This window comes from Streptomyces sp. NPDC007164 (assembly GCF_040634135.1).
GTDB classification, from domain to species: Bacteria; Actinomycetota; Actinomycetes; order Streptomycetales; family Streptomycetaceae; genus Streptomyces; species Streptomyces sanglieri.
The window spans coordinates 57,672-115,342 of sequence record NZ_JBEYFB010000024.1 but is presented as its reverse complement, the minus strand read 5'-3'; the positions used below and the strand labels follow the sequence as shown (position 1 = coordinate 115,342).

Annotated in this window: 50 protein-coding genes and 1 pseudogene (2 of these 51 cut by a window edge); 38 read left to right on the top strand and 13 right to left on the bottom strand. The window is 71.8% G+C overall.

Annotated elements, in window-relative coordinates:
• The 4 genes from ABZ622_RS26595 to ABZ622_RS26580 all read left to right on the top strand — a co-directional run.
• Positions 1-550: the 3' end of a TIGR02678 family protein gene (locus ABZ622_RS26595; RefSeq protein WP_360547255.1), read on the top strand. It extends 698 nt beyond the left edge of the window; 550 of the gene's 1,248 nt are visible here — the last part of the coding sequence; its start codon lies off the left edge, out of view; the stop codon is at positions 548-550.
• Complete coding sequence (locus ABZ622_RS26590; RefSeq protein WP_360547253.1) at positions 547-4,743, top strand: TIGR02680 family protein; 4,197 nt, start codon at positions 547-549, stop codon at positions 4,741-4,743. Before ABZ622_RS26595 ends, ABZ622_RS26590 begins: the two co-directional genes overlap by 4 nt.
• Positions 4,734-5,990, top strand: coding sequence for a TIGR02679 family protein (locus ABZ622_RS26585; protein ID WP_360547251.1), 1,257 nt, complete (start codon positions 4,734-4,736; stop codon positions 5,988-5,990). Before ABZ622_RS26590 ends, ABZ622_RS26585 begins: the two co-directional genes overlap by 10 nt.
• A gap of 419 nt (positions 5,991-6,409) precedes the next feature.
• Positions 6,410-7,063, top strand: a complete 654-nt coding sequence (locus ABZ622_RS26580; RefSeq protein ID WP_360547249.1) for a TIGR03086 family metal-binding protein — start codon at positions 6,410-6,412, stop codon at positions 7,061-7,063.
• Positions 7,064-7,068: 5 nt separating this feature from the next.
• On the opposite strand, the gene paaI is transcribed toward ABZ622_RS26580, so the two are convergent.
• Both paaI and ABZ622_RS26570 read right to left on the bottom strand, forming a co-directional pair.
• On the bottom strand, positions 7,069-7,533 hold the full coding sequence (gene paaI / locus ABZ622_RS26575) for a hydroxyphenylacetyl-CoA thioesterase PaaI (RefSeq protein WP_360547247.1): 465 nt from the start codon (positions 7,531-7,533) through the stop codon (positions 7,069-7,071).
• 185 nt (positions 7,534-7,718) lie between these two features.
• Positions 7,719-8,342 carry a DJ-1/PfpI family protein gene (locus ABZ622_RS26570; protein ID WP_360547245.1) on the bottom strand — a complete coding sequence of 208 codons (624 nt, stop codon included), beginning with the start codon at positions 8,340-8,342 and terminating at the stop codon, positions 7,719-7,721.
• Between the two features lie 70 nt (positions 8,343-8,412).
• On the opposite strand from ABZ622_RS26570, the gene ABZ622_RS26565 reads away from it, so the two are divergent.
• The 11 genes from ABZ622_RS26565 (at position 8,413) to ABZ622_RS26515 (ending at position 20,470) form a co-directional block, all read left to right on the top strand.
• Positions 8,413-9,768: a PLP-dependent aminotransferase family protein gene (locus ABZ622_RS26565; protein WP_360547243.1), complete on the top strand. Its 1,356-nt coding sequence runs from the start codon at positions 8,413-8,415 to the stop codon at positions 9,766-9,768.
• Between the two features lie 245 nt (positions 9,769-10,013).
• Positions 10,014-10,946: a Gfo/Idh/MocA family oxidoreductase gene (locus ABZ622_RS26560; protein ID WP_360547241.1), complete on the top strand. Its 933-nt coding sequence runs from the start codon at positions 10,014-10,016 to the stop codon at positions 10,944-10,946.
• A 304-nt stretch (positions 10,947-11,250) separates the two neighbouring features.
• Entirely contained in the window at positions 11,251-12,183 is a 933-nt protein-coding gene (locus ABZ622_RS26555) for a winged helix-turn-helix domain-containing protein (protein ID WP_360547239.1), read from the top strand.
• Positions 12,184-12,475: 292 nt separating this feature from the next.
• Positions 12,476-13,540 carry a phytanoyl-CoA dioxygenase family protein gene (locus ABZ622_RS26550; RefSeq protein ID WP_360547237.1) on the top strand — a complete coding sequence of 355 codons (1,065 nt, stop codon included), beginning with the start codon at positions 12,476-12,478 and terminating at the stop codon, positions 13,538-13,540.
• Complete coding sequence (locus ABZ622_RS26545; RefSeq protein ID WP_360547235.1) at positions 13,522-14,889, top strand: DUF6271 family protein; 1,368 nt, start codon at positions 13,522-13,524, stop codon at positions 14,887-14,889. Before ABZ622_RS26550 ends, ABZ622_RS26545 begins: the two co-directional genes overlap by 19 nt.
• Positions 14,890-14,905: 16 nt before the next feature.
• Positions 14,906-16,075 carry a type III PLP-dependent enzyme gene (locus ABZ622_RS26540; RefSeq protein ID WP_360547233.1) on the top strand — a complete coding sequence of 390 codons (1,170 nt, stop codon included), beginning with the start codon at positions 14,906-14,908 and terminating at the stop codon, positions 16,073-16,075.
• Complete coding sequence (locus tag ABZ622_RS26535) at positions 16,076-16,645, top strand: GNAT family N-acetyltransferase (protein ID WP_360547231.1); 570 nt, start codon at positions 16,076-16,078, stop codon at positions 16,643-16,645.
• 6 nt (positions 16,646-16,651) lie between these two features.
• On the top strand, positions 16,652-17,860 hold the full coding sequence (locus ABZ622_RS26530; RefSeq protein WP_360547229.1) for an MFS transporter: 1,209 nt from the start codon (positions 16,652-16,654) through the stop codon (positions 17,858-17,860).
• Between the two features lie 119 nt (positions 17,861-17,979).
• Positions 17,980-18,660: a 4'-phosphopantetheinyl transferase superfamily protein gene (locus ABZ622_RS26525; protein WP_360547227.1), complete on the top strand. Its 681-nt coding sequence runs from the start codon at positions 17,980-17,982 to the stop codon at positions 18,658-18,660.
• A gap of 11 nt (positions 18,661-18,671) precedes the next feature.
• Positions 18,672-19,826, top strand: a complete 1,155-nt coding sequence (locus ABZ622_RS26520) for a P1 family peptidase (RefSeq protein ID WP_360547225.1) — start codon at positions 18,672-18,674, stop codon at positions 19,824-19,826.
• An 80-nt stretch (positions 19,827-19,906) separates the two neighbouring features.
• On the top strand, positions 19,907-20,470 hold the full coding sequence (locus ABZ622_RS26515) for a hypothetical protein (protein WP_360547223.1): 564 nt from the start codon (positions 19,907-19,909) through the stop codon (positions 20,468-20,470).
• On the opposite strand, the gene ABZ622_RS26510 is transcribed toward ABZ622_RS26515, so the two are convergent.
• Both ABZ622_RS26510 and ABZ622_RS26505 read right to left on the bottom strand, forming a co-directional pair.
• Positions 20,452-21,330: an acyl-CoA thioester hydrolase/BAAT C-terminal domain-containing protein gene (locus ABZ622_RS26510; RefSeq protein ID WP_360547221.1), complete on the bottom strand. Its 879-nt coding sequence runs from the start codon at positions 21,328-21,330 to the stop codon at positions 20,452-20,454. The genes ABZ622_RS26515 and ABZ622_RS26510 overlap by 19 nt on opposite strands.
• 202 nt (positions 21,331-21,532) lie before the next feature.
• On the bottom strand, positions 21,533-22,417 hold the full coding sequence (locus tag ABZ622_RS26505; protein WP_360547219.1) for a sugar isomerase: 885 nt from the start codon (positions 22,415-22,417) through the stop codon (positions 21,533-21,535).
• A 185-nt stretch (positions 22,418-22,602) separates the two neighbouring features.
• Here ABZ622_RS26505 and ABZ622_RS26500 point away from each other — a divergent pair, with 185 nt between their 5' ends.
• From ABZ622_RS26500 to ABZ622_RS26410, 19 genes are all read left to right on the top strand, one after another.
• The gene (locus ABZ622_RS26500; protein WP_124721081.1) at positions 22,603-23,403 is read left to right on the top strand and encodes a DeoR/GlpR family DNA-binding transcription regulator; all 801 of its coding nucleotides are present in this window, start codon (positions 22,603-22,605) and stop codon (positions 23,401-23,403) included.
• A 282-nt stretch (positions 23,404-23,685) separates the two neighbouring features.
• Entirely contained in the window at positions 23,686-24,858 is a 1,173-nt protein-coding gene (locus tag ABZ622_RS26495; protein ID WP_360547217.1) for a Gfo/Idh/MocA family oxidoreductase, read from the top strand.
• Between the two features lie 349 nt (positions 24,859-25,207).
• Complete coding sequence (locus ABZ622_RS26490) at positions 25,208-26,200, top strand: MBL fold metallo-hydrolase (RefSeq protein ID WP_360547215.1); 993 nt, start codon at positions 25,208-25,210, stop codon at positions 26,198-26,200.
• Between the two features lie 126 nt (positions 26,201-26,326).
• Entirely contained in the window at positions 26,327-27,697 is a 1,371-nt protein-coding gene (locus ABZ622_RS26485; protein ID WP_360547213.1) for an ATP-binding protein, read from the top strand.
• Positions 27,694-28,119: a roadblock/LC7 domain-containing protein gene (locus ABZ622_RS26480; protein ID WP_072485914.1), complete on the top strand. Its 426-nt coding sequence runs from the start codon at positions 27,694-27,696 to the stop codon at positions 28,117-28,119. The genes ABZ622_RS26485 and ABZ622_RS26480 overlap by 4 nt, the downstream gene beginning before the upstream one ends.
• On the top strand, positions 28,116-28,469 hold the full coding sequence (locus tag ABZ622_RS26475) for a DUF742 domain-containing protein (protein WP_259933687.1): 354 nt from the start codon (positions 28,116-28,118) through the stop codon (positions 28,467-28,469). The genes ABZ622_RS26480 and ABZ622_RS26475 overlap by 4 nt, the downstream gene beginning before the upstream one ends.
• Positions 28,447-29,061, top strand: a complete 615-nt coding sequence (locus ABZ622_RS26470; protein WP_360547210.1) for an ATP/GTP-binding protein — start codon at positions 28,447-28,449, stop codon at positions 29,059-29,061. Before ABZ622_RS26475 ends, ABZ622_RS26470 begins: the two co-directional genes overlap by 23 nt.
• Positions 29,058-30,332, top strand: coding sequence for a cytochrome P450 (locus ABZ622_RS26465; protein ID WP_360547208.1), 1,275 nt, complete (start codon positions 29,058-29,060; stop codon positions 30,330-30,332). The genes ABZ622_RS26470 and ABZ622_RS26465 overlap by 4 nt, the downstream gene beginning before the upstream one ends.
• 104 nt (positions 30,333-30,436) lie before the next feature.
• Positions 30,437-30,832, top strand: coding sequence for a cell division protein SepF (sepF, locus tag ABZ622_RS26460; protein WP_266621820.1), 396 nt, complete (start codon positions 30,437-30,439; stop codon positions 30,830-30,832).
• A gap of 117 nt (positions 30,833-30,949) precedes the next feature.
• Positions 30,950-32,161: an ATP-binding protein gene (locus ABZ622_RS26455; protein WP_360547205.1), complete on the top strand. Its 1,212-nt coding sequence runs from the start codon at positions 30,950-30,952 to the stop codon at positions 32,159-32,161.
• Positions 32,158-32,526, top strand: coding sequence for a nucleotide pyrophosphohydrolase (locus tag ABZ622_RS26450; RefSeq protein WP_124721090.1), 369 nt, complete (start codon positions 32,158-32,160; stop codon positions 32,524-32,526). The genes ABZ622_RS26455 and ABZ622_RS26450 overlap by 4 nt, the downstream gene beginning before the upstream one ends.
• A 123-nt stretch (positions 32,527-32,649) precedes the next feature.
• Positions 32,650-33,243: a DUF6099 family protein gene (locus ABZ622_RS26445; protein WP_360547203.1), complete on the top strand. Its 594-nt coding sequence runs from the start codon at positions 32,650-32,652 to the stop codon at positions 33,241-33,243.
• Between the two features lie 127 nt (positions 33,244-33,370).
• The gene (locus ABZ622_RS26440) at positions 33,371-34,294 is read left to right on the top strand and encodes an LLM class F420-dependent oxidoreductase (RefSeq protein ID WP_360547201.1); all 924 of its coding nucleotides are present in this window, start codon (positions 33,371-33,373) and stop codon (positions 34,292-34,294) included.
• Between the two features lie 57 nt (positions 34,295-34,351).
• Positions 34,352-35,275: a homocysteine S-methyltransferase gene (gene mmuM, locus ABZ622_RS26435; RefSeq protein WP_360547199.1), complete on the top strand. Its 924-nt coding sequence runs from the start codon at positions 34,352-34,354 to the stop codon at positions 35,273-35,275.
• A 104-nt stretch (positions 35,276-35,379) separates the two neighbouring features.
• Complete coding sequence (locus tag ABZ622_RS26430) at positions 35,380-36,885, top strand: 3' terminal RNA ribose 2'-O-methyltransferase Hen1 (RefSeq protein ID WP_360547197.1); 1,506 nt, start codon at positions 35,380-35,382, stop codon at positions 36,883-36,885.
• Positions 36,882-39,458, top strand: a complete 2,577-nt coding sequence (locus ABZ622_RS26425; RefSeq protein ID WP_360547195.1) for a polynucleotide kinase-phosphatase — start codon at positions 36,882-36,884, stop codon at positions 39,456-39,458. The genes ABZ622_RS26430 and ABZ622_RS26425 overlap by 4 nt, the downstream gene beginning before the upstream one ends.
• 174 nt (positions 39,459-39,632) lie before the next feature.
• Complete coding sequence (locus tag ABZ622_RS26420) at positions 39,633-40,865, top strand: arginine deiminase (protein ID WP_350981545.1); 1,233 nt, start codon at positions 39,633-39,635, stop codon at positions 40,863-40,865.
• 172 nt (positions 40,866-41,037) lie between these two features.
• Positions 41,038-42,054 (top strand): ornithine carbamoyltransferase, encoded by a 1,017-nt coding sequence (argF, locus tag ABZ622_RS26415; protein WP_360547192.1) that lies wholly within the window; start codon positions 41,038-41,040, stop codon positions 42,052-42,054.
• Between the two features lie 179 nt (positions 42,055-42,233).
• Complete coding sequence (locus tag ABZ622_RS26410) at positions 42,234-43,676, top strand: amino acid permease (protein ID WP_360547190.1); 1,443 nt, start codon at positions 42,234-42,236, stop codon at positions 43,674-43,676.
• An 8-nt stretch (positions 43,677-43,684) separates the two neighbouring features.
• On the opposite strand, the gene ABZ622_RS26405 is transcribed toward ABZ622_RS26410, so the two are convergent.
• A complete protein-coding gene (locus ABZ622_RS26405; protein ID WP_360547188.1) occupies positions 43,685-44,116 on the bottom strand; it encodes an ATP-binding protein in 432 nt (143 codons plus the stop codon).
• A 257-nt stretch (positions 44,117-44,373) separates the two neighbouring features.
• On the opposite strand from ABZ622_RS26405, the gene ABZ622_RS26400 reads away from it, so the two are divergent.
• Both ABZ622_RS26400 and ABZ622_RS26395 read left to right on the top strand, forming a co-directional pair.
• Positions 44,374-45,201 (top strand): enoyl-CoA hydratase family protein, encoded by an 828-nt coding sequence (locus tag ABZ622_RS26400; protein ID WP_360547186.1) that lies wholly within the window; start codon positions 44,374-44,376, stop codon positions 45,199-45,201.
• A gap of 4 nt (positions 45,202-45,205) precedes the next feature.
• Positions 45,206-47,593, top strand: a complete 2,388-nt coding sequence (locus ABZ622_RS26395; protein WP_360547184.1) for a bifunctional salicylyl-CoA 5-hydroxylase/oxidoreductase — start codon at positions 45,206-45,208, stop codon at positions 47,591-47,593.
• Here the strand turns inward: ABZ622_RS26395 and ABZ622_RS26390 are convergent.
• From ABZ622_RS26390 to ABZ622_RS26380, 3 genes and pseudogenes are all read right to left on the bottom strand, one after another.
• Complete coding sequence (locus ABZ622_RS26390; protein ID WP_360547182.1) at positions 47,580-48,011, bottom strand: hypothetical protein; 432 nt, start codon at positions 48,009-48,011, stop codon at positions 47,580-47,582. The two genes, ABZ622_RS26395 and ABZ622_RS26390, sit on opposite strands and share 14 nt — an antisense overlap.
• Positions 48,008-48,806 (bottom strand): annotated as a pseudogene (locus ABZ622_RS26385) (GNAT family N-acetyltransferase). The gene ABZ622_RS26390 and the pseudogene ABZ622_RS26385 overlap by 4 nt, the downstream one beginning before the upstream one ends.
• 69 nt (positions 48,807-48,875) lie before the next feature.
• Positions 48,876-50,477, bottom strand: a complete 1,602-nt coding sequence (locus tag ABZ622_RS26380) for an AMP-binding protein (RefSeq protein WP_360547180.1) — start codon at positions 50,475-50,477, stop codon at positions 48,876-48,878.
• A 198-nt stretch (positions 50,478-50,675) separates the two neighbouring features.
• Here ABZ622_RS26380 and ABZ622_RS26375 point away from each other — a divergent pair, with 198 nt between their 5' ends.
• Positions 50,676-51,803 carry an acyl-CoA dehydrogenase family protein gene (locus ABZ622_RS26375; RefSeq protein ID WP_360547178.1) on the top strand — a complete coding sequence of 376 codons (1,128 nt, stop codon included), beginning with the start codon at positions 50,676-50,678 and terminating at the stop codon, positions 51,801-51,803.
• On the top strand, positions 51,800-52,201 hold the full coding sequence (locus ABZ622_RS26370; protein ID WP_360547176.1) for a RidA family protein: 402 nt from the start codon (positions 51,800-51,802) through the stop codon (positions 52,199-52,201). The genes ABZ622_RS26375 and ABZ622_RS26370 overlap by 4 nt, the downstream gene beginning before the upstream one ends.
• A gap of 96 nt (positions 52,202-52,297) precedes the next feature.
• Here the strand turns inward: ABZ622_RS26370 and ABZ622_RS26365 are convergent, their stop codons facing one another.
• The 5 genes in view from ABZ622_RS26365 to ABZ622_RS26345 are tightly spaced (at most 52 nt apart) and all read right to left on the bottom strand, a layout consistent with a single transcriptional unit that may run on beyond the window.
• Complete coding sequence (locus ABZ622_RS26365) at positions 52,298-53,431, bottom strand: FAD-dependent monooxygenase (RefSeq protein ID WP_360547174.1); 1,134 nt, start codon at positions 53,429-53,431, stop codon at positions 52,298-52,300.
• A gap of 52 nt (positions 53,432-53,483) precedes the next feature.
• Entirely contained in the window at positions 53,484-54,053 is a 570-nt protein-coding gene (locus ABZ622_RS26360) for an ATP/GTP-binding protein (protein ID WP_360547172.1), read from the bottom strand.
• 6 nt (positions 54,054-54,059) lie between these two features.
• Complete coding sequence (locus ABZ622_RS26355) at positions 54,060-54,416, bottom strand: DUF742 domain-containing protein (RefSeq protein ID WP_266733486.1); 357 nt, start codon at positions 54,414-54,416, stop codon at positions 54,060-54,062.
• Between the two features lie 44 nt (positions 54,417-54,460).
• On the bottom strand, positions 54,461-54,898 hold the full coding sequence (locus ABZ622_RS26350; RefSeq protein ID WP_266911022.1) for a roadblock/LC7 domain-containing protein: 438 nt from the start codon (positions 54,896-54,898) through the stop codon (positions 54,461-54,463).
• Positions 54,895-57,671: the 3' portion of a nitrate- and nitrite sensing domain-containing protein gene (locus ABZ622_RS26345; protein ID WP_360547170.1), read on the bottom strand. 124 nt of this gene lie beyond the right edge of the window; only the last 2,777 of its 2,901 coding nucleotides appear in the window; its start codon lies off the right edge, out of view; the stop codon is at positions 54,895-54,897. Before ABZ622_RS26345 ends, ABZ622_RS26350 begins: the two co-directional genes overlap by 4 nt.

Below are 57,671 nucleotides of genomic sequence, written 5' to 3'. Positions count from 1 at the left end.
GATGCGGCAGGCACTCACCCGCCGACTTCTGGACGACCCGGTGCTCTACTACGACGAGCTCAGCGACGCCGAACTCAGCTATCTCACCAGGCAGCGAGGCTTCCTCACGGCCCGGGTGGCCGAACTGACCGGCCTGGTGCCCGAGATCCGGGCGGAAGGCATCGCCATGGTCGACCCCGAGGACGACCTCACCGACGTACGGATGCCCGAGCAGGGCACCCACGGCCACATCACTCTGCTGCTCGCCGAGTACCTGGCCGGGGCGGGCCGGCCCGTCACCACCCACCAGCTCACCGAGCGGGTACGGGAACTCGCCCTCGTACACGGCACGTTCTGGTCCAAGGCCGCGCGGGAACCGGGCACGGAGGCCGAGCTGGTCGAGCAGGCCGTCGCCCGGCTCGCCGCCCTCGGCCTGGTCTCCCGGACCGCCGACGGGGCAGAGCCCCGCCCCGCGCTGGCCCGCTACGCGGTCGGCGAGCCCGTCGTCATCGAACCAGGCACACCCGGCAGCGCGCGCACGCCGGCACAGCGAAAGGCCGGTCCGGCGTGACCAATCCGCTTCCCGAGCCACTGCGTTCCCGCTGGCAGCCGCTGCGGATCGGGCTCGTCGACCTCTTCCACTACGACGTGGAGGAATTCCACTTCCGCGACGGGCGACTGCTGCTGCGAGGCAACAACGGCACCGGCAAGTCCAAGGTGCTCGCGCTCACGCTGCCGTTCCTGCTCGACGGGGACCTGAGCCCGCGACGGGTGGAACCGGACGGCGACCCCGGCAAGCGGATGGAATGGAACCTTCTCCTCGGCGGTGAGCACCCGCACACCGAGCGCCTCGGCTACACCTGGATCGAGTTCGGCCGACTCGACGCGACCAGCGGGGAGAGCCACTTCCGCACGCTGCTGTGCGGACTGAAGGCGGTGAGCGGACGCGGGATCGCCCGGCACTGGTACGCGGTCACCGGCCGACGCGTCCGGCACGGACCCGGCACACCCGGGGACGGGTTCTTCCGCCTCGTCGACGCCACTGGCACGGCCCTCTCGCGGGACCGCCTCGTCGAAGCCCTCGCCGGCGACGGCATGGTGTACGACCAGGCCAAGACCTACCGCAGAGCTGTGGACGAGGCCCTCTTCGGGCTCGGCGAGCAGCGGTACGGCGCCCTGGTAGACCTGCTCGTCCAACTGCGCCAGCCCCAACTGTCCAAGCGCCCCAACGAGGCGGCCCTTTCCCGCGCGCTCACCGAGGCCCTGCCACCGGTGGACCAGGCCGTGGTCGCCGACGTGGCCGAGGCGTTCCGCTCACTCGACGAGGAGAAGACCGAACTGGCGGCCGCCTCCGCCGCCGAGCGTGCCGCCGCCGGTTTCCTGGAGCACTACCGGCGCTACGCCCGCGTCGCCACCCGTCGCCGTGCCCGGCTGCCCCGCGCCGAGCACTCCCGCTACGAGCAACGCCAACGGGACCTCAGCGAGGCACAGACGCAGCAGGCCAGGGCCGAGGACGAGCGACAGGCGGCAGCCGAGCTCACCGTGATGCTGGAGGAAGAGGAGAACCGGCTCCGCGCTCAGGACGCGGCCCTGCGGGAAAGCCCCGAGATGCGCAGTGCCAGGAATCTTGAGCAGGCACACCACGAGGTGGAGCGCACGGCGCGTGCGGCCGAACGCGCGCGGAGCGACCAGGACCATGTGGTGCGGCTGCACCACAAGGGCCTGGAGCGGCTCGGTGCCGCCGAGAACCGGCTGCGGGCGGCTGAGCGGCACGCCCAGCACACCTGGCGGACGGCGGCCGAGGCCGCGGCCTCAGCCCGGGTCGTCCTGCCCGGGAGCGACTTGCTGGACGACGCGATCGCCGCGAGTGAACTGCGCGGCGCCGTCGAGGAGTCCGTGGAGCGGGGACGTCGTGCGCTCACCCATGTGACGGGCCTCGCGCGGGTTGCCGCCCGCGCCTCGGAGGAATGGCGCGCGCAGGTCGCCCGGCTGGACGAGGCCGATACCGACCGGTCCGCGGCCGGGACGGAGCTCGGCCTGGCCGAGGAGGACGTGGTGCGCGCCGGACGGGCATTGCTGGACGAGGTCCGCACCCGCGCCCGCGGCTGGACCGAACTCGCCTATGCGGATGAGCTCGGCCTGCTGGACGAACTCCAGGAATGGGTGGGCCGTCTCCATGGCCCCTACCCGGCACGGGCCGAGGCCGCGCGTGCCCACAGCGCCGCATCCGCGCGGCTGGCTGAGCAGGCTGCCACCGCCGACCGGCGCCGGGCCGAACTCACGGGGCAGGCCGGAGGGCTGCGGCAGGAACTGGCTGGGCTGGAGGCCGGCGGGCGGCGCCCGCCGCAGCCGCCGCGCACCCGCACCCCCGGTCTGCGCGAGCGGCTGACAGGCGCCCCGTTGTGGCGGCTGGTGGACTTCGAGGAGGGGCTCCCCGAGGAGGAACGCGCCGGTCTTGAGGCCGCCTTGGAGGCGTCCGGGATGCTCGACGCCTGGGTACTCCCCGACGGTGCGGTTCTCACCGCCGACAGCGACGAGGTGCTGCTCGCCCCGGCCGGGACTCCGGTGCGGGGCAAGTCGCTCGCGCACCTGCTGCGCCCGGCCGTGGACCAGGGGGACGCCGGGGCCGCCGCCGTGGGCGAAGACACCGTGGCCCGGCTGCTTGCCGCGATCGGCACCGGGCGGGAAGCCGGAGCGGTGGCTGGTGGGCAGGGTGGTACCGGCTGGGAAGCGGGGCCGGAGGGCGAAGCCGGAACCTGGGCCGCGGTAGACGGGCGCTTCCGGGTCGGCGCGCTGACCGGCCGATGGACCAAAACCACCGCCGAGTACATCGGTGAGGGCGCGCGGGAGGCCGCCAGGCGCTCCCGTATCGCCGTCATCCACGGCGAACTCGAAATTCTCCAGGGCGAGCTGGCGACCCTCGCGGATCTGGCCGGCACGCTGGTTGCCCGCCGCAGGGTGCTGGACGCGGAAGTCGCCGACGTACCGGACGAGACCGGCCTCACTCGTGCGCACGCGCGCGTCTCAGCCGCCACGGAGTCCCTGCGCCGCGCCGGTGAACGGCGCGAGGAGCGGGCCGCTGCCCTTCTGGAGGCGGCTGGGCGGAAGGAGTCGGCCGCGGCGGACCTCACCGGGACCGCTGAGGACCTGAGCATGCCGGCCGACGAGGAGGGGCTGACGGCGGTGCGCGACGCACACAGTGCCCTCGCCGCCGTACTGGCCGCTCTCTGGCCCGCGCTGCGCGAACGCGGGGAGGCCGGCGGACAGGTGGCGGACGAGCGTACCGAGGCCGGGCAGGCCGCCGGGCGGGCCGCGGAGTTCGCGGAGCGGACGAAGGAGGCGCGGAGCGAGGCAGCAGCGGCGGACGAACGCTTCAGCACCCTGCGTTCCACGGTCGGTGCCGCCGTCGACGAACTCCAGCGCATGCTGGCGCAGACCGCGGAGGCGTCGCGCACGTGCGAGAGCCGGCAGCGGGCCGCCCGTGTGCGCCATGCCGAGGCCGACCGGGCGGCGGGCAAGGCCGAAGGCCGGATCGAGCAGTTGCACGAAGGGCTCGGGGAGGCGGCCGAGGCACGTACGGAGGCCATTGCCGCACTTCAGCGGTTCACCGGTACCGGGCTGATGACGGTGGCGGTCCCCGACATCGAGATTCCCGCCGTGGACGACGGCGCGTGGGCCGCCACCCCCGCCATCGCGCTGGCCCGCGCCATCGACGCGGCACTGGCCGCCACCGACGACTCCGACAGTGCCTGGGAACGGGTCCAGCGCCGGCTCAGCGAGGAGTTCAAGACCCTCCAGGACACCCTGTCCCGGCACGGGCACCGAGCCTCCGCCCGGATGGTGGAGGACGGCATGGTCGTCGACATCACCTACCAGGGCCGCGAACGAGCCGTACCGGACCTGGCCGAGGCACTGGCTGTCGAGGTCGGCGAACTGGCCCGCATCCTGTCCGCGCGGGAGCGGGAGATCCTGGAGACCCATCTGGTCACTGAGGTCGCGGGGACGCTCCAGGACCTGATCGGTGCGGCCGAGCGGCAGGTGCGGGACATGAACGTCGAACTGGAGGAGCGGCCGACTTCCACCGGCATGCGGCTGAGGCTGGTGTGGCGGGCGTCCCGCAAGGCTCCCGCCGGGCTCGCCCCGGCCAGGGAGCGGCTGCGCCGTTCGGCCGACGTCTGGACCGCCGAGGACCGCGCGGCTGTGGGCGAGTTCCTTCAGGAGCAGATCGCCCGCCAGCACTCCGACGACGCCTCGGGCAGCTGGCTGGACCACCTCACCGCCGCACTCGACTACCGGACCTGGCACGAGTTCGGGGTCGAGCGGCACCAGCAGGGCCGCTGGGTCCCGGCCACGGGACCCGCTTCCGGCGGTGAGCGGGTACTGGCCGTGTCGGTGCCGTTGTTCGCCGCGGCGTCCTCCCACTACGCGAGCGCGGGCAGCCCGTACGCACCGCGCCTGGTCACCCTGGACGAGGCGTTCGCCGGGGTGGACGACGACTCCCGCGCCAAGTGCCTGGGCCTGCTGCACGCCTTCGACCTCGATGTCGTGATGACGAGCGAGCGCGAGTGGGCCTGCTACCCGCAGGTGCCCGGCATCGCCATCGCCCAGCTGTCGCGGATCGACGAGGTCGCGGCGGTGCTCGTCACCCGGTGGGAGTGGGACGGCACGCGAAGGCGGCGCGGCCCGGACCCGGTGGGGCACGCGCACACGATTCCCGCACCCCGGGCCGAGACGGCCGGTGCGTCGGAGCCGTTGTGGAACTGACCCCCGCGACAGCGGTGACGGTCGACGAGGTACGGCTGCGCAGACTCCTCGGAGCACCCGGACTCGGCTGGCTGGTCGACCGTGCGCGCCGACGGCTGGAGCGCGGGCGGCCACTCACCGGCCCGGTGTCGCTGAGCTCGCCCACGGCGGACCAACGGGAAGCGGCAGAAAGGCTGTTGGGGCGCGCTCCGGGCGGCGGGCGGTCCTTGTCCGTGCGCCTCGAAGCGGTGGACGAAGTACTGCGCCGCTCCGGCATCAGCCCGTCGGGGCTCGCCGCTGCCGTGGTGGCGCTCACCGGGCCGGTCACCCTCCTCGGCCAGGCGCGTGCCGAGGAGCAGCGGGCCTGGGCACAGGCGCACGCTCCGGTCGACGCCCTGGCGGACGAGGTCCCCGCCCTCCGGGACTGGGCCGACCGGCTGCGGAACGACGGGCTGGTACGGCGCCTCGCCGGTACCCCCACCGCTGCGGCCGGCCTGCTCGGCCGGACCGCCACGGTCATCCGGGCCCTGCCGGTGGAGCCACCGGTGTCGCTTCCCGCGTTCTCCTCCCGCCACCTCGGCAGTGCGCACGCCTTGGACGACGGCACCCCGCTCTGCACCCTCGCCCTGTCCGGTGTCCGCGCGCTGACCGGGGTGTGCGAGGGAAGCGGTGCGCAGGGGCGGCGCGAGGTGTGGGCATCGGTGGGGCTGCTGCGTGACGAGCTGTCCTCGACAGTGCTCGCCCTGAACCTGCGGGGCACTCCCGCCCTGGACTGGATGGCCGACGCGGGCGAGCCCGCCGTGCTGACTCTGCGGCAGCTGACCCGGTGCCCGCCTCGCTCCGCGCCGCCGACGGTCCGGATGTGCGAGAACCCGGCCGTGCTCGCCGCAGCCGCCGACACGTACGGCACGCGGTGCGCACCCCTGATCTGCCTCCAGGGGCAGCCGTCCGCCGCCGCTCTTGTCCTCCTGCGCCATCTCCACACGCACGGCGCCCACTTCCGCTACCACGGCGACTTCGACTGGGGAGGCCTGCGTATCGCCGCCGCCCTGCTGCGGAGGGTCCCGTGGAGCCCGTGGCGCTATACCGCCGCCGACTACCGTGCCGCGGTGCACACACTGCCCGCCGGTCCGCCCCTCACCGGGGTCCGGGCCGAAGCGCCGTGGGACCCCGGTCTGCCGGACGCGCTGGAGGAGGCAGGTGTGCGGGTGGAGGAGGAGGCGGTGCTGTCCGACCTGCTCGCCGACCTGCTGTCCGACCCCGGCTGACACAGGCCCCCTCTTACGGGTTCACGCCGACTGCCACCGACGCCACCTCGCCTCCGACGAGGGCAGCAGCCCCGGTTTCTGCTGGAGGTGGACAGCCTCGCGGCGGTGTACGGGCCGTTCAGTGCATCGTTCGTGGCCGGCGACGCCCATGCCGAACGGCCGTGGCTCCGCCCGGGCCCGCGCCCCGGGCGGCTCCTCGTCGCCTGCCGGCGGCCGCGCTTTCGGACAGATTCCAGGCCGATTTGCCCTGCGCCGGCCATCGGGCCCGTGCTCGGCGTGAGTGTGGGCGTGGACGTCCGGGACATTCGATGTGCTCGTGCGTCGCCATCCGTTCCACGACTACGACCCCATCACCATGCTGCCCGAGCCGAGCCGAGCCGACGCCGGTGGCGGGAGAACACACGGGAGACGAGCTGACCATGACCGACACCAGCACCAGAACCGACACCAGCGCCGACACCAACACGGACCTGTCGCAGGAGAAGGTCCAGGAGTTCGACCGCCGGGCCGTGCTGCGCAGCGCGGAGATCGTCGCGCAGGCCCGGGACGACCAGTGGGACGTTCCCACCCCGTGCGGCGACTGGTCCTTGCGGCGTCTCCTCGCCCATATGACCGCGCAGCACCTCGGCTTCGCCGCAGCAGCCGGGGGCGGACCGGTCGACGAGGCGGTCTGGCAGGAGACACCGCTCGACGATCCCCGCCGCGCGTACGCCGATTCCGTCGACCGGGTCCTCGACGCGTTCGCCGCCGACGGCGTGCTGGACCGCACGGTCGTCCTGCCGTGGATCCACCCGACGATGACCTTCGCCGCCCCGCGTGCGATCGGCTTCCATCTCGTGGACTACGTGGTGCACGGCTGGGACGTCGCGGCTTCGCTCGGCATCCCGTCGGCGTACGACGAGGACCTCGTCCTCGCCGCCGCCGAGGTGGCCCGCAAGGAGGTGCCCACCGGGCCCTCGCGGGAGCGCCCCGGCGCCTCGTTCCGCCCGGCGGTCGAACCGGTGCGCCCGGCGAGCGCCGAGGACCGCCTGCTCGCGTCGCTGGGCCGCGACCCCCGGTGGACGCCGAAGTGACGGACTCACTCACCGCTCTCGTCGGCCCGCCGTGGTGGCCGGCCTCCGAGAGTGTGGCTCTGGCCCCGGAACTCGGCGATCGTCACTCCGTCCGAACGCCGCACGGTCACGTCGTACACACCGCTGCGCCCGGACCGGCTGCGCTCCACCGCCTCCGCGACCAGGTCGTCGCCCACCTCGGCCGCGCGGAGGAAGGTGACTTGCGCCCCCTGGGCCACGGTCGCCGGGCCGTGTGTGTTGCAGGCGAAGGCGAAGGCCGCGTCGGCCAGCAGGAAGAGGAAGCCGCCGTGCCCGGTGCCGTGGCCGTTCACCATGGTGTCCGCGACCCGCATCCCCACGGTCGCCCGCCCCGGCCCGGCGTCCCGCAGGTCGATGCCGAGCAGTTCACAGGTGCGGTCCTTGGCGTACAGGTCCTCCGCGCGGCGGCGGGCCGCCGTCTCCAGGTCGTGCTCCCCGACGGTCCCCGTCATGACACAGCCCTCAATTCCCTTGAGCGATACCGGACTCAGAAGGCCTGATCCTTCCACCCGCGATCGGTCCTCTGCCAGGTGATCTGTCGGCTTGCGACGACGCCCGGGGGGTTCGGGCCGGCCGCGGGCGACCGGCCCGGCTGCCGGGGCGGCTTCCCGGCCGGTCACCGTCTGCGACTCGTCGTTCAGACGCGTGCCGGTGTGGCAGCGGGCAGGTAGGGGGTGATGTTGCGCCAGGCGCGCTCGACGTATTCCTCCTTCTCGCCGACCGGGGCGACATAGTGCAGCGCGCTTTCGGCGGCGTCGTTGTCCTTGAGGCGGGCGATGACCCAGGCGGCGAGGTAGTGCGAGGCCAGGCAGCCGCCCGCGGTCGCGATGTTGTCCTTGGCGTAGAAGGGCTGGTTGAGTACCTCGACTCCGGCGGCGACGACCCAGGGCTTGGTGATCAGGTCGGTGCAGGCGGGGATGTCGTTGAGCAGGCCGAGCTTGGCCAGCACGAGTGCGCCGGAGCACTGTGCCGCGATGAGCTGGCGCGAGGGGTCCAGACGACGCAGGACGTTCATGATCGCCGGGTCTTCGACGACCTCGCGGGTGGCCACGCCACTGCCGACGATGACGGCGTCAGCGGTGCACGCCTCCTCAAGAGTGGACATCTGCTCGATGACCACTCCGTTCATCGATGTCACCTTGGGGCTAGGGGTGGCGATGGTGACGCGCCAGTCGTCGGTCTTGATGCGGTTGAGCACACCGAGCGCGATCAGAGAGTCGAGCTCGTTGTAACCCTCGAAGGTGAGGATGGCGATGTGCACGGCGGCTGTCCTTCCCGGTGAGTGGGTCTTGACCGTAAAGCCCCACGAACAGGACAGTCGAAAAATTGTCATGCGTACAATCCGGTGTATGGCAGCTTCGCGGTACAAAACGCTGGTCGACGCGTTCGCACGCGACATCCGGACCGGGCGGCTCGCCGCGGGCGTGCGGCTGCCGACACACCGCGGGCTCGCCGCTCGTGAGGGCATCGCCGTGGTGACCGCGACCCGGGTGTACGCCGAACTGGAAACGATGGGCCTGGTGAGCCGGGAACAGGGCCGCGGCACGTTCGTGCGTGACATCGCGGTCCCCGCCGGTCACGGCATCGATCAACAGATCGTCGCCACGGATGCGGTCGACCTCAACTTCAACTATCCGTCGCTGCCCGGGCAAGCCGATCTCCTCCGGCAGACACTGCGAGAGGTGGCCACCTCCGGTGATCTCGACTCGCTGTTGCGCTACCAGCCACATCGAGGGCGTCCCCAGGACAGAGCCTCGATCGCGCGGCACCTGAGGCGTCGGGGAATCACCACTGACGCGGATCGGATCCTCATTGCCAACGGTGCGCAGCACGGCCTGGCCATCACTGTCATGGCCGCGCTCAACGTCGGCGATGTCGTCGCGGTCGACGCGCTCACCTACCCGGGTTTCAAGGTGCTCGCGCATGCCTTTCATCTCGACCTGGAACCCATACCCGTAACCGCCGACGGGCCGAATCTCGATGCCCTGGAGAAGCTCTGCGCGACGCGCCCTGTGCGCGCGATCTACACCATGCCCACCTTGCACAACCCTCTGGGCTGGGTCATGTCGGCACCTGACCGGACCCGCCTCATCGAGATCGCTCGGCAGTACGGTCCACTCCTCATCGAGGACGCCTCCTACGCCTACCTGGCGGAGGATCCGCCACCGCCCCTGGCCGCAATCGCGCCGGACATCACCGTCTACGTCTCGGGGCTGTCCAAGAGCGTCGCCACCGGTCTCCGGGTCGGTTTCGTCGTTGCCCCGCCCGCCGCGGTGCCCTCGCTCGAACGCGCGATTCGGGCGACCACCTGGAACACCCCGGCCCTCACCGCGGCGATTGTCTGCCGCTGGCTCGACGACGGCACGGTGGACCGCCTGGAAGCGCTGAAACGAGACGACGCCAGGACCCGCCAAGCACTCGCCGGACAGGAGCTGGCCGGCCTGCCCCTCATCAGCCACCCCTCGTCCTACTTCGCCTGGCTGCCGCTGCCCGACGACGCACGCGCCGACCGCCTGACCGCCACCCTCGCGCGTCAGCACATCTCGGTATCCACGGCCGAGCCGTTCACCACCTCGATGCACACACCGCAAGCGATCCGCCTCGCTCTGGGCTCCACCGATCTGGACAGTCTCCGGTCGACACTGCGCACAGTGCGACGCGTAGCCGTCGAGGACGCCCACGCTTGAACTCCCCCCGCTCGGCCGGTTCCTGCCCACAGGTCCGCCCGCGCCGAGCGCCGTCGCACGAATGAAGCCGCGGCGGATCTTCCGCAAGGACCGCTGGGCGGGCGCTCGGTCGGCCCGGCGGCTGTGCGAAACTCGACCGTGCGCCGCGCCGCACCGACCGGGTCGTCAATTCCACGTCCGCCGTGTTCCGGTCAGTTCGGGTGCGCCGGGCCGCAGGCCTGTCACCTCGAAGGGAAGCTCTCCGGATGCGCATCGGGATCGTCGGCACCGACAACAGCCATGTCGACCAGATCGTCCGCCACCTCAATGTCGAGAAGGCCGGCGGCGACGCGCGGGTGGTGGCGCTCGGCGGCGGTCGCGGCCCGCGCAACGACGCGCTGGCGGCAACCGGAGGGATCGCGGCGGGCGTCGACGAGCCCGCCGGCCTGCTCGGGCTGGTCGACGCCGTCGTCGTCGCGGACCGGGACGGCGCGAACCACCGGCAGCAGGCGATCCCCTTCCTGACCGCGGGCCTTCCGGTCTACGTCGACAAGCCCCTCAGCCACACCGTCGCGGACGCCCGGGCCATGATCGACACCGCACGTGCCCACGACGCGCCGCTCACCTCCTCGTCGGCGCTCCGCTGGATTCCCGACACCGAGGCGCTGGTGGCCCGGTCGGCGCAGGGAGGCACGCCGCAGCTGGTCGTGGTGTCCGGGCCGGCCGATCCCGATGGTGATCACGGCGGGATCTTCTTCTACGGTATCCACGCGGTGGACATCGCACTCAGGCTCGCCCCCGGCGAGATCTCCGGCGTCCGCACCGACATCACCGGCACCACGGTCGTCGTCTCGTTCGTCGCCGGTGCCACCCGCGTCGTCGTGAACCTCGTCAGGCCGGGCAGCACGGACCAGATCCCCTTCCACGCGATGACGTTCACCCGGCAGAGCATGGTCCAGCAGACCCTCACTCCGAGGGCGGACTACTGCGTACCCGGCCTCGAAGTGTTCCTGGAGATGGCGCGCACGGGCACGCCGCCGATCGGCTACGGGGACCTGCTGCGACCCATCGAGGTACTGGAGTCCGTCGTCACCGCCCTGCGGGAGGCGTCCGCCACCGCCTCGCCCGAGGTGCCCGACGCTGCCCTGCGGGAGGCGTCCGTCATCGCCCTGCATGAGGCGTCCGCCGACTCCCGCTGAGCCGGGTCCACCGCGCCTCCGGGCTCCGGCGCCGTGATGCGCCGTGATGCGCCGTGATGCCCGCGCGGGTTACCGGCAGGCGAAGGGATCCGGTCCGACTGGCGTATTCCGTAAGGCAATTGGCCTGACGGGATCACGATACGCGTGCGTCGGTTCGCCATGAGTGATGTCGGTGTGACCTGGGGCACAAGATCCTTGACAGTCGCCGGACGGTTGCCGAAAGCTCGTTCATCATTGGTCTGGACCACAATGAATGGGCGGGGTTCATGTTCGAGCCGTCACGTGCTTCTGCCGTGGGGAACTGATGGACCGACAGTTATCCGATGTGCGGCTGGCGTTGTGTGAGTTATGGCAGGCGTTCGGGGCCGCCGCGCTGCTGGTCCGGTTCGGCCCCGACGTTCCCTGGCCCCACTCCTCCTGGGCCCGCGAGGCGCACGGTGCGCTGACGCCGCGACTGCGGTCGGTGGTCGCTCTGGCGCGGACGCGCGGGCGCATTCCCTCGTTCCTGACCGGGGGTGTCACCTCCCGGAAGGCGAATGTCGCGGACGAGCTGGACGGCCTGGCGCACACCCCGGCCGGGCTCGTCCGTGACGAGCTGGCCCGCGAGTACCCACAGGCCTTCAACGATCCCCTGATCGCCGCCCTGATCCGCGAACCGGAAGTACAACTGCGCTACTTGGCGGTCGAGTTGGCCAACTTCTGGCGATCCGCGATCGAGCCGCGCGGGGGCGGTCTGGCCCGCTGCCTGGAGGAGGAGATCCTCTTCCGCTCGCGCACCCTGGCGATGGGCGGGGGAGCGGCACTGCTCCGTGATCTCGGGCTCCCGGTCGAGCGCACGGAAGGCGCGGACCGGGTGACCGCGGTGCCGATGCTCTTCGCGGACGGCACCCACTGGTGGTCGGCCTCCGCCGGGCGGACCGTGGTCGCCTTCGCCGCGCGGGGAGCGGGACTCCTGCACAACGGCCCGGAACGGGACGGTGCCGGGCAGCCCCCGCGCGAGGACCGGCTGGCGATCCTGCTGGGCCGGGGGCGCGCGTCCGTGGTCCGCGAGCTGGCCGTACCGATCACCACCTCCGCGCTCGCCGACCAGCTGGGACTGGCCGCGAGCACGGTCTCGCAGCACCTCTCGGCCCTCGTCTCCGCAGGCGTTGTGCAACGCCACCGGGCCGGCACCCGCGTCCTGTACGAGCTGAACCGTTCGGGCGTCACGCTCACGCAGTGCCTGATGAATCAGTGAGGTGGACGGCGCCGCCGCACAGGCGTGACGGACAGTCGAAGCGGCCGGCCGGAGCCCTTTCCGAGGTGATTCGGCGTACACCGAAAGGCTTGTCCGTCCCACTGCCGTCGACAAGGGTCGAGGTGGGGAACTGCTCGGGCCAGGCCCGTGGCCCGGCCCGACGCCCGCCGTTCACGGCGGCCGCGCCGAGGCCGTTCCCCGGCACCCACCGCGGTGATGTGCCCGGACCGGATGCGCTGGGGGAGCGGCCGGTCCGCTCAGCCACCGAGAACTTCGAGCCTGGAGTGACTGCATGCCGACGCCCACCCCGTATCTGCATCGAGCCCCCTCGGACCTCCCCTACTTCAGCTCGGACGGCGAGGCGTATCTGACGCAGACGCCACTGAGGGACATCCGCAAGTCGCAGGAGCTCCGGGTGCTGTCCCAGGAGGACTTCGACTTCTGGCAGACCTATGGGTACGTCATCGTCAGGGAGGCCATTCCCGCCTCGGCGGCGCGGCGCCTGCTGGAGTTCACCTGGGACTTCCAGGGGCTCGACCCGGCACGGCCCGAGAGCTGGTACGAGGACAGGCCGTTCCGGAACGACCTGGACCGCGAGCTGCATGTCTACGGCTTCGTCGAGGCGTACCACCACCAGCTCATCTGGGACAGCCGGCAGGCCCGGCGTGTGTACGACGCGTTCGTCGACGTCTGGGACTGCGAAGAGCTGTGGGTGACGCTGGACCGGCTCAATCTCAATCCGCCCAACATCAAGAACCGCGATCGCGCGCTCATCGCGCCCACGGACAAGGGCTTCGACATCGAGCTGCACTGGGATGTCGACACCACGCTCGGCGTTCTGCCGCAAAGGGTCCAGGGGATCATCGCGCTCAACGACACCCGGCCTGAGCTGGGCGGTTTCCAGTGCTCGCCCGAGCTGTTCCGCCGGTTCGAGGAGTGGAAGACCGCTCAGCCCACGGACCGCGACCCGATCAGACCGGACGCCGACCCGGGCGATTTCCCCGTGGTGCGGCCCGAGTTGAGCGCCGGTGACCTGCTCATCTGGAACGGGCTGCTCGCGCACGGGGTGGCACGCAACACCTCGGAGAACGGGGTGCGCGCGGTGCAGTACCTCTCCATGATGCCCGCGCTCGAATCGCACGAAGACCTGAGGCGGTCCCGGATCGAGTCCTGGCGCCGGCTCGGCACACCGGACTGGAACAGGACGCTGGTCGGCGACGCCACCAGGCACGAATCCCTCAGGTACGGCACCGCCGCGCTGAACGGCCTCGGTGAGCGGCTGCTGGGCCTGACGTCCTGGAACGAGCGGGAATCCGAAGAGCCGAAGGGAGAGCCGGCATGCGCCGTATCTGCCTGACCCTTCCGACCAACCGGCCCTGCACCGCCGCGATCTCGGCCATCGGCGAGGAGGCGGACCACGCGGCCGGCCAATTCGGCGTCGAGGTGCATCTGCTGATCCTGGACTCCTGCGGGAAGGACGCGTTCACCGAGCACGCCGAGTTGGTCGCCAAGGCCCGCCGGGCCCCGAACGTGATCACGCACCACCTCGACGAAACACAACAGCGGGACTTCCTGCGCCGGGCGATCCGGCGCTCCGGTGCCGCCGAGCCGGATCTGATGCTCGATCTCATGCTCCCGTCCGGCGTCTCCTACGGTGCCTGCACCAACCGTGCGTTCCTGATCGCCGCCGCGCTCGGCTGCCGTTCGGTGCACCGCAGGGACTCCGACAGCACGTATCAGGTTCTGAACGGCGAGACGGTCTTTCCGATCCACCATGAGCTGACCTCGCTCGGGAAGAGAGCGGCCGACGCGGCGGGCGGTGTGTCCGAGACGGTGCTCGACCCGGCACACGCGGCCAAACCGGTGGCGATGGTGGGCAGTTCCTTCGTCGGCGAACTGTCCGTGGACATCGGTGAGATAGCCCGGCTGGACAACGACATCTACCACGACGTCGTCAGCCTGTGGGCGCCTCGCCACTGGCCGGACGAGCAGAGACGGGAACTGGTCGAGGAGTCCTTCCGGGGAGCGGGCACCGAACCGTTCGTCCGCGACCACTCGACCCTGACCCATGTCGATCCCATGCGGGTGGACATGTGCAACATCAGCTTCCTGGACGAGGTGTACGAGCGGGTGCCACTGCCACCCGCGACCGACACCATCGGCAGCGACTACTTCCTGATGCACCTGGTGCACGACGGCACACTCCCCGGCGTACTGCACAACCGCAACATCGTGAACCACTACACGGCCGAGCGCCGCACCGACGCCGGATTCATGGCCTACCAGCTGCGATTCACGAAGTTCTTCCTGTCGATGCTCTACTTCAACTTCATCTACGAGCGGATGGCGGCGGCCGGTGCCGCGCTGCTCGACGACGACTTCCACGTACGCCCGGAGACGGTGGCCGGGCTGGCCAGGCGGAGCGCCGGAGCGGACCGTGAGGAGAACGTGCACCGGCTGGACGTCATCGAGCGCTCCTACCGCCGACTGGGGGGCAGGTACGCCGAGTTCGCCGAGACCCTGGCATCGCGAGGCCGACAGCTGCTCGAAGAGGCCCAGGCGGACATCGAGGACTTCGCGCTGCTGACCGAGGCCTGGCACTCCCTGGTGCGCGCGAGCAGATCCACCGCCGTCCACCGGCCGGCCGCGTCCGCCGCCGTCCACCGACCGGCCGAACCCGCCGGCGTTCATCGGTCGAGCCGCTAGGCGGGCCTGGATCATCATGCATCTGAACACCCATACGCGCGCTGCGCTGGAAGCCGCCGACGAGGACCGGATCGTCTTCGACCTCACGGGAATCCAAGCGCAATACGATTCACTGTTACGGGAGTTGCCCGGCATCTCCGTCCGGTTCGCCATGAAGTCCTGCCCCGTGGACGAGGTCCTCTCCCGGCTCGCGGAGAAGGGGTCCGGATTCGACGCGGCGAGCCCCAACGAGATCGCGCAGGCCCTCAGGACCGGTGTGCCGGCCGACCTGATTCATTACGGCAACACCATCAAGTCCGACGGGAACATCGCCGAGGCCCACCGCCTCGGCGTGCGGACCTTCGCCACCGACAGCCTGGAGGACGTGGCGGCGATAGCGGCCCACGCCGCCGGATCCCGGGTCTTCTGCAGACTGGCCACCAGCGGCGACGGAGCACTCTGGGGCCTCAGCCGCAAATTCGGCTGCTCCGGAACCGACGCGGTACGCGTCATGGTGGCCGCCCGGTCGGCCGGACTGACACCGGCCGGGCTGTCCGTCCACGTCGGCTCGCAGCAGATGACACCGGAAGCCTGGCAGGACGCCATCGAGCGCATCGCAGATGTGCTCACGGCCCTGAACCGCCGGGGCATCTTTCCCGACCACATCAATCTCGGCGGCGGCCTGCCGGCTGCCGGCTATCTCGACAGCCGGGGAATCCCGCTGGACCCTCCGCTGGACAAGATGTTCGCGGTGATCCGGGAAGGACTCCAGCACCTCGGGGCGGTCTCGGAAAGCCCGCTGGACTTCGTCATGGAACCGGGCCGTCATCTGGTCGCCGACCACGGTGCGATCAGGGCACATGTGTCCCGGCTGTCCTCCCGGAGACAGCTCGACGGCGAACGCGAACACTGGCTCTATCTGAGCTGCGGAAAGTTCAACGGCCTTTACGAGATGGACCAGTTGCAGTACCGGCTGCTGTTCCCTTCGCACTCCGGTACGGAACACGTCCGGGCCGTTGTCGCGGGCCCCACCTGCGACAGCGACGACGCCTACGACCACCGGCACAATCGAGTTTCCGTGCCCGGATCGGCCGCCTCGGGGGACCCGGTCTGGATTCTCTCCAGCGGTGCCTACGCCACTGGCTACATGACCCAGGGATTCAACGGTTTCGATCCCCTTCCGTACACCTGCGTCGAGGGCCGATAGATGGACCGTGATGTGTGCGTACGCCGTATCTCGGAGCGGGACTGGGGCGCCGTCGTGGCACTGGAGGCCGGTGCGTACACCGCCGCCGGACTCTCGGAAGGCCGGGCGGCCCTGGAGTCCCGGGCCGATGCCTCGCCCGCCACCTGCTTCGTGCTGGACCACGGGAACCGGACCGTGGGCTATCTGCTGGCACTGCCCTATCCGATGTTCGAGTATCCGGACCTGAACCGGACGGAGGACATCGTCTTCCACTCGCGCAATCTGCATCTGCACGATCTCGTCATCGCCGAGGAATTCCGCGGCAGGGGGTTGGCGAAGAGGCTGTTGCGGCATTTCACCGGAACGGCGGGGGCGAAGGGGTACGAGGGAATCTCCCTGATCGCCGTCCTGGGCAGCGACACCTTCTGGGCGGCGAACGGATACCGGGCCCATCGGGAGGTCACACCCCCGACGGGTTACGGCGCGGACGCGGTGTACATGTCCCGGGCCGTGCCGGGCGCCCACAGCAGGAGAACGAATCCCGCCCGCGCGTCGTCGCGACGGGCACCTCTGGAAGACGAAGTGGGCTGATTGCCGATGTCCGGCGTTACCGATCAATTCCGCCGAGCACAGCTCGCGATCGCAGCGTTGTTCTGCTTTCTCGGATTCCAGTACGCGACCTGGGCATCACGGCTCCCCGCGATCAAGAGCCGGCTGGACCTCACGGAGGCGGAACTGGGCCTGTTGCTGATGGCCTGCGGCGCGGGCGCGGCCGCGTCGTTCCCCCTCGTGGCGATACTGATGAAGCGCATGGGCTCACGACGACTCGCGGTCCTGTCGGCCGTGGTCCTGAGCCTGCTCCTGCTCGCACTGTCGGCAGCCCCCAACTACCCGGTCGCCCTCGTCGTCATCTGTTGTGACGGGATCGCCGTCGGCAGCCTGAACGTGGCGATGAATGCCCAGGGCGCCGCGCTCGAAGTCACCTATCAGCGCACCGCCATGGCCAGACTGCACGCGACCTTCAGCGCCGGTTCGCTGTTCGCCGCGCTCCTCGCCTCCGGTGTGAACCTGCTGACCACGGACGTCACGGTGCACTTCGGTGCGGCCGCGGTCCTGCTGCTCCTGCTGATCGGACTGACCAGGTCGGGGCTGCTGACCGAGGACCGGCAGCCCCCGGCCGGGAACTCGGCCGGGGCGCCCGCCGAGGAGCAGAGCCGCCGCAGGCTGAGCATGCCGTCGCGCGTGACGATATGGATGGGCTTCGCGATGGTGTTCGGCACGGTCACCGAGGGCGCCATGAACGACTGGTCCGCGCTCTACCTGAAGGACGTGGCCGACGCGGCGGCGGAACTGGCGCCCATGGGCATCGCGGTGGTCTCGGTCATGATGGTGCTGGCCCGCGTCTTCGCCGACGGCTGGCGCAGCCGCTGGGGCGACGGGCGCATCGTCCGTGTCGGCGGTGTGGTGGCCGGTACGGGGCTGGCGCTCGCCCTGCTGGCCGGCGGTGTGGTGCCGACACTGATCGGGTTCGCCTGCGTCGGCCTGGGCGTCGCGGCCGTGACGCCCTGCATCTACGTGGCGGCGGCAGCGCAGGGCACGGACGCCCTGGCCCTGGTCGCCGCGATGGGGACGACGGGCCTGCTGGCCGGGCCCGCGCTGATCGGCTTCATAGCGAGCGCCGGCAGCCTGGTCTGGGGAATGGGCGCCGTCGCCGCCTCGGCGATCCTGGTGTCCCTGTGCGCCACACGGATCCGCTGGCCGGTGCTCGCCGAGTCGGAACCCCGGGTCCTGAGCCCCGAGAGCTGAGCCCCGGGACCCGGGCCCCGGCCGTGAGCACGGGCGCTCCGGGGCCCGGTGACCCCGGCCGGTTGGGTGAGCTCCCGGCACCAGGCAGGATGGTGCTGTCCAGCCGGTAAGGGGAGATCATGATCGAGAAAATTCTACCGTCCCGGGTAGCGGTGGCAGAGGCGTTCTCCGACCTGCCCGACGCCGTGCTCCTGCCCGCTGAGGAGGAGCTGACCCGCGGCTTCGTGGCCAAGCGCCGCGGGGAGTTCGCCACGGCGCGTCACTGCGCCCGCCTCGCCCTCGGATCGCTGGGCATCCCTCCCGTCCCCATCCTCAAGGGCGCGCGGGGTGCCCCGCTCTGGCCGGAGAACACGGTCGGAAGCCTGACCCACTGCACCGGCTACCGCGCCGCCGTGGTGGCCCACCGGGCGGACGTGCGTTCCGTCGGCATCGACGCCGAGTGCGACGCGCCGCTCCCCGCCGACGTGCACGGCAGCATCGCGCTGGCGACGGAACGGCGGCGCGAGCGCGAACTGTGCCTGGAACAACCGGGGATCAACTGGGACCGGTTGCTGTTCAGCGCGAAGGAGGCCGTGTACAAGACCTGGTACCCGCTCACCCACCGCTGGCTGGGCTTCGAGGAGGCCGACATCGAGCTCTGCCCGGACGGCAGTTTCACCGCCGAGATCCTGACCTCCGACCTGGAACCGGCGGCCGGTACGGGAGCGCCGGCGGTCCCCGGGGTCTTCAGCGGCCGCTGGCTGTCCGAAGGCGGTCTGCTGCTGACCGCGATCGTTGTCGAGGACACCCCCGCACCGTAATCTCTGTCCGCATGAGTGACGATCACCCTGGTGAAGAGCGCAGGCGCGCACGCGAGTTGGGCATTTCCCTGAACGGCGAGCCCGGGAGGTGGAACGCGATCACGGACGTCCCCGGCGTCGAGGTCGGATACGTCACCCTCGTCGACGGCGACGACGTACGCACCGGAGTGACCGCGCTGCTGCCGCGCGGCCGGGACGGTGTGGGCACCCCCTGCGCGGCCGGCCGGCACTCCTTCAACGGCAACGGTGAGATGACCGGCACCGCGTGGATCGAGGAGACCGGCTCGCTCGCCGTTCCGGTGGTCATCACCAACACGTACGCGGTCGGTCCGGTGCACCGGGGCGTGGTCGAGTGGGTCCGCGCCAACTGCAGGGGCATGGCGCCGGAGTGGCTGCTGCCGGTCGTCACGGAGACCTGGGACGGTCATCTCAACGACATCCACGGCTCGGCCGTGGAGTCCCGCCACGCGGCGGAAGCGATCGAGGCGGCGGCCTCCGGCCCGGTCGAGGAAGGATGCGTCGGCGGCGGTACGGGCATGCGCTGCTACGGCTTCAAGGGCGGCTCGGGCACCGCGTCGCGCGTGGTGGAGTACGGCGAGGACCGGTACACCGTCGGAGCCTTCGTCCAGGCCAACTTCGGAGCGCTGCGCGAACTGGTGGTGGCCGGTGTGCCGGTGGGCGGCGAGCTCGCCGGTCCGGCCGGGTCGGCGGCCCCTCAAGCGGTCCCCCGGGCGACGGCCGACGGGGAGCGCCCGGTGCCGCCCGGCGCGGGTTCGGTGATCGTGGTGGTGGCGACCGACGCACCGCTGCTGCCGGGGCAGTGCAAGGCGCTGGCCCGCCGGGTGACGCTCGGTCTGGCCCGTACCGGCACCACCGGCAGCCACTTCTCCGGGGACCTCTTCCTGGCCTTCTCCACGGCCAACCCGTCCGCGCTGACCAGCACGTTCCCCGAGAACGACGGCAGCGCACCGTACGAGTCGATGCGCTTCGTGCCCTGGGGCCGGATGGACCCCTTCTACGGCGCGGTGGTCGAGTCGGTGGAGGAGGCGGTGCTCAATGTGCTCACCGGCGCGCAGCCGATGACGGGCCGGGCCGGCCACCACGTCCCGGCGCTCCCGCTGGACCGGGTGACCGAACTATTGGCGGCGCGCGGAGCGGTGTCATAGCCCCACGGACCGGGGCGCTCGCAGCCGCTTCGCGGCGGGCTCGTTGGCCGGGTACAGGTTCGTCGGCCATACTGCCCGCCGTGGAGCAGCGCATAGATCCGAACACTCAGCCCGGATACGCCGCAGGGACAGACCCGGCGTTCATCCCCGGTCTCACGGCCCCCGTCACGGCCAGGAAACCGGACACGAGCCTGGAGCAGCCAGACCTGGAGGAGACAGAACCGGAACAGACAGAACCGGAACAGGCGGAGCAGGAAAAGCCGAAGCAGGAGAAGCCGGAGCAGGACCACCCGGAGTCGGAAGCGGCGGCGGAGCGATCGGCCGACGACGCCGCTCCCGACGACGGTGACAGCGAGGCGGCGGACGGTCCCTCGTTCGAGGTGAGCGACCGCCGAGGCTCGATCACCGCGGACCGTGCGGGGGTCCGGTTCCGGCTGGACGACCAGGAAGCCGACTTCCGGTGGGACGAGATCGGTGCCGTAGAGGTGAAGTTGCCCCGGTTCGGCCGCCGGTTCACCGTCACTGTCCATATGTCGACCCGGCGGTGGTTCAACGCCGAGGTCGAGGCACCGGCCAGGAGCAGCCTCAAGGGGTGGGCGGCGGAACTCGACGCGGTGCTGGACGCCTACTTCGAGGAGTCCTGACCCCGGCCGTGCGGTCCGGTGGGCGGGGCCGACGGCCGTCCCGCCCGCCGGTCCCCGCCAGGCCCTCGGGCCGGGCCGTGCGGGCCGCGGAGCGCGTCGAGGATGTGCGGCCAGGCGGCGGCCCCGAGCGCCGCGTCCGCCACGGCTGAACCCCCGTAGCGGAACTGCGTGGAGGCGGGCGCCAGGCCCTCGCCGGGCAGTCGCGGGCGGTGGCCCGCGCCGGGGCCGCCGACGACCCGTACGGGCAGTCCGGCCGCTCTGCGGCGGGCGGCCAGCTCCTCGGCGCAGGGCAGCGAAGGCCACATCGCGTCGTCGTCGCCCGCGACCAGGACGAGATCCGCACCGGACCTCTCCACCGGGATCGTCGCCGCATCGACGCGACCGGCGAACGTGCGCCGGCTCTGCTCGTACCAGCCGCGGATCGCGACCGAACCGCCCTCGGGCCGGGCGGGCGCGGGCGTCCAGGAGTCGTCGTACGGGACGAACGGCAGCGGCTCGCCGCGCCAGGTCCACGAGGACCGGTGGGGCCGGGCCCGGCCGTCCTCCCCGGGCCCGACGTTCGCCCAGGTGAGCGACGTGGGCGAGAGCGCCACCACGGCGTCGACACCGGGCAGGAGCACCGCCAGATGCAGGGCGGCCTCCGCGCCCTTGGACGTACCGAGCACGCCGATCCGCCGTGCGCCGCCCGCGCGCAGCAGTGCGATCGCGGGCTCGAAGGTCTCCAGCGGGACCTCGCAGATGCCCGGCGGCTGCCCGGAGCCGCCGAACCAGCGGATCGACAGGGCGGCCATGCCTTCCCGGGCCAGGACCCGGCACCGCTCTTCCTCGATCCGCCCGCTGGACCCGGAGAGCACGAGCACCCCGACCTCCGGATCACCGGCCGGGCCGTGCGGGGGCCTGGCGAGAAACCCCTCGCGAACGCCCTGGTGAGGGGCTCCGTGAGGGGTTTCGCGAGCAGCCCCGCGAGCGCCGTCACCCGGACCGGATTCACCGGGATCGGATTCACCGGGATCGGGTTCACCGGGATCGCGGAAGACGCGCTCGACGATGTGCATCGGACGGTCAGGCGTCCGTGAGCACGACGGAACGGGTCAGGTGGCGCGGGCTGTCCGGGTCCAGGCCGCGGGCGACGGCACGGGCGATCGCCAGCCGCTGCACGCGCACCAGGTCGGCCAGCGGGTCCAGGCCGCTGTCCACCCAGCGGGCGCCGGTCGCCAGCACCTGCTCCGCGAGCCCGTCGGGGGCGGTGCCGAACATCCAGGTCGCGGTGCCGGCGGTGGCGATGCTGATCGGACCGTGGCGGTACTCCATCGCGGGGTACGACTCGGTCCAGGACAGCGACGCCTCCTTCATCTTGAGCGCCGCCTCGTTGGCGAGCCCCGCCGTCCAGCCGCGTCCGAGGAAGGTGAACTGGGTGCACTCCACCAGGCCCTCGGGCAGCGGCTCGGCCAGCGCGGTCTCCGCGTCGCGCACCGCTTCCTCGGTGTGCAGACCGAGGTGGGCGCGGAGCAGGGTGAACGCGGTCGTGGCGAACCGGGTCTGCACGACGGACTGCTCGTCGGCGAACTCAAGGACGACGACGTCGTCGGCCGTCGTCATGACCGGAGTGTTCGGGTCGGCGGTGATGGCGACGGTACGGGTGACACCCCGGAGCCGTTCGAGCAGTTCCAGCACCTCGGTCGTGGTCCCCGAGCGGGTGAGGGCGACGACCCGGTCGTAGCCGCGGCCGAACGGGAACTCCGAGGCGGCGAAGGCGTCGGACTCGCCCTGACCGGACCCCTCACGGAGCGCGGCGTACGCCTGGGCCATGTAGAACGAGGTGCCGCAGCCGACGACGGCGATGCGCTCGCCGGCGGCGGGCAGCGCGGCCGACTGCGTCTCGGCCAGCTCGGCGGCGCGACGCCAGCACTCCGGCTGACTGGCTGTCTCGATCTCCACAAATGACACTTTTGCACTCCGTACTCGTAGTGGGATGCTCGTTTACGCACGTTATACGCGACCTACGAGCATTATCAAGCATCCTGCGTGCAGGAGGCTTGACTGGGCGGAGCCTTGTGCCACGCTTGCGCGTGTCCGGTGACCGTACCCAAGGGGATGGGTGCCCGAAGCCCGGGCTCGTAAGGAGAGTTGCCTTGTCCAGGGATGCCCGGTGGAACGCGCTGCTGGAACTCGTCGGTAAGAACGGCCGGGTGGACGTCGAGGACGCCGCCACGGCGCTGGACGTCTCGGCCGCGACCATCCGCCGCGACCTGGACCAGCTCGCCGAGCAGCAGCTGCTCACCCGTACCCGCGGCGGCGCGGTGGCGCACGGCGTCAGCTACGAACTGGCCCTGCGCTACAAGACCGGCCGCCACGCCCCGGAGAAGCAGGCCATCGGCCGCGCGGTCTCCGAGCTGGTGGCGGTGGGCGAGGTGGTGGGGCTGACCGGCGGTACGACGCTGACCGAGGTGGCCCGTTCGCTGGCGGTGCGCTCCGACGTCGTCGGTGAAGGCGCGACCGGGATGGGCGGGCAGCCGACCCTGACCGTGGTCACCAACGCCCTCAATATCGCCAACGAGCTGGTGATCCGGCCGCAGATCAAGATCGTGGTGACCGGCGGAGTGGCCAGGCCCCAGTCGTACGAGCTGACGGGCCCGCTGGCCAGTGGGGTGCTGGGTGAGATCACCCTGGACGTCGCCGTGCTGGGCGTCAACGCCATCGACACCGAGCGCGGTGCCTACGTCCACCACGAGGGCGAGGCCAGCATCAACCGCCTGCTCGCCCAGCAGGCCCAGCGCGTGGTCGTGGCCGCCGACTCCTCGAAGATCGGCAAGCGGGCCTTCGCCCGGGTCTGCGACCTGGCCCAGGTCGACTTCCTGGTCACCGACGAGGGGATCACCCCCGAGGCGACCGCCCGTTTCACGGAGGCCGGGGTCACGGTCATCGCGGTGTGAGCACCGGCCGCCCGGCGGCGGGGGGTCGTCCCGGACGCGGGGCGACTCCCCGCCGTTTCTTTGTGTGAGCCGCTTCTTTGCTTGCGCCGGGGCGGCTCGATGCTTGCACCGGGGCGGTTTGATGCCAAGTGATGTTCGTTAAGTCCATGAAATGAACAACTCTTGCCACTTGCGTGCGCTGTCGTGAACTATGTGTGTGTCGCCGTGCAGGAGCATCGGCCGCACCTCCCATCCCCGTACGAACCCTCCCGCACCACCAGTACAGCCAGAGAAGGGACCCCCGTGTCAGACCTGCGACTCGGCGTCATCGGGCTCGGCCTGCGCCGTTCCATCGCGACCTCCGCCCACCACCCCGGACAGGGTTCGGCGATCACCGCCGTCTGCGACCTCGACCCGGAGGTGCGGCGGCGCGAGGCCGAGCAGTTCGGTGCCGACGTCGCGGTCGAGGACTACAGGCAGCTCCTCGGCCGGGACGACCTCGACGCGATCGTCGTCGCCACTCCCGACGACACCCACGAGACCATCGCCATCGACGCGCTTCGGGCCGGCAAGGCCGTCTTCGTCGAGAAGCCGCTCGGGATCACCGTCGAGAGCTGCGACAACATCCTGCGTGCCGCGTACGAGACCGGGACCCGGCTGTACGTCGGGCACAACATGCGCCACATGGGCGTCGTGCGGCTGATGCGCGACATCATCGCCCGCGGTGACATCGGCGAGCCCAAGGCCGTGTGGGTGCGGCACTTCGTCGGGTACGGCGGTGACTACTACTTCAAGGACTGGCACGCCGACCGGACCCGCACCACCGGCCTGCTGCTCCAGAAGGCCGCGCACGACATCGACGTACTGCACTGGCTGGCCGGGGGCTACACCCGCCGCGTCAACGCGCTCGGCGACCTTCTCGTCTACGGCGACCTGCCGCGCCGGGAGGCGGACACCCCGCGCCCGGCGAACTGGCTGCGGGAGTTCGACTGGCCGCCGACGGCCCGCAAGGACCTGCACCACATCGTGGACGTCGAGGACGTCTCGGTGATGAACATGCAGCTCGACAACGGCGTCGTGGCCGCCTACCAGCAGTGCCACTTCACCCCCGACTACTGGCGGAACTACACCGTCATCGGGACCGAGGGCCGCCTGGAGAACTTCGGTGACGGACCCGGCGACGAGGTCAAGGTCTGGAACACCGGGCCCAGCGGATACCGCGCCGAGGCGGACATCACCTACCGGGTGCCGGAGGCCGGCGGCTCCCACGGCGGCGGGGACAGCCGGATCATGGAGGAGTTCTGCCGGTTCGTGCGCGACGGGGGCGTCACCGACACCTCGCCGGTCGCCGCCCGGATGAGCGTCGCCGCCGGTGTGCTCGCGACCCGGTCCCTGCGCGAGGGCGGTGCGCCCTTCGAGGTGCCGGCCCTCGACCCCGAGCTGATCGCCTACTTCGAGGGTGGCCAGGTCCGGTAACGCGCACGGGTGGTGCGACTGGTCCGCAGTTGCGGAGACCTTCGGGGACGGTGCCTTTCGGTGCCGTCCCCGAAGGTCTCCGTACGACTGTTTTCGGTCATGCTCGGTGGGTAATCGGCTCATTCCGGTTTGCCGGCCACCCGGTGGGCGTTCGGTGAGATGTGTGATGTCGCCGGGTGAATTGGGTGGGATTGCAAGGAAGGTGACGGGTGGGGGTGGCGTGTGCCGGTCTCGCAGGGTCACCGTGGGCACGTCACCGGAGGACCAGGGGGGCGATTTCAAGCCAATGAGATCTCGTGGTGGCCGAGTTCGAACGCGTGGCCGGATCCCGATCGGCATAATCGCGTCCATGTCGATCACGGGTGGAGACGTCGTTGACCTGGGGCGGGGCCTTCACGCATGGCTCCCGCCGAAACGGGGCTGGGGGCTGGCCAACTGCGGTCTGCTCGTCTCGCCCCGCGGTGCGCTGTGGATCGACACCCCGTACGACACCGTGCTGGCCGGTCAGTTCCTGGCCGAGTCCACGAAGCGGCTGCCGGACGGCGTCCGGATCGACCGGGTGATCGTCACCCACGCCAACGGGGACCACTTCTGGGGCGCGGGCGTACTCCCGGACGCGGAGATCATCGCGACCCGCGAGGCCCGCGAGCACATCCACTACGAACCCACCCCCAAGCAGCAGCACGCCCTGGTCGCCTCCGGCGATCCGGCCACCCCGCTCGGGGGCTACCTCGCGCGCCACTTCGGCCCCTTCGACTGGTCGCGGACCGAGCCGGTGCTGCCGACCACCTACTTCACGGGTGAGCTCGAACTGACCCTGGGGGAGTACCCGGTCCAGATCTCCGCGCTGCCGTCCGCGCACACCACCGGCGACCTGCTGGTCCATCTGCCCGCCCAGGGCGCCGTGTTCACCGGGGACATCATCTTCTCCTCCACCCCGGAGCAGCCGGGCGACCACCCGGTGCACTGGGCAGGCCCGCTGAGCAACCTCGTCTCGGCCTGCGAACGCGTACTGGAGACCGGTGCCGAGACCGTCGTCCCGGGGCACGGCCCGATCCTCGACCGGGCCGGGGTGCGCGACCACATCGTGTACCTGGAGTACGTGCGTGAGCGCGCCCACGCCTTCCACGCGGCCGGGATCCCCGCCGTCGAGGCGGCCCGCCGGGTCATCGGCGAGGGCCGCTACCAGGAACTGGGGCTTCCGGAGCGGCTGGTGGTGACCATCGGCAGCGAGTACCGGCAGCTCGACGGCTCCGAACTGCCCGGCGTGCTCCAGGTGATGACCGAGGTCGCCGTGGTCGCTCAGGAATTGGAGCAGCCGGATGAGCCGGCCGGACCCTAGGGCCTGGCCGACCCCGATCCGCCGGACAGGCCCCAGGACCCGTCCGGATGAGCCGGCCGGACCCGCGGAACTCCGGCCACCGATCCGGCCGGAAGACCGGTCCGACAACAGAAACGCGGTGACGGCATGGGTTGGATAGTGGCGGTGATCGCCGCCGCCGCTGCCGTGGCGGCAGCGGTCCGCGCACAGAACTCGGCGCGCGCCGAACGCATCGCCGCGGCCCGCGCCGAGCTGGCCGAACGGCAGGCGAAGGCCGCCGAGGCCCGCACCGCGGCCCTCACCGACGAGATTCGCCAGCTGGCCCGCGAGCGGATACCCGCCGCCGCGCTCGCCCTGTCCCACCCCACCGCCAAGGTCCCCGGACTGCGCGAGGCGGCCGAGGTCGACGGCGGCTCCGCGCGGCTGCTCACCGAGGCGGTGCAGGCCGCCCGCACCGCCGTCGTCGAGGAGCGGGGCCGGGTCGACGCGGCCGCCCGCGCGGCGATGCGCGGCACCTCCGCCAAGATCCAGTCCCTGCTCAACCAGTCCCAGCAGCTGCTGCACGAGCTCCAGCACGAGTACGACGACCCGCGCATCCTGCAACTGGACTTCCGCAACGAACTGGCGTTGCGACGCACCCAGGCCACCGCGGTGCTCTGCGACGCCTGGCCCGGCCTCGCCCGCCAGAACTCACCGCTCGTCGAGATCGTGCTCGGTGCCCAGTCCCGCGTCGCCGGCTACGAGCGCATCAAGGTCGCCAACCATCTGCGCGACGAACGGCTCACCCTCGTAGCCCGCGCCGCCGAACCCCTCGCCATCGCCCTGGCCGAGCTCCTGGCCAACGCCACCGCCTACTCGCACCCCGACACCGACGTCCAGGTCACCCTCCAGCAGAGCGGCGGCCGGGGCGCGTTCCTGGTGGTCGACGACGCGGGCATCGGCATGGACGGCGACGCGCTCGACCGGGCACGGGCGCTGCTCGCGGGTCCGCCCGAGGTCCTGCTGACCGAGCTGGGCGATCCCCCGCAGACCGGCTTCGCCGTCGTCGGCCGACTGGTGCTGCAGTACGGCTTCCACTGCCACATCGAGGACTCGCCGTTCGGCGGCATGCGCACGATCCTGCGCGTCCCCGCCCATCTGCTGACCGTGCTGGAGGACGACCGCAGCCTCTCCGCCCTCGCCCCGACGCCGGTGCGGACGCAGGCCACGCCCGCCGTTCCCGCCCCGACCGAGCAGGAGGCCGCCCCCGTGCCGCAACCCGCCGGCGGCGAGGCACCCGCGCTGCCCAGCCGACGCCGACGCGCACCACGTCCCGCGCCGGCCCGCGCAGCCTCCGCCGACGCCGCCCCGGACCGCGAACAGGTGCCCCGTACACCCGAGCAGGCCGGGGCTTCCTGGGCGGCACTCCAGCAGGGCACCCTCAACGGCAGGAACGTCGCCGGACCGCCATCCACACCCGCACCGGACGACCACGAACACCCGGACGACCGGGACGACCAAGGAGACGACCAGACGTGAGCGCCCCCACTTCCACCACCGGCGACCTCGCATGGGTGCTGACCCCGCTGCTGGAACTGCCCGGAGTCCAGCACGCCGTGGTCGCCACCGGCGACGGCCTCGTCGAGGGCGCCTCGCCCGGCCTGGACCGGGCCTCCGGCGAACGGGTCGCCGCCATGACCGCCACACTGCACGCCGCGGCACGCGCGTTCACCACGGCCTTCACCGACGTCGAGGCGCCGCGCCTGGCCCAGACGGTCGTCGAGTCCGACCAGGGCTTCGCCATCGTCGTACCGGCCGGGAACAACACCACGCTCGCCCTGTTCGCGGAACCCGGGGCCAAGCTCGGCGACATCGCGTACCAGATGCAGGTGCAGGTGACCGCCCTGACCCGGGCGATGAACGCACCCGCCCGCCGGCCGGACACCGCCGCCCGGCCATGACCTCCGGTCCGGGGCGCCGTCTGATACCCCCCTACCTGGTCACCGGCGGCCGGACCCGGCCCGCCGGTCCCGCACTCGACCGGCTCGACATCCTCGTGCGCGCCGACACCGAGCTGCCCCAGGACACCGGCTCGGAGCAGCGCAGACTCTGCGAGCTGCTCGAACCGGGGGCGCTCACCGTCGTCGAATGCGCGGCCCACCTGGACCTGCCGGTCAGCGCCACCGTCTTCCTGGCCACGGACCTTGCGGCCGCCGGACATCTGCACACCCGACCGCCCGTCCCCAGCGCCGGGGAGATCGACCGGTCGCTCGTCGAGAGGCTGCTCGTTGGACTCCGCTCCCTCCACTGACCGCACCGGCGTCGGCTATCTGCCGCCCGCCGCCCGGACCCTGATGAAGATCGTCGTCACGGGTCCGTTCGGCGTCGGCAAGACCACCCTGATCCGTACGCTGTCGGAGATCGCCACGCTCCACACCGAAGAGGCGATGACCCAGTCCAGCACCCGGCTCGACGACACCGCCGGACTCCCGGACAAGACCACGACCACCGTCGCCGTCGACTTCGGCCGGCTCACCGTCCTGGACGACCTGGTCCTCTACATGTTCGGCACCCCCGGCCAGCAGCGGTTCCTGCCGCTCTGGGAGGACATCGCGCGCGGTGCGCTCGGCGCACTCGTACTGGTCGACACCCGCAGGCTCGCCGACTCCTTCGCGGTCATGGACATGGTCGAGGAGCAGGGGCTGCCCTACACGGTCGCGGTCAACCGTTTCCCCGACGCCCCCGCCCACACCGACGAGGTCCTGCGCAAACACCTCGACCTCGCCCCCGAGACCCCGCTGGTGCAGTGCGACGCCCGCGAACGCCGCGGCAGCATCGACGCGCTGATCGCGCTGGCCGAGCACGTACTGACCCGGATGCCCAGGCCCGAGGACCCGTCATGACACCGTACGTACAACCGCCGGAACCCCTCGCCCTGTACGGTCCGGAATTCGCCGCCGACCCGCGCGACCACTACCGGCGGCTGCGCGAACACGGCCCCCTCGCGCCCGTCCGGCTCGCCCCCGGCATCGACGCCCTGCTGGTCACCGACTACCAGGCCGCCGTCGATCTGCTCCGCGACACCCACACCTTCACCAAGGACCCGCGCGCCTGGCAGGCCACCGTCCCCGACGACTCGCCGGTCCTGCCCGTGCTCGGCCACCGGCCCACCGCGCTCTTCAGCGACGGCGATGTGCACGCCCGCTACCGCGGCGCCATCAACGACAGCCTCGCCCTGATCGAACCGCACGTCCTGCGCGCCGAGGTCACCCGGGTCGCGGGGCGCCTGATCGGCGAGTTCGCCGCCACCGGCAACGCCGATCTCATCGCCCAGTACGCCCGACGGCTTCCGCTGCACGTCTTCGTCACCTGGTTCGGCGTGGAGCCGGGCGACGGCGAACGCATCGTCAACGGCATCGCCGGCATGTTCAACTCCGCCGAGAACGCCACCACCGCGTACGCCGATCTCGTCGAGGTCGTCACCGAACTGGTCGCCGCCCGGCGTGCCCGGCCGCGCCGCGACCTCACCTCGTACCTCCTGGGCCACCCGGCCGGTCTCGACAACGACGAGACTGTGCGTCAGATCACCCTGATCATGAGCGCGGGTCACGATCCGACGACCAATCTGATCGGCAACGCACTGCTGCACATGCTCACCGACGCCCGCTACGCCGGGTCGCTGCACGGCGGCGCGATGACCGCCCACGAGGCGATCGACGAGGTCCTCTGGCAGGACCCGCCGCTGGCCAATCTCGCGGCCCACTACCCGCGGCACGACACGGAGTTCCACGGCGTGCGGCTGCGCGCGGGACAACTCCTCCTGGTCTCCTACGCCGCGGCCAACACCCGCTCGGCGCCCGGCCCTTCGGACTCCGCGGTCCGCTCCGGGGCCAGCGCCCACCTCGCCTGGTCCGCCGGTCCGCACCGCTGCCCGGCGAAGCAGCCGGCACTGCTCATCGCCATGACCGCGATCGAGCAGCTCACCAGCCAGCTGTGCGACGCGGAACTGGCGGTTCCGGCCGCTGGGCTGAAATGGCGTCCGGGCCCCTTCCACCGCGCGCTGATCCGGCTTCCGGTACGGTTCACCCCCGTCGACATGAGCGCGGAGGCCCACCGGCACAGGACCGCCGGGGAAGCCGCGGACGGGCCGCCGGCGGTGCCGATCGGCCCTTGAGCCGTGTCGGTGGTACGCCGAACGGGTGAGTGGCGAGAGAATTGCCCGATGAACAGCGAGCGCAGCGGGCGCAACGCCGACCGAAGCACAGACGGGGTGGTCCGGTGAGCAGGTACGACAGGTACGACGTCACGGACGAGCAGTGGGAGGGGCTTGCCCAGGTCGTACCTCTGCGCAGCCGCAACGAGTGGCCGTCCAGGGTGGATCACCGCACGGTCGAGGAGGCCGAAGCGGCCGAGCAACGGCGACTCGTCGTGCTGCGGGTCCAGGTGTTCGCGGACGCACGGGAGGTGGCCGAATATCTGGTCGCGCAGATTCCGGTGCTGCTCGATCTGACCAGCGCCGAGACGGATGTGGCCAAACGCATCCTGGACTTCACCAGCGGGGTGGTCTTCGGCCTCGGCAGCGGAATGCACCGGGTCGACCGGAATGTCTTCCTGCTGTCCCCGGTCGGCATGGAGGTCGAGGGAGTCACGGCGGCGGGCCTTCCGGGTTCGTAGGAGGGCCGCGGGGGCGGGCGGTGGCCGGGGCGTGCGAGGTGTTCGACGTACCCCGATCGTAGGAAGGTCGTTCAGGCGGAACGATTCGCCTGACGGGGGCCCGCATACCGTCCGCCCATGACTGCACTCCGCCCCGAGACCTTCCCGACGCCGTCCGCCGCCTCGACCGTGCCCGACGGCACGTCCCTCACCGCACGCGTGCCGGTCCGCTCCGCCGGACCCGTTGTCACCGAGCTGCGCCTGTCCGCCTTCGCCTCGCACCGGGGCGCCGCCTTCCCCATCGGCCCGGTCACGCTCTTCGGCGGGCCCGGCGGCAGCGGCAAATCGAGCGCGTTACAGGCGTACGAGGCGCTGGCACGGCTGGGCGGCGGAGAGCCGCTGGACGAGGTGTTCCCGGATCCGGCGGCCTGTGTGCCGGAGGGGGCCGCGGCCGATGCGCAGGGCCGCCGCGGCTTCCGGATCGGCTGTACGGCGGACGGCCCGGCCGGGCCGGTACGGCTCGACGTGGCCATCCAGGCGGAGCCCACCCTGCGCATCGTCGGCGAACGGCTCACCGGCAGCGGCGAGACCCTGCTCACCACCGCGTTGCGCGACCCGGGGCGCGCCACGGTCCAGGCGGCCTGGCACACCGCGGGCGTGGTCCCCGTGACACGGGCGCCGCTGCCGGACGACCGGCTCGGCACGGCCCTGTTGCCGCTGCGGGTCGCGGGCCGGACCGAGGGGCAGTTACGGGTCCTGGCCGCCGCCGAACAGATGGTGGTGGCCCTGCGGTCGGTCTTCGCGTGCGAACCGCGGCCGCAGTGGATGCGGGCCCCCGTGCTGGCCGGTGACGACCGGCTGCGGCGCGGCTGCGACAACCTCGCCGCGGTACTGGAGCGTACGCACGCGCAGTGCGTCCAGCGCCATGCCCGGCTCGTCGCCGCGGCGCACGCCGGGTGCGCGGGGACGGTGACCTCGCTGGGCGTCGAACGGCTCGGGGACGGATCGCTGCGGGCGGTGCTCGGGCGGGACGGGGGACGGGCCACCCCGGCCGAGCGGCTCGGGGACGGCGAGCTGCGGTATCTCGCCCTTGCCCTGGTGCTGCTCACCGGTCCGGGGGCGGTGGCGGTGGACACCGCGGGGGAGGTGCCGTCGGCCATGCAGACCCTCGCCGTGCTGGCCGACGGACTCGACCGGGACCTGGACGGCGGGCAATTGCGCGAACTGCTCGCCCTGGCCGTGTCGGTCGGGGCGGCCGGGCACCTCAGGCTGATCGGGACGGTCACGGAGCCCAACGCCGAACGGGCCCGGAAGACGCCCGGGGTGACGGTGGTAGACCTGGAGCCGTGACGGAACTCGATGTACAGACCCTGCAGCGACGACTGGCCGCGTTCGCGGCCGCACGTGACTGGGAGCAATACCACACTCCGAAGAACCTGGCGGCGGCGCTGAGCGTCGAGGCGTCCGAACTGGTCGAGATCTTCCAGTGGTTGACGCCGGAGCAGTCGGCGCGCGTGATGGAGCGGCCCGAGACGGCGCACCGGGTGGCGGACGAGGTCGCGGATGTCCTCGCGTATCTGCTCCAGTTCTGCGAGGTGTTGGGCATCGACGCGCTCTCCGCGCTGTCGGAGAAGATCGACCGGAACGAGTCCCGATTCCCCGTGCCGGAGGGCCAGGAGTCCACGGAAACGGGTGATCGTCACTCTTCGGAGTGATCGACTTGCCCACAATCGATTTTGTGTCCACAGATTTCCGAATTCCCCTGGCTTTTCGGTACCGGTGACCTCACTGTGGGTAATGAATGAGGTGAGCGGCTTTTCGTACGGACGGGGGAACGCATGGAAGCGGAACGGCTTGTGGGAGTCAGCCGGCGTGCTCTGGCGCAGAGCAGGGGTACGCCGGACATCATCGCGGAGGCCTGGCAGGCCCAGGCGCTGGCCCAGGCGATCGGCGGCCGCCTGGCGGCCGACGGGCCCAAGGAGTTACGGGGAGAGGCGCGCGGGCTGAGTGAGATCGGCGGGCGGAGCAGCGGTTCGCTGGACCATCCGGCGGCGCGCGCCGCGGTGGCAAGGGCCGCGCAGCTCTCCGGGCTGGCCGACCCCCGGGCGACGCTGACCGGGCTGGGCGCACTGCTCGGAGAGGTGGGGATGGCACTGGTCGGGGTCGCCTGCGAGACCGATGAACAGGGGCTCTACTGGCAGTGCATGGAGGCGATCGACGCGGCCGACGAGTCGATGGACCGGGTGCACGGAATGCTCCGCCGCCTCGACGAGCACGAAAGGGAGCGGCAGCAGGATCTGGAGCGCGGCCGGGGGCGGGACGGCCCGTACGGCGTGCACGGGGCGAACGGCTCGTACGGCGCGGCCGGCGAGGTCGGCGGGCCCGCCGGTACGACCGCGGCCGGCCGGGGTCGCGCAAGGCTCCGGGAGTGACCGTGCGGCTCCAGGGGCGGTGCCGGGACGGGAAGGGGGCGGGTGACTGTACCGGAGTCCGGCCGCGACGGCGCGGGGGAGACGGGAGGGGAGGGGCGACCGGTGGCCGGAGGTGCAGGATGGATGCATGGATCTTCGAATCTTCACCGAGCCCCAGCAAGGGGCCGACTACGACACCCTGCTCACCGTCGCCAGGGCGACGGAGGACCTCGGCTTCGACGCCTTCTACCGCTCCGACCACTACCTCCGCATGGGGCCGGGGGACGGGCTGCCCGGCCCGACCGACGCCTGGATCACCCTGGCCGGGCTGGCGCGTGAGACCAAGCGGATCCGGCTCGGCACGCTGATGACCGCGGGGACCTTCCGGCTTCCCGGTGTGCTCGCCATCCAGGTCGCGCAGGTCGACCGGATGTCCGGCGGGCGCGTCGAGCTGGGTCTGGGCGCGGGCTGGTTCGAGGAGGAGCACAAGGCCTACGGCATTCCGTTCCCCAAGGAGAAGTTCGGCAGGCTGGAGGAGCAGCTGGAGATCATCACCGGGCTCTGGGCGACCGAGGCCGGCAAGACGTTCGACTTCGACGGCACCTATTACCAGCTCACCGATTCGCCCGCGCTGCCCAAGCCGGCGCAGGCCAAGGTGCCGGTGCTGATCGGCGGCCACGGTGCGACGCGTACCCCGCGACTGGCCGCCCGCTACGCGGACGAGTTCAACATCCCCTTCGCGTCGCTGGAGGACAGCGAGAAGCAGTTCGGCCGGGTCAGGGACGCGGCAACGGCGGCCGGCCGCGCACCGGACGACCTGGTGTACTCCAACGCCCTGGTGGTCTGCGTCGGCAGGAACGACGCCGAGGTGGCACGCCGCGCCTCCGTCATCGGGCGTGAGGTGGCGGAGCTGAAGGCGAACGGGCTCGCGGGCTCGCCCGCCGAGGTGGTCGACAAGATCGGCCGGTACGGTGCGATCGGCTCGTCCCGGATCTACCTCCAGGTGCTGGACCTCGACGACCTGGAGCACCTGGAGCTGATCTCCGCGCAGGTCCAGTCCCAGCTCGGCTGAGGCGCCGGGACCGAGGGCAGCGCGAGGATCAGGACGCACGGACAGAAGGAGTCACCTGTGCACCCCGCCCGTACGCTTGCCGGCGCCCTCACGGCGGGGCCGCTCCTGCTGGACGGGGGCCTGTCCAACCAACTGGAGGCGCAGGGCTGCGACCTGTCCGACGCCCTGTGGTCGGCCCGGCTGCTGACCGACGGGCCCGGACAGATCGAGGCGGCGCACACCGCCTATCTGCGTGCGGGTGCGCAGGTGCTCATCACCTCCGGCTACCAGGCGACCTTCGAGGGGTTCGCGCGGCGGGGGATCGGACGGGCGGAGGCGGCCGGGCTGTTCGCCCGCAGCGTCCGGCTGGCACGGCGGGCCGCCGGTGCGGTGGAGCGGGACGTCTGGGTCGCCGCCTCGGTCGGCCCGTACGGGGCGATGCTGGCGGACGGCAGCGAGTACCGGGGCCGGTACGGGCTCACCGGCCGGGAGCTGGAGCGCTTCCACCGCCCCCGGATCGAGGCGCTGGCCGCCGCCGGGCCCGATGTGCTGGCGCTGGAGACGGTGCCGGACGTCGACGAGGCAGAGGCGTTGCTGCGGGCGGTCGAGGGGTGCGGGCTGCCGGTCTGGCTCTCGTACAGCGTGGCGGGTGACCGTACCCGGGCGGGCCAGCCGCTGGAGACGGCCTTCGGGCTGGTCCGGGGGCACGACGAGGTGGTGGCCGTGGGGGTGAACTGCTGCGATCCGGCGGATGCCGGCCGGGCGGTGCGGGTGGCCGCCGAGGTGACCGGGAAGCCGGTCGTCGTCTACCCGAACAGCGGCGAGCGGTGGGACGCGGGCGGCCGTGGATGGGTCGGTGCCCCCACGTTCGAGCCGGGCAGTGCACGGGCCTGGCAGGACGCCGGGGCCCGGCTGATCGGCGGCTGCTGCCGGGTCGGCCCGGACACCGTCGCGGCACTGGCCCGGCTGCTCGGCACGACGGCGGCCGACGGGCCCATGTAGGGCGCGACGGGTGTGGCAGCGCGCCGCGGCGCTTGTCGGGGTGATGGCTCGGACACGCGAAAATACCTGGTGGGGGGCGTGTGAAACGGACCATACTCGGACGCGTGTTCCTGACAATCAGCACGACCGGCGACCCGGAACGTCCGGCGACCGACCTCGGCTTTCTGCTGCACAAGCACCCCGAGAAGGCGCAGACGTTCTCCACCTCACACGGCACCGCGCATGTCTTCTACCCCGAGGCATCCGCCGAGCGCTGCACCGCCGCGCTCCTGCTGGAGGTGGATCCCGTGGCGCTGGTGCGGCGCGGCAAGGGCAAGGGCAGGGGAGGCGCTCCCGACGCGGCGCTCGCGCAGTACGTCAACGACCGCCCGTACGCGGCCTCCTCGCTGCTGTCCGTCGCCATGAGCGCGGTCTTCAAGTCCGCGCTCAACGGGGTGTGCCGCGCACTGCCCGAGCGAGTACAGGCGCCGATGCCGCTGCGGATCGAGGTGCCCGCGCTTCCGGCCCGCGGTGGTGCGGAGCTGGTGCGCAAGCTCTTCGGGCCGCTCGGCTGGACGAGCGTGGACGCCGTGGCCGTACCGCTGGACGAGCAGTTCCCGCAGTGGGGGGACTCCCGGTACGTACGGCTGGTGCTCGAAGGCGAGCTGCGGCTGGCGGACGCCCTGCGCCAGCTGTACGTGCTGCTGCCGGTGCTGGACGACGCCAAGCACTACTGGGTCGCACCGGACGAGGTGGACAAGCTGCTGCGCGCGGGTGAGGGCTGGCTCGCCACCCACCCCGAGCAGAAGCTGATCACCAGCCGCTATCTGTCCCGGCGCTGGGGGCTGACCCGCCAGGCGATGCAGCAGCTCGAACTGGTGCGGCTCGCCGAGTCGGACGACCTCGACGTCGAGAGCATCGACAACGCCGTGGACGAGACGACCGACACCGAGGAGAAACCGGCCCCGCTCGCCGAGCAGCGCCGCGCCGCCGTCCTCGAAGCGCTGCGGGCCGCCGGTGCGAGCCGGGTCCTCGACCTGGGCTGCGGCCAGGGCCAGTTGGTGCAGGCGCTCCTCAAGGACGTGGCCTTCACCGAGATCGTCGGCGTCGACGTGTCCATGCGCGCCCTCACCATCGCCGCACGACGGCTGAAGCTGGACCGGATGGGCGAGCGGCAGGCGTCCAGGGTCACCCTCCGGCAGGGCTCCCTCACCTACACCGACAAGCAGCTCAAGGGGTACGACGCGGCCGTCCTCAGCGAGGTGATCGAACACCTCGACCTGCCGCGACTGCCCGCGCTGGAGTACGCCGTGTTCGGCTCGGCCCGTCCGCGGACCGTGCTCGTGACCACGCCGAACGTCGAGTACAACGTCCGCTGGGAGACCCTGCCCGCCGGGCACGTGCGCCACGGCGACCACCGGTTCGAATGGACCAGGGACGAATTCCGCGGCTGGGCCCGGGAAGTGGCGCAGCGGCACGGATACGGAGTCGGCTTCGTCCCCGTGGGGACGGACGACCCCGAGGTGGGGCCGCCCACCCAGATGGCCGTGTTCACCATGACCGCGGCCGACGAGACCGCGCAGCGGAGCGGGAACCGGACCGGGACCGAGAAGGAGGCGAATGCCGCATGACCAGTACCAGTACCAGTACCGCACGCACGCTGCCGGTGACCGACCTCTCCCTCGTGGTCCTCATCGGGGCCAGCGGCTCCGGCAAGTCCACCTTCGCCCGCAAGCACTTCAAACCCACCGAGATCGTCTCCTCGGACTTCTGCCGCGGCCTGGTCGCCGACGACGAGAACGACCAGAGCGCCAGCCGGGACGCCTTCGACGTACTGCACTACATCGTGGGCAAGCGGCTGGCGGCCGGGCGGCTGACCGTCGTGGACGCCACCAGCGTCCAGTCCGAGAGCCGCAAGCAGCTCGTCCAGCTGGCCAGGAGCCATGACGTGCTGCCCATCGCCATCGTCCTCGACCTGCCCGAGGAGGTCTGCATCGCGCGCAACGCGGCCCGCCCCGACCGCGCCGACATGCCGCGCCACGTCATCCAGCGCCACCGTCGCGAACTCCGCCGCTCGCTGCGGGGCCTGGAGCGCGAGGGCTTCCGCAAGGTGCACATCCTGCGCACCGAAGAGGAGGCGGACCACGCCGAAGTGGTGCTGGAGCGCCGCTACAACGACCTGCGCCACCTCACCGGCCCCTTCGACATCATCGGCGACATCCACGGTTGCAGCTCCGAGCTGGAGTCGCTGCTCGGCAGACTCGGCTACGTCGACGGCACGCACCCCGAAGGGCGTACGGCGGTCTTCGTCGGCGACCTCGTGGACCGCGGCCCCGACAGCCCCGGAGTGCTGCGCCGCGTCATGGCCATGGTGGCGGCGGGCGACGCCCTGTGCGTACCGGGCAACCACGAGAACAAGCTGGGCCGTTACCTCAAGGGCCGCAACGTCCAGCACACCCACGGACTCGCCGAGACCATCGAGCAGCTGGACCGGGAGGACGAGAAGGACCCGGCCTTCCGTGAGCAGGTGCGGGAGTTCATCGACGGGCTCGTCAGCCACTACGTGCTCGACGACGGAAAGCTCGTCGTCTGTCACGCCGGGCTGCCCGAGAAGTACCACGGCCGCACCTCCGGACGGGTCCGCTCGCACGCCCTGTACGGGGACACCACCGGCGAGACCGACGAGTTCGGCCTGCCCGTGCGCTACCCCTGGGCGGAGGAGTACCGGGGCAGCGCCACCGTGGTCTACGGCCACACCCCGGTGCCCAGCACCTCCTGGATCAACAACACCATCTGCCTGGACACCGGAGCGGTCTTCGGCGGGAAGATGACCGCGCTGCGCTGGCCGGAGCGCGAGCTCGTCGACGTACCGGCCGAGCAGGTCTGGTACGAGCCGGCCAAGCCGCTGGCCACGGAGGCGCCCGGCGGCCGGGAAGGACGGCCGCTGGACCTCGCCGATGTGCAGGGCCGGCGGATCGTCGAGACCCGGCACATGGGCCGCATCGCGGTCCGCGAGGAGAACGCCGCCGCCGCGCTCGAAGTCATGAGCCGGTTCGCCGTCGACCCCCAGCTGCTCGGCTACCTCCCGCCGACCATGGCGCCGACCGCCACCTCGCGCGAGGACGGCTACCTGGAGCACCCGGCCGAGGCCTTCGCGCAGTACCGGGCCGACGGTGTCACCAAGGTCGTGTGCGAGGAGAAGCACATGGGATCGCGTGCGGTGGTGCTCGTCTGCCGGGACGCGGCCACGGCCCGTGAGCGGTTCGGCGTCGGCGCCACCCCCGGTGGAGCGGGCGGTCCGACCGGGGCGCTGTACACCCGTACCGGCCGGCCGTTCCTCGACGACGTCGCGCTCACCGAGGTGATCCTCGGCAGGCTGAGCACCGCCGTCACCGCCGCCGGACTGTGGGAGGAGTGGGGCACCGACTGGGTGCTGCTCGACGCCGAGCTGATGCCCTGGTCCCTCAAGGCGGCCGGGCTGCTGCGCTCGCAGTACGCCGCGGTCGGTGCCGCGTCCGGCGCCGTCCTCCCGGAGGCCAACGCGGCCCTCGCGGCGGCGGCCGCCCGTGGTGTGGACGTCGGGCCGCTCGCGGAGCGCCAGCGGGGCCGGGCCGAGGACGCCACCGCGTTCACCGAGGCGTACCGCCGGTACTGCTGGTCCACCCAGGGCCTGGACGGGGTGCGGCTCGCGCCGTTCCAGATCCTCGCCGCGCAGGGACGCTCGCTGGCCGCCGTACCGCACGACGAGCAGCTGGCCTGGCTCGACCGGCTGGTCGAGCACGACCCGACGGGGCTCCTCCAGGTCACCCGCCGGCTCGTCGTCGACACCGGGGACGAGGCATCGGTGGGCGCCGGGGTCGACTGGTGGCTGGAGATGACCGGCCGCGGCGGCGAAGGCATGGTCGTCAAGCCGCTCGCCGCACTCGTACGGGATGGTAAGGGGCGGCTGGTCCAGCCGGGCATCAAGGTGCGCGGCCGGGAGTACCTCCGGATCATCTACGGCCCCGAGTACACCCGCCCGGAGAACCTGGAGCGGCTGCGCGACAGGTTCCTCGGCCACAAGCGCTCGCTGGCGCTGAGGGAGTACGCGCTGGGGCTCGAAGCGCTGGACCGGCTGGCCGACGGGGAGCCGCTGTGGCGGGTCCACGAGGCGGTGTTCGCGGTGCTGGCCCTGGAGTCGGAGCCGGTCGACCCGCGCCTCTGAGGCGCGGCGGGGCAGGCGGCGGAGCGTCGCCGGTGGGTTCCGCGGAGGCGTCGGTGGGTTTTCCGGAGCGATTCGGAGCTGTCCGGAGCGATCCGGAGCGATCCGGAGTGATCAACGGAAAACCCACTGGCGATTCGCAGGGTTCACCGGCCCGCGCACGGTGAGGATGGAGGCATGGGATTCCATGTCGACTCCGAGGCCGGGCGGCTGCGCCGCGTCATCCTGCACCGCCCCGATCTGGAACTGAAGCGGCTCACCCCCAGCAACAAGGACGCGCTCCTCTTCGACGACGTGCTCTGGGTCCGCCGGGCCCGCCAGGAGCACGACGGCTTCGCGGACGTGCTGCGCGACCGCGGTGTGGAGGTGCACCTCTTCGGCGATCTGCTCCGTGAGTCGCTGGACATCCCGGTGGCCAGACGGCTCGTCCTGGACCGGGTCTTCGAGGAGAAGGAGTACGGACCGCTCGCCACCGAGCATCTGCGGGCCGCCTTCGAGGAGTTGCCCAGCGCGGAGCTGGCCGACGCGCTCGTCGGCGGCATGACCAAGCGGGAGTTCCTGGCGGGCAACGGAGAGCCGACCTCCGTCCGCTTCCACGTCATGGACCTGGACGACTTCCTGCTGGACCCGCTGCCGAACCACCTCTTCACCCGGGACACCTCGGCCTGGATATACGACGGGGTGTCCATCAACGCGATGCGCTGGCCGGCCCGGCAGCGCGAGACCGTCCACTTCGAGGCGATCTACCGCCACCACCCCCTCTTCACCGGCCCCGAGGCGGGTGCCTTCCACCACTGGTCCCAGGGGCAGGACGACTACCCGTCCACCATCGAGGGCGGCGACGTCCTGGTCATCGGCCACGGTGCCGTTCTCATCGGGATGAGCGAGCGCACCACCCCGCAGGCGGTGGAGATGCTGGCCCGCGGTCTGTTCGACGCCGGCTCGGCCCACACGATCGTGGCGCTCGACATGCCCAAGCGCCGGGCGTTCATGCACCTCGACACGGTGATGACGATGGTCGACGGCGACACCTTCACCAAGTACGCCGGGCTGGGCATGCTCCGCTCGTACACCATCGAGCCCGGCGCGGGGCCCAGGGACCTCAAGGTCACCGACCATCCGCCCGAGCACATGCACCAGGCGATCGCGCACGCACTGGGGCTGGACTCGATCCGGGTCCTCACCGCCACCCAGGACGTGCACGCCGCCGAGCGCGAGCAGTGGGACGACGGCTGCAATGTGCTGGCCGTCGAGCCGGGCGTCGTCGTCGCGTACGAGCGCAACGCCACCACCAACACCTTCCTGCGGAAGGAAGGCATCGAGGTCATCGAGATCCGCGGCAGTGAACTCGGCCGGGGCAGGGGCGGCCCCCGTTGCATGAGCTGCCCGGTGGTGCGCGACCCGGTGTAGGCGCGGCGGCTCCACGAGGCGGTACGCGGGAGCGCGAAAGGGTTCGGAGGAGTGCGTCGGCGGGGTGCGCGGCCGCACCCGCCGTACCCGTCTCCGTATAGCGATGCATGGTGTCGTATAGACTTCCAGGGTCACCGTATGTGCGATCCCCGCCCGACCCAGGAGCTGTCCCATGGCCATAGACCTCGCAGGTCGCCACTTCCTCAAGGAACTGGACTTCACGGCCGAGGAGTTCCGCGGCCTGATCGAGCTCGCGGCCGAGCTCAAGAGCGCCAAGAAGTCGGGGACCGAGACGCAGCGGCTGCGCGGCAGGAACATCGCGCTGATCTTCGAGAAGACCTCGACCCGGACCCGTTGCGCCTTCGAGGTGGCCGCCGCCGACCAGGGCGCGTCCACGACCTATCTGGACCCCTCCGGCTCCCAGCTGGGGCACAAGGAGTCGGTGAAGGACACCGCCCGCGTCCTCGGCCGGATGTTCGACGGCATCGAGTACCGGGGTGACAGCCAGGCGGCCGTGGAGGAGCTGGCCGCCCACGGCGGCGTGCCGGTGTTCAACGGGCTCACCGACGACTGGCACCCGACCCAGATGCTCGCCGACATCCTCACCATGACGGAGCACAGCGACAAGCCGCTGGAGCGGATCGCCTTCGCCTACCTCGGCGACGCCCGCTTCAACATGGGCAACTCCTACCTGATCACCGGCGCCCTGCTCGGCATGGACGTACGGATCGTCGCGCCGAAGGCGTACTGGCCCGCCGAGGAGATCGTCGCCGAGGCCCACCGGCTGGCCGGCGGGAGCGGCGCGACCGTCACCCTCACCGAGGACGTCGCCGAGGGCGTCAGGGGCGCCGACTTCGTCGCCACCGACGTCTGGGTCTCCATGGGCGAGCCCAAGGAGGTCTGGGCCGAGCGCATCGAGGCCCTGGCGCCGTACGGCGTGACCATGGACGTGCTCCGCGCCACCGGCAACGCGGACGTGAAGTTCCTGCACTGCCTCCCGGCCTACCACGACCTCGGCACCGGGGTCGGACGGCAGATCGAGGCCGATTACGGGCTGACGGAGCTGGAGGTCACCGACGAGGTCTTCGAGTCCGGGCACTCGGTCGTCTTCGACGAGGCGGAGAACCGGATGCACACGATCAAGGCCGTTCTGGTGGCGACCCTGGCGGCCCCGGCGGTCAACGGCTGACCAGCTGCATGGTCATGCGCCCGATTGGGTGAACATGCGTGAAGGCGACTAATATATTGCCTCTTGGTGGGGTTCGAGCTCGCACGCTCGAACCCCATTTTTCTGTGTGTCACCGGAGCCCCCACAGCCCCTGACGCACACCCCCCCCACATGCTCCACCAGAGAAGAGACCATCCCCCGTGAGTCCGCTGCGCCCACCGAGCCCCCCGCACCTGTCCGGGCCGCGCGTCAAGAATCCCCACCAGCTGATCGCCGAGTCCGGCGCCGACCTGGAGGGGCACGGCCTCAAGCGCACCATGGGGCTTTTCCAGCTGGTGTGCTTCGGTGTCGGCGCCGTCGTCGGGACCGGCATTTTCGTCGGTCTGTCCGACTCCGTCGCCGAGGCGGGCCCCGCGGTCGTGCTCTCCTTCGTGCTGGCCGCGATCACCTGCATCTTCACCGCGTTCTCCTTCGCCGAGCTGGGCAGCGCCATCCCGGTCTCCGGCAGCTCCTACTCCTTCGCGTACGCGACCCTCGGCGAACGCGTCGCGTTCCTCGTCGGCTGGTGTCTGCTGCTGGAGTACGGCGTCTCGGTCTCCGCGGTCGCCGTCGGCTGGAGCCAGTACGTCAATGAGCTGCTGGACAGCCTGTTCGGCGCACAGCTGCCGGCCGCGCTCTCGGCGGGGCCCGGCGACGGCGGGGTGATCAATCTGCCCGCCGTGCTGGTGGTCATGATGGCCGCGACCCTGCTGGTGCGCGGCGTCCGGGAGAGCGCCGGGGCCACCGCCGCGATGGCGGTCCTCAAGATCGCCGTCCTGATCCTGTTCTGCGTCATCGCCTTCACGGCCTTCGAGCGCGGAAACCTCGCGCCGTTCTTCGCCCACGGCGCGGGCGGGGTCACGGCCGGCGCGTCGCTGGCCTTCTTCTCGTACATCGGCTTCGACGCCATCACCACCGCGGGCGAAGAGGTCAAGAACCCGCGGCGGAACATCCCGGTCGCGATCATGGTCTGCATCGGTCTGGTCACCCTGCTCTACTGCGCGGTCGCGCTCGCGGCCATCGGCGCGCTGGGGCCGAAGGCCGTCGCCGACCGGCCGGCGGCGCTCTCGATCGTCGTCGACCAGGTCACCGGCTCGACCGTGGGCGGCGGAGTCATCGCCTTCGGCGCGGTCGTCGCGATCGCCTCGGTCGTGCTCGCGGTGATGTACGGGCAGACCCGTATCCTGATGTCGATGTCCCGGGACGGACTGATCCCGCGGGTCTTCGAGCGGGTCTCGCCGCGCACGGCGACGCCGGTCGCCAACACCTGGATCGTGGCGGTCGTCTTCGCGGTCCCGGCGGCCTTCGCCTCGCTCGACGTGGTGGTGAACCTGACGACCATCGGCACGCTGGCCACCATGGTCGCGGTGAACATCGCGGTGATCGTGCTGCGGCGCCGCAACCCGGAGGTGAGGGGCTCGTTCCGGGCGCCGTTCTATCCTCTGACCCCGCTCCTGGGCGTCGGCTTCTGCGCCTACCTGATGTACGGGACGGGCTGGGCGACCTGGGTCCAGTTCGCGGTCTTCCTGGCCGTCGGCTCGGCGGTGTACACCTTCTACGGCCGCAGCCGCTCCCGGCTGGCAGGCGCCGGCCCGACCGGCTGAGGGGCCCTTCAGCTCTGAGGTGTGAGGGACGGCAGGGTGAACCACACCGCCTTGCCGTGCTCCGTCGTGCGGTGTCCGCAGGACGAGCTGAGCGTACGGATCAGCAGCAGGCCCCGGCCGTGTTCCTGCCAGGGGTCCGGTTCGGTCCCGGGCCGGGGGAAGGACAGGCCGCCCGGCGGGGCGGGATCGCGGTCGTGCACCTCGACCTGGCAGCCGGTCGGCAGGAGCTCCACCACCAGTTCGATGGGCTCGTCGCTCCGGGTGTGCTCGACCGCGTTGGCGACCAGCTCAGCGGTGAGGAGCTCGGCGGTGTCGGTGTCGGCCGGCGCGTCGATGTCCGCGAGTGCGGTACGGATCAGGGCGCGGGCGATCGGTACGGCCGCGGTCGAATGCGGCAGCGCGATCCGCCAGGAGGCGGGGAGGGGGACATCGGGGGGCACGGCATGGTTTCCGTTCCGGGGCTCGGGATCAGGTGCGGTCGCCCGCGTGGGGTGCGGGACTCTCTGGCGGTCAAGACTTCTCGGTTTCAACCTTACGAACCGTAACGACACAGACAAGGGACTGCCGACCGGTATCAAAGGGACGTTGGCCACTGGGTCCTCCCACTCCGCATATCGCGTGCTCGTGACGGAAGTCACGTACGAGTGATAAGTTCGGGGGCAGGTAGCAGCCCGACGGCTGAAGGGGAGCCCCCTCCATGAGCCCGTTTCCCAGCTCCGCCCCGCACACGGACGACTGGCGCCATCTGCGGCTGACGACGGACGACGGGGTCGCCACCGTCACGCTCGCCCGGCCCGAGAAACTCAACGCCCTCACCTTCGGCGCCTATGCCGACCTGCGCGATCTGCTCGCCGAACTCTCCCGCGAACGCAGCGTGCGCGCTCTGGTGCTCGCGGGGGAGGGCCGCGGATTCTGCTCCGGCGGAGACGTCGACGACATCATCGGCGCGACGCTCGCCATGGACACCGCCCAGCTCCTCGATTTCAACCGCATGACCGGGCAGGTGGTGCGGGCCCTCCGTGAGACCCCCTTCCCCGTCATCGCCGCCGTACACGGGGTGGCCGCGGGCGCGGGGGCGGTTCTCGCGCTGGCCGCGGACTTCCGGATCGCCGACCCGTCGGCCCGTTTCGCCTTCCTCTTCACCAAGGTCGGCCTCTCCGGCGGCGACATGGGCGCCGCCTACCTGCTGCCACGCGTCGTCGGCCTCGGCCATGCCACCCGGCTGCTGATGCTCGGCGAACCGGTCCGGGCACCCGAAGCGGAACGCATCGGTCTGATCAGCGAGCTGACCGAAGAGGGGCGGGCGGACGTACGGGCGGCCGCGCTCGCCCGCCGCCTCGCCGACGGACCCGCCCTCGCGCTCGCCCAGACCAAGGCACTGCTCACCGCCGAACTCGACATGCCGCTCGCCGCCGCCGTCGAGATGGACGCCGCCACCCAGGCCCTGCTGATGCACGGCGACGACTACGCGGAATTCCATGCCGCCTTCACCGAGAAGCGGCCCCCGAAGTGGCGGGGCAGGTAGCGCGATGCCCTCCGACGCGGCAGCAGGCGACGCGGCAGCAGTCGAAGCGGCAACTGACGACGCGACCCGGCCCGAGGCGACCCGCCCCGACGCGACCCGGCCCGACGCGCCCAGGACCGGCGTGCGGCGGATCGCGGTCATCGGCGGCGGCCCCGGCGGGCTCTACGCCGCGGCCCTGCTCAAGCGGCTCGACCCGGGGCGCGAGATCACCGTCTGGGAGCGCAACGCCCCCGAGGACACCTTCGGCTTCGGCGTCGTCCTCTCCGACGAGACCCTCGGCGGCATCGAACACGCCGACCCCGTCGTGTACCAAGCCCTCAGGGATGAATTCGTCCGGTGGGACGACATCGACATCGTCCACCGGGGCGCCACCCAGACGTCCGGCGGCCACGGTTTCGCCGCCCTGGGCCGGCGCAGGCTGCTGCGGATACTGCAGGAGCGCTGCGAATCCCTCGGCGTACGCCTCCGCTTCCGCACCGGGGCCCCGCCCGCCGCCGAACTGGCCGCCACCCACGACCTGGTGATCGCTGCCGACGGGGTGCACAGCCTCACCCGCGCCGCCCACGCCGACACCTTCGGCCCCCGCCTCACCACCCACCGCTGCCGCTACATCTGGCTCGCCGCCGACTTCGCCCTCGACGCCTTCCGCTTCGAGACCGCCGAGACCGCCCACGGAGTGATGCAGCTCCACGGCTACCCCTTCTCGGCCGACGCCTCCACCGTCATCGTCGAGATGCGCGAGGAGGTCTGGCGGGCCGCCGGATTCGACACCTGCGAGGTCGAGCACTCCACGCTGCGCTGCGCCAAGATCTTCACCGAGGCGCTCGGCGGCCGGCCGCTGCGCTCCAACAACTCCTCCTGGCTCACCTTCCGCACCGTCGTCAACGCCCACTGGTCGCACGGCAACACGGTCCTCATCGGCGACGCCGCCCACACCGCGCACTTCTCCATCGGCTCCGGCACCAAACTCGCCGTCGAGGACGCCCTTGCCCTCGCCGCCTGCATCGAGGAACAGCCCGACCTGCCGCGCGCCCTGTCCGCGTACGAGGCGGAGCGCCGCCCGGTCGTCGAATCGACCCAGCGGGCCGCCGCGGCCAGCCTGCGCTGGTTCGAGGAGCTCGGCACCTACGTCGACCAGCCGCCCCGCCAGTTCGCCTTCAACCTCCTCACCCGCAGCCGCCGCGTCACCCACGACAATCTGCGGCTGCGCGACGGCTCCTTCACCGCCGCCGTCGAGACGGAGTTCGGCTGCCCGCCGGGCATCCCGCCGATGTTCACCCCGCTGCGGCTGCGCGGCCTCGAACTCCGCAACCGCGTCGTCGTCTCACCCATGGACATGTACTCGGCCGTCGACGGCGTCCCCGGCGACTTCCACCTCGTCCACCTGGGCGCCCGCGCGCTCGGCGGCGCCGGACTCGTCATGACGGAGATGGTGTGCGTCAGCGCCGAGGGCCGCATCACCCCCGGCTGCACCGGCCTCTACACCCCCGAACAGGCCGCCGCCTGGACCCGGATCACCGACTTCGTCCACGCGGGAGCGCCCGGCACGGCCATCGGCGTGCAGCTCGGCCACTCCGGGCGCAAGGGCTCCACCAGGCTGATGTGGGAGGGCATCGACCAGCCCCTCGACCACGGCAACTGGCCGCTCACCGCCGCCTCCCCGATCCCGTACGCGGCCGGCGTCAACCAGGTCCCGCACGCCCTGGACCGGTCCGGGCTCGACACCGTGCGCGAGCAGTTCGCGGCGGCGGCCCGGCGCGCCGACCACTGCGGCTTCGACCTGCTCGAACTGCACTGCGCCCACGGCTATCTGCTCTCCGGCTTCCTCTCGCCGCTGACCAACCACCGCACCGACGAGTACGGCGGACCGCTGGGCAACCGGCTCCGCTTCCCGCTCGAAGTCTTCGACGCGATCCGCGCCGACTGGCCCGACGACCGGCCCATGACCGTCCGGATCTCCGCCACCGACTGGGCCGACGGCGGCACCACGGCCGAGGACGCCGTCGAGATCGCCCGCGCCTTCGTCGCCCACGGGGCCGACGCCATCGACGTCTCCACCGGCCAGGTGGTCCCCGACGAACACCCCGAGTACGGCCGCTCCTACCAGACCCCGTACGCGGACCGGATCCGCAACACACTGTGCGTGCCGGTCATCGCGGTCGGCGCGATCTCCTCCTGGGACGACGTCAACTCCCTGCTGCTCGCGGGCCGGGCCGACCTCTGTGCCCTGGCCCGCCCCCACCTCTACGACCCGCAGTGGACCCTGCACGCGGCGGCCGAGCAGGGCTACGCGGGGCCGGGCGCGCCCTGGCCGCTCCCGTACCGCGCGGGCAGCCGCACCCCGCCGACGGGCCGCACGGACGCGCCGAAGCCGCGGCTCACCCTGGAGTGACGGGCAGACACTCGTGGCACAGGCACCCCGGCGGATGCGGGGCCGCGTGGTGCGCGTGCCGCTCCTCGCGGGTGATCCGCTCCAGCAGCGCGGCCAGCTCCGCGGCCTCCTCCCGGCCGCCGAGGCCCCGGCCGTCGCACCGCTTCAGCACCGCCGGGGCGTACACCAACCGCGCCCGGAAGGTGTGCAGATGACGGACCCCGGTGTCGATGCTGATCCAGTGACCGGTGTGCCTCCCGCGCCCCACCGTGGTCAGCTGCTGGTGCCCCGTCCCCGGATAGGTGCCGACGACGTACACCTTCGCGCCGCCCCGGTACGCCTTCGTGCCCGGCCGCAGCTCCTGGCCGAGATCCCCGTACCGCCGCCACAGCACCACGTTCGCGGCGACCAGCCAGCGAGGCTCGGGCGTTCCGCTCACCGCTCCGCCACGCTGATCAGCAGCCGGTCCGAGACCGGCCGGTAGCCGATGCGCCGGTACACGCCGTTGCTGGTGGGGTTCGCCAGGTCGGTGAAGAGCAGCACCTCCTGCGCGCCGGCCTCCCTCGCCGCCCGGCTGATCTCCGCCGTCACCGCTGCCGCGTAACCCCGGCCGCGGCGCTCCGGCGGGGTGTAGACCGTGGAGACCCGGACCGTGCCCGCGATCCGCGGCGAGACCCCCGCCATCGACACCGGGACGCCGTCGTCCTCCCAGAGCTTCAGCCCGCCGGACATGATGCGCTCGTCCACCAGCCGCTCGGCGTGGGCACCGGGCTGGCCGGTTCCGTCGGCGAAGTCGCGGACCCAGCGCACCAGCAGCTCCCGGTCGGCGGCGACCGCGGCCCTGGGCCGGCCCGCGGGGGCCGGGGAGGGCGGGACCAGCGTCGCCAGCCGGTACAGCCGCTGCTCCTGGTCGACCCGGTGACCGGGCCAGCCGGCGGCGATCCGCTCGGCGGTGGCCCGGTCCGCGTTGATCCGGGTCAGCGGGAGCGCGGCGGTCAGCGGGCCGACCGCCTCCGGGGCGACAGATCCCAGCAGGGCCGGGTACGGCGGGGTCCGCACCAGCGTCCCCGCGACCTCGCCGTCCGCCCCGCGCCACCAGCCGAGCAGCGGGGCGGCGTCGCCGTAGGCTCTCGGTGACGGTCAGGATCTGGGTGTTCTCGGCGGGCCGGGCGGCCAGTGAGGGGCCGGCCGTGTCGAGGAAGGCGTCGACGTCGTCGGTGAAGGTCCAGGGCATGGTTCATCCTGCCGGGTGCGCGGGGAGCGCGGCACCCGGATTTCCGGGCCGGTGGACGCGGCGCCCGGTTCAGCCCTCCCGCAGCCGGAAGCGCTGGAGCTTGCCGGTGGCGGTGCGGGGGAGGGCGGGCAGGAACTCGATGACACGGGGGCACTTGTGCGGGGCCAGTTCGCTCTTGATGTACGCGCGCAGCTCGTCGGCCGCCGTCTCGGCGCCCTCGCGCAGCACCACGTACGCCACCACGATCTGGCCGCGCAGCTCGTCCGCCCGGCCCACCACCGCCGCCTCGGCCACCGAGGGGTGGTGCAGCAGGGCGTCCTCGACCTCGGGGCCCGCGATGTTGTAGCCGGAGGAGATGATCATGTCGTCGGCGCGGGCCACGTAACGGAAGTAGCCGTCCGGATCACGTACGTAGGTGTCCCCGGTGAGGTTCCAGCCGTGTGCCACATAGTCCCGCTGGCGCTCGTCGGCGAGGTAGCGGCAGCCGACCGGGCCGCGTACCGCGAGCAGTCCGGGCTCCCCGTCCGGCACCGGGCGGCCGTCCCGGTCCAGCACCCGGGCCTGCCAGCCGGGGACGGGGACTCCGGTGGTGCCGGGGCGGATCGCGTCGTCGGCGGCCGAGATGAAGATGTGCAGCAGCTCGGTGGCGCCGATGCCGTTGATGATGCGCAGTCCGGTCCGCTCGTGCCACGAACGCCAGGTGGCGACCGGGAGGTTCTCCCCCGCCGAGACGCAGCGCCGCAGCGCGCTGACGTCGTGGTGGTCCATGTGGTCGAGCATCACGCGGTACGCGGTCGGCGCGGTGAACAGCACCGAGACGCGGTGGGCGGCCAGCGCGGGCAGCAACTGAGCCGGGCCGGACTGTTCGAGCAGCAGGGCACTGGCACCGGCCCGCAGCGGGAAGACCACCAGACCGCCGAGGCCGAAGGTGAAGCCGAGCGGCGGGCTGCCCGCGAACACGTCGTCGGGGGTGGGCCGCAGGACATGGGCCGAGAAGGTGTCGGCGATGGCGAGCACATCCCGGTGGAAGTGCATGCAGCCCTTCGGGCGTCCGGTGGTGCCCGAGGTGAACGCGATCAGCGCGACGTCGTCCGCCGCCGTCCGCACGGCCTCGTACGGCCCGGTCCTGGCCTCGGCCAGACGCAGCAGATCGTCCGGTCCGTCACCTCCGTACGGGGTGATCCGCAGTCCCGGCACCTCGGCCTTCACCAGGTCCTCGACCGCCCGGGAGTCGCACAGTGCGTGACTCACCCGGGCGATGGAACAGATGGTGGAGAGTTCGGCGGACCGCTGCCGGTCCAGCACGGTGACGGCGATCGCGCCGGCCTTCAGCACCGCGAGCCAGCAGGCGGCCAGCAGCGGGGTGGTGGGGCCGCGCAGCAGCACCCGGTTGCCGGGCACGACCCCCAGGTCGGAGGTGAGGACATGGGCGATCCGGTCCACCCGCTCCCGCAGCTCCCGGTAGCTCCATACCGCGCCGTCCGAGGTGCGGAAGGCGGGGCGGTCGGGGCCGAAGCGCTCGGCCGTACGGTCCAGCAGTTCCGCCGCGCAGTTGAGGCGGTCCGGGTACTGCAGCTCGGGAAGGCCGAAGAGCAGTTCCGGCCACTGGTCCTTCGGCGGCAGGTGCTCCCTGGCGAAGGTGTCGACGTGCGCTGAGGTCTTCGGGTCCATGACGGCTCGCCCCCTTGTCGCCTCTGGAGCGTATCGTTTGGGTGACGGTAGTCAACGGTCCGCGATAGAGCGGGTGGACGGGAAATCGGCCGGACGGGACGCGGGACATCGAATGGACGGGGGGACGGGCAGGAACACGGACGGGAAAAACGGGAACGAGAGACCGGGAAGACGAGACGCGACCAGAGAGGCGCCCGCATGACGGCATTCTCACTCGATCCGGCACAGACCGCCTGGTGTGAAGAGCTAAGAACCCTTGCCGAACAGCAACTGCGCCCCCTTGCAGAGAAGGGCGCCCCCGGCCACGTCAACCGTCCCCTGATCGCCGCACTGGGCGAGGCGGGGCTGCTCGACCGGCTGCTGAGCTCGGGCGCCCTCGACCTCTGCCTGCTCCGCGAGTCCCTGGCCCGCGGCTGCACCGAGGCCGAGACCGCGCTCGCCCTCCAGGGCCTCGGCACCCACCCCCTGCTCCGGTCGGGCACCACGGCCCACCGCGCACGCTGGCTCCCCGAGGTGCGGGCCGGCCGCGCCGTCGCCGCCTTCGCGCTCAGTGAACCGGGTGCGGGCTCCGACGCGGCGGCCCTCGCCCTGAGCGCCCGACCCGCCCCCGGCGGCTGGCGGCTCACCGGCGAGAAGTGCTGGATCTCCAACGCCCCCGAGGCCGACTTCTACACCGTGTTCGCCCGCACGACCCCGGGCGCCGGCTCCCGGGGCGTCACCGCGTTCCTGGTCCCCGCCGACCGCCCCGGACTGACCGGCACCGCCCTCGACATGCTCTCGCCGCACCCCATCGGGGCCCTGGCCTTCGACGGAGTCCCGGTCACCCCCGACGACGTGCTCGGCGAACCCGACCGGGGCTTCCGGGTCGCCATGGACACCCTCAACCTGTTCCGCCCCAGCGTCGGCGCGTTCGCCGTGGGCATGGCCCGAGCCGCACTCGACGCCACCGTGGAACACACCGCCCACCGCACCGCGTTCGGCGGCCCGCTGAAGGACCTTCAGGCCGTCTCCCACCAGGTCGCCGAGATGGCCACCCGGACCGAGGCCGCCCGGCTCCTGGTGTTCGCGGCGGCCGCCGGATACGACGCGGGGGAGTCCGGGGTGCCGCGCCGGGCCGCCATGGCGAAGCTGTACGCCACCGAGACCGCGCAGTACGTCGTCGACACCGCCGTCCAGCTGCACGGCGCCCGCGCCCTGCGCCGCGGCCATCTCCTGGAACACCTCTACCGGGAGGTCCGCGCGCCACGGATCTACGAGGGCGCCAGCGAGGTCCAGCGCACGATCATCGCCAAGGAGCTGTACGCGACCCGGGAGGCGTCCGCATGAGTCCGGTCCACCGGATCAACCCCGTCGACCTGTCACCGCCCACGGGCTTCTCGCACGCCGTCACGGCCACCGGCAGCCAGCTCGTCTTCCTGGCCGGGCAGACCGCCCTCGACGAGGGCGGCAAGATCGTCGGCGACGGCCTGCCCGAGCAGTTCGCCACCGCCCTCACCAATCTGCTCACCGCGCTGCGCGCGGCGGGCGGCGCCCCGGCGGACCTCGCCAGGGTCACCGTGTACGCCACCGATGTGGCCGACTACCGCGAACGGTCCGCCGAGCTGGGCCGGATCTGGCGGCGGCTGGCGGGCCGCGACTACCCGGCGATGGCGGTCATCGGCGTGGCCAGGCTCTGGGACGAACGGGCCCTGGTCGAGATCGACGGGGTGGCGGTACTGCCCTGAACGCACCGTACGGGCCCGGCGATCCGGGCCCGTACGGGTTCAGCGACGCGCATCGGTACCGGTCGGTGCGGGTTCAGCGACACACACAGGAACCGGTCAGTACGGCTTCACCAGCACGTGTGCCGCGCCCGGGATGCCGACCTTCAGCAGCTCGTCCTCCTCGGGCGTCGTCTCGTTACCCGTCTCCTGCTTCAGCACCGCACGCGACATGGCCTGTACCCACATGGCCCGGGGGCGGCGGCGCGCCTCCCACCCGTCGAGGGCCGCGGCCACGTCCGACTCGGTGTCCAGCGACTCGGCGAGCACCAGCGCGTCCTCGACGGCCATCGCCGCGCCCTGCGCGATGTGCGGGGTGGAGGCGTGCGCGGCGTCACCGGCCAGGACCACCCGGCCGACGTGCCACGGTTCCTCGACCGTCACCTGGGAGATCCGCGAGTACACCACCGAGGCCGGGTCGGTGACCGTGGCCAGTGCCTCGGCGACCGGTCCGGAGAACATCGCGAGGCGCTCCGTCAGCTGCTCGTGGGCCCGCTCCGGGTCCGGCCGGAAGTCCTCGGACTCCGCGAACACCGCACCCAGGTACATCAGTTCCTCGGTGATCGGGGTGAGCAGCGCCTTCGCGTCCTTGCCCGCGGTGCCCATCACCACCCCCCGCACCTGCGGCTGCCTGGGCACCGTCACCCGCCAGTTGGCGAAGCCGGTGTACTCGGGGGTGTAGCGGTCCCCGTAGAGCCGGCTGCGCAGCGGCGAACCGATGCCGTCGAAACCGGCCACCAGGTCCCAGCGGCCCGAGGAGCCGTCGGACAGGGTGACGTCCACGCCGGAGCCGTCGTCGGTCAGTTCCGTGATGGTGGTGCCGAAGCGGATCTTCGCACCCGCGGCGACGGCGGCGGAGTTCAGCACCCGGGCCAGGGCGGGGCGCGGGATGCCGTTGTTGGAGGGGGCGTCGCCCATCCGCGGCTGGGGTATCTCGGCCAGCGTGTTGCCGGCCGGGTCGGCGATGGTCAGGATCTCCCACTCGAAGCCCGCCGCCAGGCAGTCGTCCAGGACCCCGATCTCCCGCATGACGTGGAGGGCGTTGGACGGCTGGATGATGCCGACACCGAGCGCGTCCACCTCGTCGCGGAGCTCGGCGATCTCGACGGTGTGGCCGCGCCGGGCCAGCGCGGTGGCGAGCGTGAGCCCGCCGATGCCGCCGCCGTGAATCAGGACGCGCAGGGGTGTTGCCATCTCAGGTGTCTCCAGAGCGGGAAGGTGCGGGGAGTTACGGGGGAGCGGACGGTCAGCCGGCCGTGACGGGCAGGCTCATCAGGTGGTCCACCAGAGCCAGCAGCACGTCCCGGCCGAACGGCCGGTCGCGGACGTCACCGATCAGCAGCGGCACGTGCGGGTCGAGGTCGAGGGCGGCCCTGATCTCGTCCGGGGTACGGGTGTTGTGGCCGTGGAAGCAGTTGATCGCCACCACGAACGGGATGTCCCGGCTCTCGTAGAAGTCGATCGAGGCGAAGCTCGTCTCCAGCCTGCGGGTGTCGGCGATCACCACGCCGCCGAGCGCCCCGTTGACCAGGTCGTTCCACATGAACCAGAAGCGTTCCTGGCCCGGGGTGCCGAAGAGGTAGACCACCAGCTCGGAACTGACCGTGATGCGGCCGAAGTCCAGCGCCACGGTGGTGGTGTCCTTCTGGCCGACACCGGCCAGGTCGTCGACCCCGACGCTGGCCTTGGTGAGGTACTCCTCGGTGCGCAGCGGTGCGACCTCGCTGACCGCGCCCACCAGGGTGGTCTTGCCGACGCCGAAGCCTCCGGCGATGAGTATCTTGACGGCGGCGGGGGCCGCCTGACTGCTTGTCATCTTGGTTCAGAGTCTCCGGAGTCCGTCTCGAACGGCGGCCAGCAGGCCCATGTCGCGGCCGCCCGCCACCCGCGCCACCGAGAGCGGGGCGCGGGCGAGCAGCAGGCCCTGGGCGACGAGGTCGGCCAGCAGGATCTTGGTCACCGACACCGGGAGGCCGAGGTCGGAGGCGACTTCGGCGACCGCGGCCGGGCGGCGGCAGCGCTCCAGGATCATCCGGTGCTCCGGCTGGAGCCGCCCGGGCCGCACCGGCGCACCGTGCTCGTCCCGGGGGTCCTGCGCGGTCGTCAGCACGGTGATCAGGCTGAAGTCGTCCCGCTCGGGAGCGGTCCGGCCCCGGGTGATGGTGTACGGGCGCACCATCGTGCCCGCCCCGTCCTCCTCGGCCTCGTCCTCCCAGTACGGGGTCACGCGTGCCGCCCGTCCCCGGTACCGAAGGCGTCGAACTCACCGCGGACCGGTGTGGTGAGCTTCTGGCCGACCTGCTGCACGAGGTTGTGCATGGCGAGCGACATGATCTCGGCGTCCACCTCCTGGGAGGCGATCACGGCCAGGTGGGTGCCCTGGGCGGCCGCGATGATGAAGAGCCAGAGGTCGTTCAGCTCGACGATGACCTGGTGCACACCGCCGCCGTTGAAGAGCTGGCCGACGCCGCGGGCGAGGCTCTGCTGGCCGGTGCAGATGGCGGCCAGCCGCTCGGCGTCGGCGCGGTCGATGGTGCGCGAGTGGCTCACCACGAGCCCGTCGTCGGACAGCAGGACGGCGTTCTGGGTCTCGGCCACCGAGTCCACCAGACCGTCGAGCAGCCAGTCGAGATCCTGGTGGGTGGCGGTAGTGCGTGTCATGGCCGTTCTTCTCTCGTGGGGAGCGGGATGGCTGGCGGTGCGGGCTGCTTCGGCGCCTCGTCGGTCGCGCGGGCGGCACGGGACCGGCGCTGGAACGCCCCGATCGCGGCACCGGCCCGGCGTGGCGCCGGCCGCGGCTGCGGGTTCTCGGGCGGGCTCGGCGGCTGCGGTGCGGCGGGCCGGGAGGCCGCCGGGTCGAGCCGCAGCTCGTCGGCCAGGCTGGCCTGCCGTACCCGGCGCGGCAACGGGGGTTCCGCACCGGGCGCGGGAAGGGCGGGCCGGCCGGACCCCTGCCCCGAGTCCTGTGCGCGGACGGCCGCGACGTCCGGCGGGGCCGGGTGGTCGGGCTCCGGTACCGGCAGCCGGGCGGGCCGGCCGCTCTCCGTCCCGGACTGCCGGGGCGCGGGAATCGGGAGGGACGCGAGGTCCGGACCGGGGGCGGCGGAGTACAGAGCCGCGTAGGGCTGCTGCGGAGCGGCGTACGGCTCCTGGAGCGCCGGGTACGAGGGCTGATCGCCGGCGAACCCGCCTTCGGGTGCCGGGTACGAGGGCTGGTCCCCGGGGAACCCGCCCTCGGGTGCCGGGTACGAGGGCTGGTCCCCGGGGAACCCGCCCTCGGGTGCCGGGTACGGCGGCTGGTCCACCGGGTACTGGCCGGCGGCCGTCATGTACGGCTGTTCGGCCTGGCCGTACGGGCTCTCCTGCGCGGCGTACGGCGCGGCCGGCGGAGTGTACGGCTGCTGCTCCGGCTCCTGTTCCGGCCGGTACGGCTCCTGTTCCGGGGCCGGGTAGGGCTGTTCGGCGGCCGGGTAGGGCTGCTCGGTGGTGGCGTACGGGGCGCCCGCCGTGTGCAGCGCGGTGACCCCGGCCAGCGCCTGGCCCTGTACGCGGGTGGGCAGCGCGCCATCGGCCTCGGGGGCCGAAGGGGCCGCGGGAGCGGCTGCGGGAGCGGCGGGGGCGGGGGCCGGCACGCCGACCGGACCGGTCCGCGGTTCGGAGACGGTGAGCTCGTCGGGCACGAGCAGGACCACGCGGGTACCGCCGTACGCTGAGGAGCGGAACTCCACCCGCAGGCCGTGCTGGTCCGCGAGGCGCGCGATCACGTACAGACCGAGACGGATGTCGTCGGAGTGGGCGAGCACATCCATCCGGGGCGGCCGGACCATCAGTTCGTTGGCCGCCGCCAACTGGTCCTCCTCCATCCCGAGTCCGCGGTCCTCGACCTCGATGGCCAGCCCCCGGCTCACCTTCGCGGCCCTGACCTCGACCGGGCTCGGCGGACGGGAGAAACTGAGCGCGTTCTCGATCAGCTCGGCGAGCACGTGGGAGACCGGGCCGACGGCCCGCTCCGACAGCCAGGGGCTGCCGTCCAGGTCCAGCACCACGCGCCGGTAGTCCTGCACCTCGCCCTGGGCGGAACGCATCACGTCCAGCAGCGGAACCGGCTTGCGCCAGCGCCGGTGCGGAGAACCGCCCGCGAGGATCACCAGGTTCTCCTCGTACCGCCGCAGTCGGGCAGTGAGGTGGTCCAGGTCGAAGAGGCCGTCGAGCACCTCGGGGTCCTCGTGCTTGCGCTCCAGCTCGTCCAGCTTCTTCAGCTGCTGGCCGATCAACTGCTGGGTGCGGCGGGCGATGCGCTGGAGCAGCCGCTCGAAACCGCGGTGCTGGTCGGCCTGTTTGACGGCCGCCGCCAGCGCGCTGGTGCGCGCCAGGTTGAGCGCGTCGCCGAGCTGGGTCAGCTCGTCGCTCCGGCCGCCCCTGCTGTCGTGCTCGATGGCCCGCGCCTCGGCCTCGACATCGATCCGCTCGCCCCGGCCGAGCCGCTCGACGACGTCGGGCAGGGCCTTCTCCAGCTCCTCGGCCCGCTCCTGGAGGCTGCCGATCCGGCGGCGGAGGTTGCGGGTGAGGCGCCAGGTGGTCCAGATGACCGCGATCACGGCCACCAGGCCGACGACGGTGGTCAGCACCATCTTGAACAGCAGCGACATGACGCTGCCCTTGCCCTCCTCGACCACACTGGCGGTGCGGTGCTCAAGGAGCTTCTCGATCTGCGGGGTGAGTTCGTCCATCGCCCCGCGCCAGGTCTTCTCCTGGGCGCCGAGGGCGACGAACCCCTTCGCGTCGGCGTCGGCCGGGCGCAACACCTCGTTCTCCACCCGCGTCTTGGTCTTCCAGGCCGAACTGCGGGTGATCTTCTCCCACATGGCCTTCTCGTCCGCGGGCAGTTGGGGAACGACCTTGGTGGAGTACTGGAGTTCCTGGCCGGAAACAGCCTCCCGGACCTGCCTCAGGTCCTCGGTGCTCAGCTTCCCCTTGGACCAGCCGCGTGCCAGCAGGGCGTCCGAGCGGGAGATCATCTCCTTGGTCCAGAACAGGTCGACCAGCGGCTGGGAGAGCGTGGTGATCCGGCCGTTGTCGACATGGCTGAGCGCCGCGAAGAGCTGGAGGTCGACCGCGATCAGGTCCGTGTAGTAGCCGTACACAGCCTTCTGCTGGTCGTTGCCGCCGTCGTCGACGAGGGCACGCTGGGCCGGCAGTTGGTTGATGGCCGCGCGGGCCTTGCCGACCGCGTCACGGACCTCGTCGGGTGCGTCGTCGGTCGCCACGTCGGAGAGCGACTGGAAGCTCTTGACGGCGTCGTCGGTCAACTTGCGCTGCCGCTGGAGCTCTTCGGTGGCGCCCTTGTGCCGGGCGAGGGCCTCGGCGCTGAGCCGGCGCTCCGCCTGGAGGTTGTAGTACACGATGTTGGACGGCTGGCCGGCCTTCTGCGCCA

What these genes read in the sequence shown, in the direction of transcription:
- ABZ622_RS26540 (WP_360547233.1), top strand. Translation starts at nt 14,906, where the DNA reads ATGCATCTGAACACCCATACGCGCGCTGCGCTGGAAGCCGCCGACGAG.
- ABZ622_RS26550 (WP_360547237.1), top strand. Translation starts at nt 12,476, where the DNA reads ATGCCGACGCCCACCCCGTATCTGCATCGAGCCCCCTCGGACCTCCCC.
- ABZ622_RS26555 (WP_360547239.1), top strand. Translation starts at nt 11,251, where the DNA reads ATGGACCGACAGTTATCCGATGTGCGGCTGGCGTTGTGTGAGTTATGG.
- ABZ622_RS26545 (WP_360547235.1), top strand. Translation starts at nt 13,522, where the DNA reads ATGCGCCGTATCTGCCTGACCCTTCCGACCAACCGGCCCTGCACCGCC.
- ABZ622_RS26535 (WP_360547231.1), top strand. Translation starts at nt 16,076, where the DNA reads ATGGACCGTGATGTGTGCGTACGCCGTATCTCGGAGCGGGACTGGGGC.
- ABZ622_RS26375 (WP_360547178.1), top strand. Translation starts at nt 50,676, where the DNA reads ATGACGGCATTCTCACTCGATCCGGCACAGACCGCCTGGTGTGAAGAG.
- ABZ622_RS26530 (WP_360547229.1), top strand. Translation starts at nt 16,652, where the DNA reads ATGTCCGGCGTTACCGATCAATTCCGCCGAGCACAGCTCGCGATCGCA.
- ABZ622_RS26490 (WP_360547215.1), top strand. Translation starts at nt 25,208, where the DNA reads ATGTCGATCACGGGTGGAGACGTCGTTGACCTGGGGCGGGGCCTTCAC.
- ABZ622_RS26465 (WP_360547208.1), top strand. Translation starts at nt 29,058, where the DNA reads ATGACACCGTACGTACAACCGCCGGAACCCCTCGCCCTGTACGGTCCG.
- ABZ622_RS26360 (WP_360547172.1), bottom strand. Translation starts at nt 54,053, where the DNA reads ATGACAAGCAGTCAGGCGGCCCCCGCCGCCGTCAAGATACTCATCGCC.
- ABZ622_RS26560 (WP_360547241.1), top strand. Translation starts at nt 10,014, where the DNA reads ATGCGCATCGGGATCGTCGGCACCGACAACAGCCATGTCGACCAGATC.
- ABZ622_RS26520 (WP_360547225.1), top strand. Translation starts at nt 18,672, where the DNA reads ATGAGTGACGATCACCCTGGTGAAGAGCGCAGGCGCGCACGCGAGTTG.
- ABZ622_RS26365 (WP_360547174.1), bottom strand. Translation starts at nt 53,431, where the DNA reads ATGGCAACACCCCTGCGCGTCCTGATTCACGGCGGCGGCATCGGCGGG.
- paaI (WP_360547247.1), bottom strand. Translation starts at nt 7,533, where the DNA reads ATGACGGGGACCGTCGGGGAGCACGACCTGGAGACGGCGGCCCGCCGC.
- ABZ622_RS26395 (WP_360547184.1), top strand. Translation starts at nt 45,206, where the DNA reads ATGCCCTCCGACGCGGCAGCAGGCGACGCGGCAGCAGTCGAAGCGGCA.
- argF (WP_360547192.1), top strand. Translation starts at nt 41,038, where the DNA reads ATGGCCATAGACCTCGCAGGTCGCCACTTCCTCAAGGAACTGGACTTC.
- ABZ622_RS26525 (WP_360547227.1), top strand. Translation starts at nt 17,980, where the DNA reads ATGATCGAGAAAATTCTACCGTCCCGGGTAGCGGTGGCAGAGGCGTTC.
- ABZ622_RS26370 (WP_360547176.1), top strand. Translation starts at nt 51,800, where the DNA reads ATGAGTCCGGTCCACCGGATCAACCCCGTCGACCTGTCACCGCCCACG.
- ABZ622_RS26400 (WP_360547186.1), top strand. Translation starts at nt 44,374, where the DNA reads ATGAGCCCGTTTCCCAGCTCCGCCCCGCACACGGACGACTGGCGCCAT.
- ABZ622_RS26420 (WP_350981545.1), top strand. Translation starts at nt 39,633, where the DNA reads ATGGGATTCCATGTCGACTCCGAGGCCGGGCGGCTGCGCCGCGTCATC.
- ABZ622_RS26485 (WP_360547213.1), top strand. Translation starts at nt 26,327, where the DNA reads ATGGGTTGGATAGTGGCGGTGATCGCCGCCGCCGCTGCCGTGGCGGCA.
- ABZ622_RS26425 (WP_360547195.1), top strand. Translation starts at nt 36,882, where the DNA reads ATGACCAGTACCAGTACCAGTACCGCACGCACGCTGCCGGTGACCGAC.
- ABZ622_RS26475 (WP_259933687.1), top strand. Translation starts at nt 28,116, where the DNA reads ATGACCTCCGGTCCGGGGCGCCGTCTGATACCCCCCTACCTGGTCACC.
- ABZ622_RS26455 (WP_360547205.1), top strand. Translation starts at nt 30,950, where the DNA reads ATGACTGCACTCCGCCCCGAGACCTTCCCGACGCCGTCCGCCGCCTCG.
- ABZ622_RS26440 (WP_360547201.1), top strand. Translation starts at nt 33,371, where the DNA reads ATGGATCTTCGAATCTTCACCGAGCCCCAGCAAGGGGCCGACTACGAC.
- ABZ622_RS26380 (WP_360547180.1), bottom strand. Translation starts at nt 50,477, where the DNA reads ATGGACCCGAAGACCTCAGCGCACGTCGACACCTTCGCCAGGGAGCAC.
- ABZ622_RS26350 (WP_266911022.1), bottom strand. Translation starts at nt 54,898, where the DNA reads ATGACACGCACTACCGCCACCCACCAGGATCTCGACTGGCTGCTCGAC.
- ABZ622_RS26355 (WP_266733486.1), bottom strand. Translation starts at nt 54,416, where the DNA reads ATGGTGCGCCCGTACACCATCACCCGGGGCCGGACCGCTCCCGAGCGG.
- ABZ622_RS26445 (WP_360547203.1), top strand. Translation starts at nt 32,650, where the DNA reads ATGGAAGCGGAACGGCTTGTGGGAGTCAGCCGGCGTGCTCTGGCGCAG.
- ABZ622_RS26580 (WP_360547249.1), top strand. Translation starts at nt 6,410, where the DNA reads ATGACCGACACCAGCACCAGAACCGACACCAGCGCCGACACCAACACG.
- ABZ622_RS26565 (WP_360547243.1), top strand. Translation starts at nt 8,413, where the DNA reads ATGCGTACAATCCGGTGTATGGCAGCTTCGCGGTACAAAACGCTGGTC.